Origin of the sequence: Kordia periserrulae (assembly GCF_003054265.1) — a bacterium.
Lineage (GTDB): Bacteria > Bacteroidota > Bacteroidia > Flavobacteriales > Flavobacteriaceae > Kordia > Kordia periserrulae.
Window position 1 is genome coordinate 230,687 of the sequence record NZ_QBKT01000005.1, and the last position, 57,671, is coordinate 288,357.

General features: G+C 36.9%; 46 protein-coding genes (2 of these 46 running past the window's edge). 23 read left to right on the plus strand and 23 right to left on the minus strand.

The annotated features are described in order from the left end of the window. Window positions 1–859 carry the 3' portion of a pyridoxal-phosphate dependent enzyme gene (locus C8N46_RS12115; RefSeq protein ID WP_108115164.1) on the plus strand. It extends 503 nt beyond the left edge of the window, so the window shows 859 of its 1,362 coding nt (coding positions 504–1,362); its start codon lies off the left edge, out of view; it ends in the stop codon at window positions 857–859. A gap of 64 nt (window positions 860–923) precedes the next feature. Here C8N46_RS12115 and C8N46_RS20150 read toward each other — a convergent pair whose 3' ends face one another. Then, window positions 924–1,220: a hypothetical protein gene (locus C8N46_RS20150; RefSeq protein WP_146169808.1), complete on the minus strand. Its 297-nt coding sequence runs from the start codon at window positions 1,218–1,220 to the stop codon at window positions 924–926. A gap of 585 nt (window positions 1,221–1,805) precedes the next feature. Here C8N46_RS20150 and C8N46_RS12125 point away from each other — a divergent pair. Next, window positions 1,806–2,126 carry an aminoacyl-tRNA hydrolase gene (locus C8N46_RS12125; protein WP_108115166.1) on the plus strand — a complete coding sequence of 107 codons (321 nt, stop codon included), beginning with the start codon at window positions 1,806–1,808 and terminating at the stop codon, window positions 2,124–2,126. Window positions 2,127–2,313: 187 nt separating this feature from the next. Next, a complete protein-coding gene (locus C8N46_RS12130; protein ID WP_146169809.1) occupies window positions 2,314–3,447 on the plus strand; it encodes a M57 family metalloprotease in 1,134 nt (377 codons plus the stop codon). 97 nt (window positions 3,448–3,544) lie between these two features. On the opposite strand, the gene C8N46_RS12135 is transcribed toward C8N46_RS12130, so the two are convergent. Both C8N46_RS12135 and C8N46_RS20480 read right to left on the minus strand, forming a co-directional pair. Then, window positions 3,545–3,793: a hypothetical protein gene (locus tag C8N46_RS12135; protein ID WP_108115168.1), complete on the minus strand. Its 249-nt coding sequence runs from the start codon at window positions 3,791–3,793 to the stop codon at window positions 3,545–3,547. Between the two features lie 223 nt (window positions 3,794–4,016). Then, window positions 4,017–4,178, minus strand: coding sequence for a hypothetical protein (locus C8N46_RS20480; protein WP_158269138.1), 162 nt, complete (start codon window positions 4,176–4,178; stop codon window positions 4,017–4,019). A gap of 552 nt (window positions 4,179–4,730) precedes the next feature. Between C8N46_RS20480 and C8N46_RS12145 the strand changes: the two genes are divergently transcribed. The 3 genes from C8N46_RS12145 to C8N46_RS12155 all read left to right on the plus strand — a co-directional run bounded on the left by C8N46_RS12145 (window position 4,731) and on the right by C8N46_RS12155 (window position 9,432). Further along, window positions 4,731–5,507, plus strand: coding sequence for a DUF6261 family protein (locus C8N46_RS12145; RefSeq protein WP_108115169.1), 777 nt, complete (start codon window positions 4,731–4,733; stop codon window positions 5,505–5,507). A 151-nt stretch (window positions 5,508–5,658) separates the two neighbouring features. After that, the gene (locus C8N46_RS12150; protein WP_108115170.1) at window positions 5,659–6,579 is read left to right on the plus strand and encodes a phospholipase D family protein; all 921 of its coding nucleotides are present in this window, start codon (window positions 5,659–5,661) and stop codon (window positions 6,577–6,579) included. A gap of 81 nt (window positions 6,580–6,660) precedes the next feature. Then, entirely contained in the window at window positions 6,661–9,432 is a 2,772-nt protein-coding gene (locus C8N46_RS12155) for a TrlF family AAA-like ATPase (RefSeq protein ID WP_108115171.1), read from the plus strand. 91 nt (window positions 9,433–9,523) lie between these two features. On the opposite strand, the gene C8N46_RS12160 is transcribed toward C8N46_RS12155, so the two are convergent. Beyond that, on the minus strand, window positions 9,524–9,790 hold the full coding sequence (locus C8N46_RS12160) for a hypothetical protein (protein ID WP_108115172.1): 267 nt from the start codon (window positions 9,788–9,790) through the stop codon (window positions 9,524–9,526). A gap of 314 nt (window positions 9,791–10,104) precedes the next feature. On the opposite strand from C8N46_RS12160, the gene C8N46_RS12165 reads away from it, so the two are divergent. The 4 genes from C8N46_RS12165 to pdeM all read left to right on the plus strand — a co-directional run bounded on the left by C8N46_RS12165 (window position 10,105) and on the right by pdeM (window position 16,652). Then, on the plus strand, window positions 10,105–11,124 hold the full coding sequence (locus tag C8N46_RS12165; protein WP_108115173.1) for a ligase-associated DNA damage response exonuclease: 1,020 nt from the start codon (window positions 10,105–10,107) through the stop codon (window positions 11,122–11,124). Next, on the plus strand, window positions 11,121–12,710 hold the full coding sequence (locus tag C8N46_RS12170) for an ATP-dependent DNA ligase (protein WP_108115174.1): 1,590 nt from the start codon (window positions 11,121–11,123) through the stop codon (window positions 12,708–12,710). Before C8N46_RS12165 ends, C8N46_RS12170 begins: the two co-directional genes overlap by 4 nt. An 838-nt stretch (window positions 12,711–13,548) precedes the next feature. Further along, on the plus strand, window positions 13,549–16,008 hold the full coding sequence (locus C8N46_RS12180; protein WP_108115176.1) for a ligase-associated DNA damage response DEXH box helicase: 2,460 nt from the start codon (window positions 13,549–13,551) through the stop codon (window positions 16,006–16,008). Then, entirely contained in the window at window positions 16,005–16,652 is a 648-nt protein-coding gene (pdeM, locus tag C8N46_RS12185) for a ligase-associated DNA damage response endonuclease PdeM (RefSeq protein ID WP_108115177.1), read from the plus strand. Before C8N46_RS12180 ends, pdeM begins: the two co-directional genes overlap by 4 nt. A 134-nt stretch (window positions 16,653–16,786) precedes the next feature. Here the strand turns inward: pdeM and lipA are convergent, their stop codons facing one another. The 7 genes from lipA to C8N46_RS12225 all read right to left on the minus strand — a co-directional run bounded on the left by lipA (window position 16,787) and on the right by C8N46_RS12225 (window position 22,231). Next, window positions 16,787–17,662, minus strand: a complete 876-nt coding sequence (lipA, locus tag C8N46_RS12190; RefSeq protein ID WP_108115178.1) for a lipoyl synthase — start codon at window positions 17,660–17,662, stop codon at window positions 16,787–16,789. A 381-nt stretch (window positions 17,663–18,043) separates the two neighbouring features. Then, on the minus strand, window positions 18,044–19,258 hold the full coding sequence (locus C8N46_RS12200; RefSeq protein ID WP_108115179.1) for an Nramp family divalent metal transporter: 1,215 nt from the start codon (window positions 19,256–19,258) through the stop codon (window positions 18,044–18,046). Then, on the minus strand, window positions 19,242–19,778 hold the full coding sequence (locus tag C8N46_RS12205; RefSeq protein WP_108115180.1) for a hypothetical protein: 537 nt from the start codon (window positions 19,776–19,778) through the stop codon (window positions 19,242–19,244). Before C8N46_RS12205 ends, C8N46_RS12200 begins: the two co-directional genes overlap by 17 nt. 1 nt (window position 19,779) lies before the next feature. Beyond that, on the minus strand, window positions 19,780–20,301 hold the full coding sequence (locus C8N46_RS12210; RefSeq protein WP_108115181.1) for a hypothetical protein: 522 nt from the start codon (window positions 20,299–20,301) through the stop codon (window positions 19,780–19,782). A 53-nt stretch (window positions 20,302–20,354) separates the two neighbouring features. Then, a complete protein-coding gene (locus C8N46_RS12215) occupies window positions 20,355–20,912 on the minus strand; it encodes an RNA polymerase sigma factor (protein WP_108115182.1) in 558 nt (185 codons plus the stop codon). Next, window positions 20,903–22,003 carry a glycosyltransferase gene (locus C8N46_RS12220; protein ID WP_108115183.1) on the minus strand — a complete coding sequence of 367 codons (1,101 nt, stop codon included), beginning with the start codon at window positions 22,001–22,003 and terminating at the stop codon, window positions 20,903–20,905. The genes C8N46_RS12215 and C8N46_RS12220 overlap by 10 nt, the downstream gene beginning before the upstream one ends. A 24-nt stretch (window positions 22,004–22,027) precedes the next feature. Further along, window positions 22,028–22,231 carry a membrane or secreted protein gene (locus C8N46_RS12225; RefSeq protein WP_108115184.1) on the minus strand — a complete coding sequence of 68 codons (204 nt, stop codon included), beginning with the start codon at window positions 22,229–22,231 and terminating at the stop codon, window positions 22,028–22,030. Window positions 22,232–22,398: 167 nt separating this feature from the next. On the opposite strand from C8N46_RS12225, the gene C8N46_RS12230 reads away from it, so the two are divergent. Beyond that, complete coding sequence (locus tag C8N46_RS12230; RefSeq protein WP_108115185.1) at window positions 22,399–22,920, plus strand: DUF4136 domain-containing protein; 522 nt, start codon at window positions 22,399–22,401, stop codon at window positions 22,918–22,920. Between the two features lie 242 nt (window positions 22,921–23,162). Here C8N46_RS12230 and bglX read toward each other — a convergent pair whose 3' ends face one another. Further along, a complete protein-coding gene (bglX, locus tag C8N46_RS12235; RefSeq protein ID WP_394340257.1) occupies window positions 23,163–25,466 on the minus strand; it encodes a beta-glucosidase BglX in 2,304 nt (767 codons plus the stop codon). 131 nt (window positions 25,467–25,597) lie between these two features. Beyond that, window positions 25,598–26,470, minus strand: coding sequence for an AraC family transcriptional regulator (locus C8N46_RS12240; RefSeq protein ID WP_108115186.1), 873 nt, complete (start codon window positions 26,468–26,470; stop codon window positions 25,598–25,600). A gap of 217 nt (window positions 26,471–26,687) precedes the next feature. Here C8N46_RS12240 and C8N46_RS12245 point away from each other — a divergent pair, with 217 nt between their 5' ends. The 9 genes from C8N46_RS12245 to C8N46_RS12285 all read left to right on the plus strand — a co-directional run bounded on the left by C8N46_RS12245 (window position 26,688) and on the right by C8N46_RS12285 (window position 42,699). Further along, window positions 26,688–29,723: a SusC/RagA family TonB-linked outer membrane protein gene (locus C8N46_RS12245; RefSeq protein WP_108115187.1), complete on the plus strand. Its 3,036-nt coding sequence runs from the start codon at window positions 26,688–26,690 to the stop codon at window positions 29,721–29,723. A gap of 18 nt (window positions 29,724–29,741) precedes the next feature. Next, window positions 29,742–31,283, plus strand: a complete 1,542-nt coding sequence (locus C8N46_RS12250) for a RagB/SusD family nutrient uptake outer membrane protein (protein WP_108115188.1) — start codon at window positions 29,742–29,744, stop codon at window positions 31,281–31,283. A 120-nt stretch (window positions 31,284–31,403) separates the two neighbouring features. Further along, on the plus strand, window positions 31,404–34,790 hold the full coding sequence (locus C8N46_RS12255; protein ID WP_245896835.1) for a VCBS repeat-containing protein: 3,387 nt from the start codon (window positions 31,404–31,406) through the stop codon (window positions 34,788–34,790). Between the two features lie 35 nt (window positions 34,791–34,825). Beyond that, window positions 34,826–35,821 carry an SMP-30/gluconolactonase/LRE family protein gene (locus C8N46_RS12260; protein WP_108115189.1) on the plus strand — a complete coding sequence of 332 codons (996 nt, stop codon included), beginning with the start codon at window positions 34,826–34,828 and terminating at the stop codon, window positions 35,819–35,821. After that, window positions 35,818–38,061, plus strand: coding sequence for a glycoside hydrolase family 3 N-terminal domain-containing protein (locus C8N46_RS12265; RefSeq protein ID WP_108115190.1), 2,244 nt, complete (start codon window positions 35,818–35,820; stop codon window positions 38,059–38,061). The genes C8N46_RS12260 and C8N46_RS12265 overlap by 4 nt, the downstream gene beginning before the upstream one ends. After that, a complete protein-coding gene (locus C8N46_RS12270; protein ID WP_108115191.1) occupies window positions 38,054–38,542 on the plus strand; it encodes a gluconokinase in 489 nt (162 codons plus the stop codon). Before C8N46_RS12265 ends, C8N46_RS12270 begins: the two co-directional genes overlap by 8 nt. Next, entirely contained in the window at window positions 38,539–39,927 is a 1,389-nt protein-coding gene (gene gndA, locus C8N46_RS12275; RefSeq protein ID WP_245896837.1) for an NADP-dependent phosphogluconate dehydrogenase, read from the plus strand. The genes C8N46_RS12270 and gndA overlap by 4 nt, the downstream gene beginning before the upstream one ends. After that, window positions 39,928–41,286 (plus strand): GntP family permease, encoded by a 1,359-nt coding sequence (locus C8N46_RS12280; RefSeq protein WP_108115193.1) that lies wholly within the window; start codon window positions 39,928–39,930, stop codon window positions 41,284–41,286. A 15-nt stretch (window positions 41,287–41,301) separates the two neighbouring features. Next, on the plus strand, window positions 41,302–42,699 hold the full coding sequence (locus C8N46_RS12285; RefSeq protein WP_108115194.1) for an MFS transporter: 1,398 nt from the start codon (window positions 41,302–41,304) through the stop codon (window positions 42,697–42,699). Window positions 42,700–42,715: 16 nt separating this feature from the next. Here C8N46_RS12285 and C8N46_RS12290 read toward each other — a convergent pair whose 3' ends face one another. The 10 genes from C8N46_RS12290 to C8N46_RS20980 all read right to left on the minus strand — a co-directional run bounded on the left by C8N46_RS12290 (window position 42,716) and on the right by C8N46_RS20980 (window position 54,400). Continuing rightward, window positions 42,716–43,888 (minus strand): MFS transporter, encoded by a 1,173-nt coding sequence (locus C8N46_RS12290; protein WP_108115195.1) that lies wholly within the window; start codon window positions 43,886–43,888, stop codon window positions 42,716–42,718. A 7-nt stretch (window positions 43,889–43,895) separates the two neighbouring features. After that, complete coding sequence (locus C8N46_RS12295; protein WP_108115196.1) at window positions 43,896–45,986, minus strand: thioredoxin domain-containing protein; 2,091 nt, start codon at window positions 45,984–45,986, stop codon at window positions 43,896–43,898. Window positions 45,987–46,150: 164 nt separating this feature from the next. Next, window positions 46,151–47,044, minus strand: coding sequence for a hypothetical protein (locus C8N46_RS12300; protein WP_108115197.1), 894 nt, complete (start codon window positions 47,042–47,044; stop codon window positions 46,151–46,153). Between the two features lie 11 nt (window positions 47,045–47,055). Next, window positions 47,056–47,937 (minus strand): hypothetical protein, encoded by an 882-nt coding sequence (locus C8N46_RS12305; protein WP_108115198.1) that lies wholly within the window; start codon window positions 47,935–47,937, stop codon window positions 47,056–47,058. 21 nt (window positions 47,938–47,958) lie between these two features. Further along, the gene (locus C8N46_RS12310) at window positions 47,959–48,840 is read right to left on the minus strand and encodes a hypothetical protein (RefSeq protein ID WP_108115199.1); all 882 of its coding nucleotides are present in this window, start codon (window positions 48,838–48,840) and stop codon (window positions 47,959–47,961) included. A 13-nt stretch (window positions 48,841–48,853) separates the two neighbouring features. Then, the gene (locus C8N46_RS12315) at window positions 48,854–49,690 is read right to left on the minus strand and encodes a hypothetical protein (protein WP_108115200.1); all 837 of its coding nucleotides are present in this window, start codon (window positions 49,688–49,690) and stop codon (window positions 48,854–48,856) included. Between the two features lie 147 nt (window positions 49,691–49,837). After that, complete coding sequence (locus tag C8N46_RS12320) at window positions 49,838–51,097, minus strand: radical SAM protein (protein ID WP_108115201.1); 1,260 nt, start codon at window positions 51,095–51,097, stop codon at window positions 49,838–49,840. Between the two features lie 70 nt (window positions 51,098–51,167). Next, window positions 51,168–51,434, minus strand: a complete 267-nt coding sequence (locus C8N46_RS12325) for a hypothetical protein (RefSeq protein WP_146169810.1) — start codon at window positions 51,432–51,434, stop codon at window positions 51,168–51,170. A 109-nt stretch (window positions 51,435–51,543) separates the two neighbouring features. Then, window positions 51,544–53,958 (minus strand): outer membrane beta-barrel family protein, encoded by a 2,415-nt coding sequence (locus C8N46_RS12330; RefSeq protein WP_108115203.1) that lies wholly within the window; start codon window positions 53,956–53,958, stop codon window positions 51,544–51,546. A gap of 313 nt (window positions 53,959–54,271) precedes the next feature. Continuing rightward, complete coding sequence (locus C8N46_RS20980; protein ID WP_262498078.1) at window positions 54,272–54,400, minus strand: hypothetical protein; 129 nt, start codon at window positions 54,398–54,400, stop codon at window positions 54,272–54,274. A 632-nt stretch (window positions 54,401–55,032) separates the two neighbouring features. On the opposite strand from C8N46_RS20980, the gene C8N46_RS12335 reads away from it, so the two are divergent. From C8N46_RS12335 to C8N46_RS12345, 3 genes are all read left to right on the plus strand, one after another. Further along, entirely contained in the window at window positions 55,033–55,215 is a 183-nt protein-coding gene (locus C8N46_RS12335; protein ID WP_108115204.1) for a hypothetical protein, read from the plus strand. An 80-nt stretch (window positions 55,216–55,295) separates the two neighbouring features. Then, window positions 55,296–57,374 (plus strand): tetratricopeptide repeat-containing sensor histidine kinase, encoded by a 2,079-nt coding sequence (locus C8N46_RS12340; protein ID WP_108115205.1) that lies wholly within the window; start codon window positions 55,296–55,298, stop codon window positions 57,372–57,374. Window positions 57,375–57,376: 2 nt separating this feature from the next. Continuing rightward, window positions 57,377–57,671: the 5' end (the start) of a response regulator gene (locus tag C8N46_RS12345; RefSeq protein ID WP_108115206.1), read on the plus strand. Its footprint extends 332 nt past the window's final position; the window shows 295 of its 627 coding nt (coding positions 1–295); it begins with the start codon at window positions 57,377–57,379; its stop codon lies beyond the right edge, outside the window.

The window sequence follows — 57,671 nt, forward strand, 5'->3', positions numbered from 1 at the left end:
AACTGACGGAAAAGTGACACATTTTATTGTGGGTGTTGGAACAGGAGGAACCATTTCAGGAGTTGGAAAATACTTAAAAGAGCAAAATCCGAATGTAAAAGTTTGGGGCGTAGATACGTATGGTTCTGTGTTTAAAAAATATCACGAAACGGGTATTTTTGATGAGAATGAAATCTATTCGTACGTCACGGAAGGTATTGGAGAAGATATTTTACCTAAAAATGTCGATTTTGATATCATAGACGGATTCACAAAAGTGACCGATAAAGATGCCGCAGTATATACGCAGCGTTTGGCAAAAGAAGAAGGAATGTTTTTAGGAAACTCTGCCGGAGCAGCCATCAAAGGTGTATTGCAACTTAAAGAACACTTTACCAAAGATGATGTTGTGGTAGTGTTGTTTCACGATCATGGAAGTAGATATGTTGGAAAAATGTTTAATGACGATTGGATGCGCGAGCGTGGCTTTTTAGAAGAAGAAGTTTCTACAGCGGCGGATTTAATCAAAGAACATGCTGACAAGCCGTTAATAACGGTAAAAACTGGCGAATTGGTATCGCACGCCATTGAGCGTATGCGTACATTTAAAATATCGCAAATTCCTGTGGTAGACACGGAAGGCTTTGTTGGTTCAATAGATGAAACTTCGTTATTTGCAAAATATATGGAAGGGAAAGATATTGCGGATGCATATATTTCTGACATCATGCAAAAACCGTTTCCAATTGTAAAACGCAACACGCCAATTGACGCAATTGCAAAGCTTATCAATAAAGAAAATCAAGCAGTGTTGGTCGATTTAGGAGATGGAAAACATCACATTGTTACCAAGTATGATATTATCAAAGCATGTGGATAATGCTGCGAAAAGTTAAAGTATAAAAAAGGTCGAATAGCAATATTCGACCTTTTTTGTTTGAATTTTATATCGTAGAATCTTTACTCTTGAATTCTGTGAGGAGCTTTTTATAACGCTTTTCTAAATTCCGATTGTCTATCAAGATGATTACCAATACTGAAAAGAAAATAAAAATAAAATATCCCAACACAGAATCTAGCGTATCTTCTTTTGTATCTGAAAAGGATGCACCGAAAGAACCACTTTCATCGTCCATAATTCTTGGCGACTCAAAAGAGATTTCTCCACTTGATTCAGTTCTTATAATGGTAGATGTCGTATTTGTGAAATCATCAGTATATGTAAGATTACTTGCTAGCAAGACGCTAGAACATAAGAAAAATAATACTATGGTGCATTTTAGTTTCACAGGTTAAATGTATAAAAAATATCTTACAAAAATAAGTTTATTCCTTGATTTTTAATTTTTTACTATGATTTAGGTTTGCTGTTTTATAAAATAAACAAACGCTATCACATATTTTTATTCTTAAAGAATGCACTTACAAGCTTGCATAGTAGCCATGACTGCTTTCTTTTTAAAAACAATTATTTAGTATTGTTAGCCTTCCTGTAGTTCTTTCAGTTTGTTACATCACTTTAGGTGAATTTTAAAAACTAAAAGCACTATACATTTCCATAAAAACATCATACGACAATGTGTTGGCTTAGGGGAAAGTGTTTGTTGCGTATGTGTACGATTTTACGGATTACCTTCAAATCAAAACAAATAAACGACTTTTTTTTGAGAAAATCGCATAAAAATGTCGGATTAACTGCAAAGAAGGGAAGATGAAGTGCATTTTTGAAAGAATTCTTTGTAAGAATCACAGATTTGCTAACGAATGTTAGTTTACTAACAATTTTTAAAATGAAAGAAATCTTATCTTGCGGTAAAATATAGCAGATGAAAATGTACATTCTACTCAAAGCTTCTGTGCCTGACACCTTTGCGCCTGTTATTGCAGCACATGCTTCGTTGGCTTGCTACAAAAAGTACGAAGACGATGCCGATATGCAACAATGGATACAAGGTATCTTTAAAAAAGTAGTCTGTCGTGTAAATGATAAAGAATTTGAAAATGCCAAAGCAGAAACCAAACACATCATACTTACGGAAGCTGCTCTTGACCATCAGGAAGTGTGTATTGCTTTTTGTCCCCGCGAAGTATATTCCAAGCAATTTCAGTTTTTTCCAATGTGGAAGCCTACAATGAATCAAACATAAGTGAACTTTTGTTATATTACCTTAAAATTATCTTATCGTTAACAATGACAGGCATTCATACATAATTTATACGTACTAAAATACATGCTTTTTCGTACCTTATCTATGGTGTTTCCGTACTCATACTATACTAGTGTCTTGTAATTTTGAAGAACAATATAAATTCAAAAATAAAATTACAACGACCATGAAAAAACTTCTCAATTACAAACTTATGCTTGTATTGATAGGACTTACATTTTTTGTAAGCTGTCAACACGAAACCGAAGAAGCATTAGAAGACGCTGCTACCAACATTGAGCGCGTTGATGTTAAATGGCTTGCGCCAGACGATCATCCTGTAGTACAATTACTGTACAGCAGAGGTTATAAAAAAGGAACTATTTACGAAACAGAAGAGTATTTCCTAGCGCCGCCAGATTTGTTTTACAGCAAAGACATCAAAGATTATGACCTTACCGATACAGGAGCAGACCCAAAACAAGCGTATAATACAGGTGCATTGGTATCTTTAGACAGAATGCGCATCAACGTATTCTTAGATGCTTCTATTGGAACCGACTTACAAACACAATCGGTCAACGCAATGAACGAACTGAATGGTATTAACAACTGCGCGCTGTTCTTTGTGCGTGTTTTCAATGCTAATCAGGCACAAATCACTATTCGAAGCGATTTTGGCGTAGAAGGCACAAATGTTCTTGGACGTGCAGGGTTTCCATCCAACGGACGTCCTTTCAATTTGGTTACCTTAAACGTAGACCGCATTGATGATTTTGGAGCAGACATCCGAAGAAATGTGATTATTCACGAATTAGGACACTGTGTAGGCTTACGTCACACCAATTGGCAAGCCAATGGCGAAAGTGGAGCCGTGAACATTCCAGGAACTTCTGCTTTTGATTCAGGTTCCATTATGTGGAGTACAGCCAATGGAGGAACGCCATTTACGAACGGCGACTTAACAGCATTCAGAGCCTTATTTCCAAGAGCCTTACGCAGAGATGTGGTAAATGTCATTGATGAATACGATTACAGCGGTGAAATTTACGTAGTAGACGAAGTATTTGTAGACGTATTTACGGATGGAAGTTACACAACATCGGCAACGCTCAACAGAAACGTACAAGTCAACTATAAAAAGCGTGTACAAGAATACAATCACACTTCTGGTACATATACATACTACAGAAACCGTTTGCTATCTGCTGGAAGCAGTCGTTACTATTTAGACGAAGAAGAAGAGCAATGTTCACCATACCAAGGAGAAACCTGTACGTATGAAGATGTAGACATTACTTATGCGTTTAGCATTTTATAATATTCTCTTCTCTATAAAAAACATCCGTTTTTTTCAATGCAACAAAGCCCAACGAATCTCCGTTGGGCTTTCTAATTGTTATAAGCTGAAGTTTATATTATGCTTCGTATAAAGTAGTATGGCTTTCATATACACCATTTACATAAAATACGTTCACGGTATATCCATCACCAAAAGCATCACCACCACATCGGTATGAAGCTGTGGTATATGTTCCGTACGAACCTTCATACGTAAGACTTCCCGTTAAGCGACAGTCTGAAGCCAATCGTCCACCAGCAACGGTATGTTGTTCTTTTTTGTTTAATTCTTTTACTCCGTCTAATTTTAAAATGTCTTTTAACATACTAAGTTTTTTTAGTTAATAACTACGGTCTAAAGTATTAGAAGTGCGTCAAAAACTAAAGAAAAACACCTCGTAATTCATAAATCTGAACTAGTACTTCTATAGGTTATTGTGCTGTTTGTGAGTTTGGTAGAATGTGTTGTTGCAGCGTATTTTTAAAATTGATGCACACAAAAAAAGCGAACCGAAGTCCGCTCTCATAATTAGTGATATTTTTACTAACCTATTTTATATGACAACCTAGTCCACCTTCAGCAACAGGAACTGAATTACAAGTGTAAACCGTAGCTTGTGGTTGACTTGTTCCACCTTTTACACTTTGCGTGTTTAAATTAGAAACTTGTTTTTTGTTTAATAACAATGTGTGTACATTTCTTTTTTTCATGGTATATATATTTTGATTTCTTTAAAAATACAGTATGTATTAGAAAAAGTAGTAGGGCATTCCCGTAGAAAATTTATTTGTTGTAAATGTGTTTTAAGGCTTCACTTCTAAAATAAAACCATCAACGCTTACAATTATCTAACTTTTATAGAAAAAGAGATACGCTTATAAAAAACTGGTAACGCTTATAAATTAATATATGTGTAGTAATTGATTTTTTTATGAGATTCATGGGGTGAAACAGAAACACTACTAGCTTTTTGAGTAAAACAAAAGCGTATTGCATGTCTGCGAGAACGTTTCGGTTGCTCCCGAAAGCCTGTTGCACTTTTGCAGGGACGTTTCGGTTGCTCCCGAAAGCTTGCTGCACGTCTGCAGGGACGTTTCGGGACTTCCCGAAAGCCTGTTGCAGGTCTGCGAGAACGTTTCGGGATGTCCCGAAAGCTTGTTGCATTGCTGCGAGAACGTTTCGGGATGGTTTTTTTTGCGAATAATGCAATAAAACCTCCAAAAACAACAAATTTTTTACGAATATTTTAAAATCCGATTATTATGGAAAAACCAACATTAGATCGCTTTCGAAACAGCGAATTTTTGCAATACATGAAAGATGTATTAGAATTAGTCAACGCACAAGATGTTGAGGTATTACAACTAACCACGCAACGTGATGCCCTTGCGACACTTACCAATCAGATAGACAATTTGTTTCAGCAGGAGCAAAGTAGTGGCATTACGCAAGAGTTGATTGATTTAGATAACAGACGTGACAAAGCCTTTATGGGCATCAAAGCCTCGTTGGAAGCTTACGGCTATCATTATGATGAGCGTATGCAAATGGCAGCACGCAGTTTATTATTTAATTTGAATAACTACGGTACCAACATTCCGCGGATGAACTATCAAGCCGAAACCGCAATCATAGACAGTATGTTGTCCGATTGGGAAACCGAAACCGATTTGATAAACGCCATCACTACCGTTGGACTTGCCAATTGGATCGCAGAACTAAAAACGGCAAACGCAGCTTTTAACAATCGGTATTTGGCGCGTGTTTCCGAATCGGCTGCCAATCCCGCTACAAGTTTTACTTCGGTACGCGAAGTTGCAACAGATGCCTATCGCCAGTTAACGGCGCATGTAGAAGCACACGCTACCTTAGGAAGCAATGTGGTACACCAAGAATTAGTCAATGAATTTGGTGTATTGGCAAAGCAGTATAATCAAACTGTAGGGCAGCGATTGAGTTTAGGCGATAATGCTGTAAATCCGCCAGAAACGGGAGAGGATGTTTCTTTTAATGATGAAATTATCTCTGAGCAAGTGTAGGATTGATGTATTAGTTGAAGTTTTTAAAACAAACACCCTTTGAATTTATTTTGGAGGGTGCTTTTTTGTCTATGGATTACAGTGACTAAAGGAAAGTTTTTCTTACTTTTAAACGGTAGAATATAAACAACTTTAAAACACCTTGCTATAAATGGCAATCTTTTTAAACACTACCAAATATAATCATTGGATACCCAGACTTATAGACGAAAGTAAAAAAGAATTAGTACTGATAGTACCCTACATTCAAACTTCTGAAAACATATATGAAACTCTGAAAAGAGCAGATGATAGAAATGTTGAAATAACATTGGTGTATAGAGAAAATAAACTTTCTTCAACAGAAAAAGAAAAACTGAAGAATCTAAACAACATTAACTTATTACATCATCCTAACATTCATTGTAAATGCTATTATAATGGCGACTTGTTAATACTGGGTTCTATGAATTTATACGAATATTCAGAAAAAAACAATCGTGAAATGGGAATGTTGTTGCACAGGGAAAGTATCAAAGAAGCTGGAAGTCGATTTGGATTTGGAAATGCAGACAAAAGAGAATTATTTATTGATGCTGTTGATGAAATCCGAGAAATAATTAATGGAGCTAGTTTAGAAAAAGTGAGTAAGAAAGCAAAGGAAACAGCTTTTACAATTGATATTATTAAAACCTATAAAGAGCTAGAACAAGACCATTGTGATAGAATTAATCAATACTTTTTAAATAAAAAGTTTGAACCTTATGAATATGCTCCAAATAAATTTAAGGCTATTTGTAAAAATTACTTTGATAAAATTGATGTTATAAACGATGGGTATCGTATAGCAATAGATATTAAGATTTCTGAAAATGAACGAGAGAAACTATATGATAAGTGGATGAAAACCTATGAAGAATATGAATTCAAAGGATTTAAATACTATTGGAACTATCACAAATCAGATATTTTACTATATCGAGACTTTAATTTTGATTGGGAAAATATAGCGGATGAAGCTATCTTTTTTAAGAAGCTTCAACAAGGGATTCAGTGTATTATTAATAAGTATCGGGAGTTAGCGGGGAAGTAATTTTTGTATTACGGTTTTCCACACTATAAGATAGTTGTAAAGTTGTTTCTTTGTTTTTGTATAAATAAAAATAGTTTAGAAATGGTAAATAGAGGTTCGGAGTGGAGAAAGTGGGATTTACACGTACATTCACCGTATACTTTTTTAAATAAATATTCAAGTACTGACGAGGAATTTATTAGCAAAGTCAAAGCTAAGAATATTTCATGTCTTGGTTTAACAAATTATTTTAAGTTTGATACTCGTGAGTATGAACTAAAGAAAAAACTTGAAGATGAAGATATAATCACGTTCTTGAATTTAGAACTAAGATTAGACTATCAAAATAAAGACGATGAATGTCTTGATTTACATATAATTTTTTCAAATAAAGTCTGTAATGAAAAAATAGATAGATTTTTAAATAACATGACTGTAAATGTTCAAGGAGTTGATAAAAAACTTGCTGATTTAAATTCGTTAAATGATTTTAAAAAAGCGGTAATTAACTTTGATTCGTTATTAGAATGTTTGAAAACTGAATCAATTGGATTAAACGGGGAGTTCTTAATCGGTTTTTTGTCAAGAGGTAAGGGAAATGCAAGAAGTAGCACAAACTATGAAAAAATTACGAGAAACATAGATTTATTAATTCATTCAACAAATAATCCTAAAAATGTTTATGAAGATAGAGAGTTTTGGCTTGAGTATAAGAAACCGGTTCTACAAAATAGTGATGCACATTCCTTAGAAACTATAGGTAATAAGTTTACTTGGATTAAAGCTCATAAATCTTTCGAAGGCTTAAAGCAAATAACTTACGAACCAGAAGAAAGAGTAAAGATTCAAACTGAAATGCCCGAGTCTGAAAAGTTAGATCAATTAATGATAGAGAAAGTAACTTTTACTTCTTCAAATGATAGATTTACACCTGATCCTATATATTTTAATAAAAACCTTAATGTAATTATTGGAGGTAAATCTTCGGGAAAATCAATATTATTGTATGAAATAGCGAAAACACTTTATGCAAATACAGAAGATAAAGTTTTAAAATACAGGGATATAGAAAGTAATACTGAAAAAGATTTATACGAATTGGAGTATTTAAAAGAAGGGCAGAAAGATAATGATTATAGTTTTTGTGTTCATTTATACTCGGGTAGTTCCCAAAAAAAGGATGATAGAGAAGAAAATTCAAGTATTTTGTCTAGTATCAAATATATTCCTCAAAACCACTTATCAAATCTTGTAGATAAGAGTAGAAAAAATGGAGCCACTTTAAAAAAGATAATTCGTAACCTAATATTAGAAGAGCCTAGGTTTAAGGAAAAGTATGATGATTTTGTTGAGAAGGCTAAAGCAAATGATAGAATTAGGAATCAAGATATAGATTACTATTTTACTTTAAAAGATAACCTTGATTCTAAAGAAAAAGAATTACTAGGAAAAGGAGATACTAAAGCATTAAAAGAGGGGATATTTCATAATAAGAAAAAAATAGAAGAATTAAATAAGGACTTTACTGCTGAAGAACAGGCTAAATACACTGAACTTACAGAGAAATTAAGTTTACTAAAAATAAAAGAAAACCAAATAAATTCAGATTTTGAGAAACTTCGTAATTTTCAAATTGAGCTAAAAAGATTTCTAGAAGAATACTCTAATAAAAAGCGAATAACCATTGACACTCTTCAAAATGATAAAATTAAGGATGAATATCAAAGTAAATTAGCTTTTATTGATGAAGCATTATCTTCTACAAGTGAATTAGCCAAAGAACTAAGTAAAGGTGAAGATGAAAAGTATATTCAAGGTTCAGTTTTTGCTGATTTGATAAATGATATATCAACTGAAATTAAGCAAGCAGAAAAAGACCTTGAACCTTTAAATGCGAAGTTTGATAACCAAAAACAAGTCGCCGCTTTACAAAAAAGTATTAGAGAGAGTGAAGAAAAAATTACTGAAATTGAGCAATTTTTAAAAGAAGTTGAAAAAAATAAAAAGGCTGTTGAAGAACAGAAGGAAAAAATCTTCAAAGATTTCAAAACCAATTTTGAGCTTTACGATGAAATTATTAAGGACTTACAACCTCGAATAACAGATATAAATAGTGAAGCTGATAAAGTTGAGATTTTACCAAGTATAAAGTATAATTTTCCAAAATTTAGAAAATTAATAGATAGTCTTTTTGATGGTAGAAGATTTAATAATCAGGGTTTTGAAGAATTATATCAGTATGTGGATAAAAATCCTAAATCTGCATTAGTTGACATTGATTATATTGAAATTGAAAAGTCATTAAGAATACTTTTTGAAAAAATAAACAACGGAGATCTTTCTCCAAAAGGGGGAAATAATAAGAAAGATGCAATCAAAAAGGTATTTACTGATTTCTTCTTTGACCATTGGGATGTAAAATCTCAAGGGGATGATATACATAAGATGTCTACGGGCAAAGCCAGCTTTGTATTGCTGAAATTAATAATAAAATTAAGTAAGGATAATGGACCTATTCTGATAGATCAACCAGAAGATAATTTAGATAATCGCTCTATTTCAAAAGCTTTGGTAAACTTCTTAAAAGACAAAAAGAAAGAACGGCAAATCATATTAGTTACTCACAACCCAAATATTGTTGTTAATGCAGATGCAGAAAATATAATCGTAGCTAACCAAAAAGGACAAAATGATGTTGAAAGTACAAGTTCTTACACGTTTGATTATATTAATGGAGCTTTAGAAAATTCTTTTCCTTACAATGGTAGTTCTGATTTGCTAAAGTCAATGGGTATAAGAGAACACATCGCTGAAGTAGTAGAAGGAGGTAAAGAAGCGTTTAAAAAACGAGAAGAGAAATATGGCTTTATGTAAAATATATTTTATAAAATTTTCTGAGATAAAACAAAAAAAAGCAAGCCTATCAAAAAACTCTCAAGGCTTGCTCTCTTTCATAAAAATATTTTTAATAATCTCCTCGTGCACAGCTTGTAGCGGGTTGGGTGTCCGTGTCTACAAATTTCGTATGCGCAACACCTTCTGGGCAGATGCTAATAGAATCACATGCAGCTAACTGCGAGCATCCAGTTTTCGTAGCATAATCGGTCGTACGAATAATAATCACGGTTCCAATATCTACAATAGAATCCGTACCACCCGAAATCGTATAACTATGCAGACTAGAAACAGTGGATTTTTGAAGCTGTAAGCTTTTCAAGTTCTTTTTTTTCATAATCGTGAAGTTTAAAATGTTAGTTGACTAGTTTTTAGGATTAAAAAGATAAAAAGAAAACTTAGTTTAAAGCTACGGTTTTCCCGTAAATGTTTGATTTGTTAGGTGTTAGGTGTTAGGTGTTAGGTGTTAGGTGTTGGGTGTTGGGTGTTGGGTTTGGGTTTGGGTTTGGAAACTACGAATAACAAATAACAAAAAACGAATAACAAATCTAAAATGAAAAAGTATATTTAACCGACAACAGGAGCAAAGCGACTAACATCAAAAAAAGCCGTATTTTTACAAAAGTGTTTCACACACCAAAAATTGCTACAATGAGGATTGTAAAATTCACAAAAAAAGGAATCTACTGTATTCCAGGGAAATTTTATTTGGATCCTTGGTTGCCTGTGGACTATGCTGTTATCTCACACGGACACGCCGATCATGCGCGTTGGGGAATGAAACACTATCTCTGTCACACGCACACCAAAAACATTCTAAAGCATCGGATTAGCGATGATATTTCTGTAGAAACACTCGATTACAACGAACCGAAAACCATCAACGGCGTCAAACTTAGTTTTCATCCTGCGGGACATATCATCGGTTCGGCGCAAATTCGGTTGGAATACAAAGGAAAAGTAGTCGTATTTACAGGCGATTATAAAGTGAAACATGACAACATCACCATTCCTTTTGAATCGGTAAAATGTCACGAATTCATCACGGAAAGTACCTTCGGATTGCCGATTTACAAATGGTTACCCGAAGAAACCTTACAGCAACAAATTCACAATTGGATTCTGCAAAACAAAGCAAACAATCGTACGAGTGTATTGTTTGGGTATTCGCTCGGAAAAGCACAACGCATCATGAAACTAGTAGAAGGATTGGACGAAATTCTCGTGCACAACGCTATCTATCATATCAACAACGCCATTGAAAGTTCGGGAATCGTATTGCCAGAAACGACACGCTTGGACGGACATTTTAACAAAACCGACGTTCAAAACAAAATTATCATCATGCCACCAGGATTATTAGGAAGCAAAATGCTCAAACGTGTGCCCAATGCGGCTACAGCGATTTGTTCTGGTTGGATGCAAGTTCGCGGAAATCGTCGCTGGCGTGGTGTCGATGCAGGATTTGCCGTAAGCGATCATGCGGATTGGGACGGATTATTGCAAGCTGTAAAAGCATCCGAAGCCGAAAAAGTATACGTGACGCACGGTTCACAAGCGACCTTTGCCAAATATCTAAACGAAATAGGAATTGAAGCTGCCGAAGTCATCACAGAATATGGCGACAACAAATTAGAAGCTGAAGAAGCCAAAAAAGAAGCAACGGCATGAAGCAATTCTCAGAACTCATCAGTGCCATCGAAATCACTAACAAAACGAACGCTAAAATTGCAGCGTTGGTGAATTTCTTTACGGTTGCGGATGACAAAGATAAATTGTGGATGATTGCCCTCTTTACAGGAAAACGCCCGCCACGACCTGTAAAATCGTCGCTGATGAAACAATGGTGTGCCGAAATCACCGAGTTGCCCGAATGGTTGTTTTTAGAAAGTTACAGTACCGTGGGCGATTTGGGAGAAACACTCGCATTGCTTTTGCTGCCACCAACACATCACATCGAAAAATCGTTGGACGATTGGATGCAGGAACTCATCCAACTAAAACCAAAAACCGACGAAGAAAAGAAAGAATATGTGTTAAACGCTTGGAGCGGACTGGAAGCGCAAGAGCGTTTAATCTTCAACAAACTCATCGGCGGAAGCTTTCGAATAGGTGTTTCTAAAAAAACACTGGTCAATGCGTTGGCAAAACTCACAAACATTGACGCGAATCAGCTGATGCACAGCATTATCGGAAACTGGGATACCAACTCAATTACCTTTGATGAATTGCTCTCAGGGAGTCACATCAACTATGACAATTCTAAACCGTATCCGTTCTGTTTGGCGTATGCCTTGGAAAAAGAATTGGACGAATTGGGCGATGTCAACGATTGGCAAGCAGAATACAAATGGGACGGCATTCGCGGGCAAATTGTCAAGCGAAACAACGAATTATATATATGGAGTAGAGGTGAAGAACTGGTGACCAAACAATTTCCCGAACTCACAGAAGTATTCAAAACGTGGAAACATGATTTTGTCATGGACGGCGAAATTCTCGCAATCAAAGATAGTAGCGTGTTGTTATTTAATGACTTGCAAAAGCGCCTAAATCGGAAGAATGTCTCTAAAAAACTCTTGGAAGAGGTGCCTGTGGGTTTTTATGCGTATGATATCTTGGAATTTGAAAACAAAGACATTCGCACTGAATCTTTGGCGGAACGACGAAAAAATCTGGAACGTATCTTTCAACAAAATACCGCAGAAAACATACAGCTTTCTGAAATTGTTACGGTTGAAAATTGGTCAGCATTGCATGCAATTCGAGAAGATTCTCGGAGTGTCAATTCGGAAGGTTTGATGCTAAAACACAAACATTCACCCTACCATACAGGAAGAAAAAAAGGCGATTGGTGGAAATGGAAAGTCGATCCGTTAACGATTGATGCGGTCATGATTTACGCCCAAAAAGGAAGCGGACGACGTAGCTCAAAATACACCGATTACACCTTTGCCGTAAAAAAAGACGACGGTTTGGTGACAGTTGCCAAAGCCTATTCTGGATTGACAGATGCGGAAATCACGGAAATCAGTCGTTGGGTGAACAAAAATGCGATTGAAAAATTCGGTCCTGTACGCACCGTAAAACCTGAGTTGGTGTTTGAAATTGCCTTTGAAGGTATCGCGCTTAGCAACCGACATAAATCAGGAGTCGCACTGCGTTTCCCAAGAATCAAACGCTGGCGACAAGACAAAAAAGTAGAGGAAATTGATACCATAGAAAGTGTAAAGGATTTGATTTTTACTAGGTCTTAGGTGTTGGGTTTTGGGTGTTAGGTCGCTTCGCTTAATTGTGAGTATTGAGTATTGAGAAGTTCAATTGTCATTCCTGCGTGTCACATTGAGCGCAGTCGAAATGCAGGCGGGAATCTGTTTTGGAGTGGTAAAGGCATTAGTGGATTTGGAATTAGGGATTAGAAAATTCCAAATGTCATATCGAGCGCAGTCGAGATAGCTTTGAAACGAGAAAGGTATTAATAGATTGGGTATTAGAAAAGTTTCAAACAACATGTTGAAAAAAAAAGAAAAACAATTGTAAAACAAGTGGTGTTGGTATTTAGAAGTTTCAAATGTCATTGCTATGCAAGCGAGAATCTATGTGTAAAGATAGAAGGCATTAGTGGATTTGGAATTAGGGATTAGAAAATTCCAAATGTCATATCGAGCGCAGTCGAGATAGCTTTGAAACGAGAAAGGTATTAATAGATTGGGTATTAGAAAAGTTTCAAACAACATGTTGAAAAAAAAGAAAAACAATTGTAAAACAAAGTGGATTCCGCATCAAGTGCGGAATGACACTTCGACAAGCTCAGTGTAAACAAACACTTCGACAAGCTCATCATAAAGAAAACATGAAAAATAAACAACAACCGAGCGAAGCGACCAATAATAAATCGACAAACAACAAACAACAAATAACAAACAACGAATAACAAACAACGAACAACGAATAACAAACAACAAACAACGAAATTCAAAATATAAAGCTCAAAATGTGTCACATCGAGAGCAGTCGAGATGTAAAATGAAAAAGTATTTTTAACCCAACACCCAACACCCAACACCCAACACCCAACACCCAACACCCAAAAAAATGACCAAACTAGAACAAACCGAAGGCTACCGCATCATTCACAATTGGATGGCAGAGAAAGGATTCTCGCCGTTTGATTTCCAGTTGAAAGCTTGGAAAAAATATGCGCAAAACTATCACGGACTCGTGGTGGCACCGACAGGTTTTGGAAAAACATATTCCATGTTTCTAGCGGTGTTGATTGATTATCTCAATCATCCAGAACAGTATAAAAAAGGCATCAAATTGCTTTGGATAAGTCCGTTGCGCTCGTTGGCGAAAGACTTGCAAATCGCGATGCAAACGGCGATTGACGAAATTGGACTCGATTGGCAAGCGGCAGTTCGAAACGGAGACACATCTACAGCAGTGCGACGCAAACAAGAACGCAACATGCCCGATATTTTACTCACCACACCCGAAACGATGCATTTGCTTTTCTCGCAAAAGAAAAACTCGCGTTGGTTCAAAAATGTACGTTGTGTCGTGGTGGACGAATGGCACGAATTGCTCTCTACAAAACGCGGCGTATTAACCGAATTGGCGATTGTACGATTACGTTCACTATCTTCAAAAATTCGAGTTTGGGGCGTTTCGGCAACTATTGGAAATTTAGAAGAAGCCAAAAATGTGTTGATTCCTTTTAAAGACGTCAAAACAACTATTGTTACTTCCAAAGAAAAGAAAAAACTTAAAATCATTTCCTTGTTGCCTGATGAGGTTGAATTGTTACCGTGGGCGGGACATTTGGGAAAACAACTCGCCAAAAGCGTGTTGCAAGTCATTTATAAAAACAACACAACGCTGGTGTTTACCAACACGCGAAATCAGGCAGAATTGTGGTATCAATTATTGTTAGATGCAGATGTGGATTTGGCAGGGCAAATCGCAATTCATCACGGTTCTATTGATGCCAAATTGCGCAATTGGATTGAGGATGCCATCAATCAAAACCTGTTGAAAGTTGTGGTGTGTACGTCGTCACTCGATTTAGGTGTCGATTTTAAACCGGTGGATTGTGTGGTGCAAGTTGGTTCAGCAAAGGGAATTGCGCGTTTCATTCAGCGCGCGGGACGTAGTGGACATTCACCGTATGAAGTTTCAAAAGTCTATTTTGTGCCGACGCATACGCTAGAATTGATTGAAGTTTCAGCCCTAAAAGAAGCCGTAAAACAACACGATGTGGAAGCACGTGAACCTATGGTGTTAACGTATGATGTGTTGGTGCAGTTTCTCGTAACACTTGCCGTTGGAGAAGGTTTTCAATGTGACGAAACGTTTGCAATGATTCAGCAAACTCATGCCTTTTCGTATATGACGAAAGACGATTTTGAATGGGCAATGCAATTCATTACCAAAGGCGGAACTACCCTAAATGCGTACGAGGAATTCCATAAAGTGGTGTACGACGACGAAAAGGAATTGTACGTGGTAAAAAGCAGACGTATCAGTATGTTGCATCGGATGAATATTGGTGCAATTGTGAGTGATGCCATGTTGCGCGTACGATATTTAAAAGGCGGACATTTAGGTATGATTGAAGAATATTTTATCTCAAAATTAAAAGTCGGAATGCCGTTTGTCCTTGCGGGAAGAATCTTGGAAATCGTGCACATCAAAGACATGACCGTTTTTGTGCGACGCAGCAAAGCGAAAAAAGCCATTACGCCAAGTTGGAAAGGTGGACGTTTGCCGTTAACGTCGTATTTGAGTCACTATTTACGTTTAAAGTTGAACGATGCCTTGCAACCGTCTACGCGAGAACGGGAACTGAAATTTTTAAATCCGTTGTTGACAACACAAAGCAAACACTCGCACATTCCGAAGTCGGACGAATTTTTGGTAGAAAAAATTCAGGCAAAAGAAGGGTGTCACTTGTTTTTCTATCCGTTTGAAGGGCGTTTGGTGAACGAGATTATGGCATCGTTGATTGCCTATCGCATCAGTAAATTACAACCAATTACCTTTTCCATTGCGATGAACGATTACGGTTTTGGCTTATTGAGCGATCAAGATATTCCGGTAACGGAAGAAAATTTAAAAGAAATTCTATCCAAAGAAAACCTCATGGACGATGTGATTGCCAGCATCAACGCATCGGAAGTGGCAAGTAGAAAGTTTCGCGATATTGCGGTCATTGCTGGCTTGGTGATACAATCGCAACCTGGCGCGCGTAAAACGAACAAAAGTTTGCAATCGTCTTCGAGTTTAATTTTTAAAGTGTTGGAAGATTACGAACCGAATAACTTACTTTTGCGGCAAGCGTATACCGAAGTTTTTAACGAGCAATTGGAAGAAGCACGTTTGCAAGAAGCATTTGACCGAATTTCAAAAAGTACCGTCATTTTAAAAGAAGCAAAAGGCTATACACCGCTGAGTTTTCCAATCAAAGTAGACGGATTGCGCAATACGATGAGCAACGAAAAGTTAAGCGATCGCATTGCACGACTCCAAAAACAACAATATAAAATACTAACGTGAAGATAGTTACGAAAGACATCCGTTTTGGTCATGAAATGTTAACCTTGACGAATCAGCGCGTGCTGTTTTGGAAAAAGCAACAGGCATTGGTGTTGTCGGACATTCATATTGGGAAAACAGCACATTTTCAGCAACACGGTATTGCTATTCCAGATACAGTTTTGTTAAAAGATTTGGAGCGATTGCAACTGTTGATACACTATTTTTCTCCTAAAAAGTTAATCGTTGTGGGCGATTTGTTTCATGCCGATTACAATCAGAATTTTGACGTTTTTGTACAATGGATGCAGCAATTTGACGGTTTGGAAAAAACACTCATTCGCGGAAATCACGATCGTTTTTCAACTGCATTTTACGAAAACTTAGGGTTTCACACTCAAAAACAACAACAATACAATGCATTGGTTTTTGTCCACGATGCTGTAAAAGTAGAAGAAGATACCTTTTATATTTCGGGACATATTCATCCAGGCGTTCGCATTCAAATGAAAGGCAGGCAGTATTTGAAACTTCCGTGTTTTCAAGTCAATTCCCAACAGTTAATTTTGCCAGCGTTCAGTCTTTTCACAGGATTAAACACACGCTCAGAACTAGAAAATGTTCGGAATTACGCCTTTACTGACGATGCGATTTTGGAGTTTTAGGCTGGTGTGTTGTCAGTTTGTTTTCTGTTTTTTGTTGTTTGTTGTTTGTTCTCAAACATAAGATGACAAAACAAGCCATAAAAAAGGCTAGCAGCAAAGCAACTAGCCCAAAATTCATAATTCATAATTCTGAATTAATCAACGTGTTTATGTGCTTTGTACGAAGAGCGCACCAACGCGCCACTTTCAACGTGACGAAATCCTAAATCGAGTCCGATTTGGCGATAACGGTCAAATTCGTCTGGCGTAACAAAACGTTGTACAGGCAAGTGTTTTTTACTTGGTTGTAAATACTGTCCAATCGTAACAACATCTACGTTTGCAGCACTTAAATCGTGCAGGGTTTCAATCACTTCTTCTTCCGTTTCTCCCAACCCTAACATAATACCCGATTTGGTACGGTTGATGCCTTGGTCTTTTAAATATTTCAAAACACCCAAACTACGGTCGTATTTCGCTTGAATTCGCACTTCGCGTGTCAAACGGCGTACGGTTTCCATATTGTGCGATACCACTTCTGGAGACACTTCCACAATACGATCTAGATGGCGTTCAATGCCTTGAAAATCTGGAATTAAAGTTTCTAAAGTCGTCGTAGGATTCATTCGGCGCACGGCTTTTACCGTTTCTGCCCAAATAATGCTTCCCATATCTTTTAAATCATCACGGTCTACCGAAGTCAACACCGCATGCTTAATTTTCATAATTTTTATAGAACGCGCTACTTTTTCAGGCTCGTCCCACGCAACTGTTTCTGGTCGTCCTGTTTTTACACCACAAAATCCGCACGAGCGCGTACATACATTTCCTAAAATCATAAACGTCGCTGTTCCTTCGCCCCAACATTCGCCCATATTCGGACAGCTTCCAGAGGTGCAAATCGTATTTAGTTTGTACTTATCTACCAAGCCACGAAGTTCTGTATATTTCTTTCCCGTTGGAAGCTTCACGCGAAGCCATTTCGGTTTTCCTTTTGGAGGTAATACACTTGCAGTTGTTTCTGTACTCATAAATCTTTTTCTTCTATGTGTAATTGAGCTACAAAGATACAAAGAATCTTATTGTTTATAGGATGTTCGTTTTTTTGTTTTTTTTTGTGGATATGTCTTTTCGTCGATTTGTCGATTTGTTCTTTCATTATCAACAACGAACAACAAACAACAAATAACGAACAACAAATAACGAAATTTAAAATGTAAAGCTCAAAATGTGTCACATCGAGCGCAGTCGAGATGTAAAATGAAAAAGTAATTTCCTAACACCCAACACCCAACACCCAACACCCAACACCCAACACCCAACACCCAACACCCAACACCCAACACCCAACACCCAACACCCAACACCTAACACCCAAAACCTGACAGACTGAGCCAAGTCGAAGTCAACACCTACAAAACAACCAAATACCAAACCGAGAATCCTACCAAAAACAAAATTCCAAACCAGCTTAAAATTCGCAATCCTAGCTTTGGTTGCCAAGCTTTTGGCGTGTGTTTACTTGTGATGAGGATGTAATTGGAAATAGCATAAAAAGGCGCGGTGACAAACGATAAAATGGTAGCAATTTCAATAAGCATCGCCATTTCTGATAAAAACTGTGTCATGATGATAATGGTTCCTGCAACGAGTACCAACATCCAAAAAATATAACTGTGTTTGATGTATTTCCCAAAGAGTAGTTGACTCGTTTTTGCCATTGCTCTTGGAGACGCATCTAAGGTTGTTAGTGTTGTGCTAAACATGGTTGTAAATGCTGCAATCGCAATGATGATGTACATGCCGCTTCCTAGGTTTTGCGTATATAAATCAATGAGTTGTTTGGCAAATACGCCGCCTTTTGGAGAGAATTCGATACCAGAATCGAACATGACGTATGCACCTAACGCCATAAAACAGATGCCTAAAATGATGGTAATGATAAAACCAAAATCGAAGTCGAATAGTGCGGTTTTGGGAGTGAATTTGTCTGTTTCTTGTCGTTTTTCAATTGCCCATAGCGAGTGCCATATTGAAATATCAAGCGGTGCAGGCATCCATCCCATAAAAACAATTAGTAGTGTCATGCCGCCAATTTCTGTTGGAAATACTTGTCCTGCAGTTAACGCTTCGTTTCCGTCAGTAAACGCAAAAAACACCGCAATAACCGTACTTATGGTTAGTGTGATGATGATAAATTTCATCAGTTTATCTAAAAACGAGTAGCGTCCCATCGCTAATACTCCTAAGCATATAAAAGTGATGATTGTACTCCAAATTCCCATTGAAAAATCGAGTCCGAAGAGTTGTTTTGCCAATCCTGCGGTTACAATGGTAACGGCGGTTTGTATGGTAAACATGGTGGCAAATGTGAGTAGGAAATAGGCAATTAACAATCCCTTGCCTAGTTTTTTGTAACCTTCTAACAAACTTTCGCCTGTCGCCGCTGCATATCGTGGTCCGAATTGGAAAAACGGATATTTACATAAGTTTACCAACAACAACGCCCATAACAACCCGAAGCCAAATTCAGCTCCTACTTTGGTGGAATTCACCAAGTGTGAAACGCCAATAGCTGCACCCGCAAATAATAAGCCTGGACCTAGTTTTTTAAGATTCAATTTCATCTTTAACTATACTATATACCATATTTACAATTTTTTTTGAGAAGTAAGTATTATTCTCATTTTTTAACTTTTCCACTGCTTGAAAATAGTTTATGTTTTTAAGTTTCAAATCAAAAATTGCTAGGATATAGAGTACACCATTTTTAGCTAAATCATTTTTCTCAGCAAGTGTACGTGCTTTCTTTTCATCAAGAAGCATAATATTAACATTACCTAATTCTTGGTTTTGTGCAAAAACTTCAGCTTCTCCTAAGTCCAATTTTTTATCCGTTCGATATAATTCTATTAACTCAGATCTAAACGCTTGGCACTTTTTGAACCAAATAGAGTTTTCTATGTAAAAATTTTCAAGAAATACATATCTTTTGGTTTGCTCTTCCTCTGTAATATTTTGAAAAAACTCATGCTCAACGGCTCTAGGAATGTAAACTTTGTTGTAAATTAAATTTAAATATTTAATTAAATTAAGATGATTTAAGCATATTAGTACTGATGTATCAATAATTGCACTTTTAAGCATATTAATCTTCTTTTGTAGCTGAAGAAATCGCCCATGCTGCTAATAAACCTAAACCTAAAGCTAATAGTACTTTTGCAGCACCATCATCTTTGTTTTTTGATTCTTTTTTATTTGTTAAATGTCCTTTATTTAATTGTTTATCTAGGAAGCTTGCAATTTTTTTTATTGAATTATCAATATCATAAAAATTTATAGGAAAAAATTTAACATTATTTCCCTTTACTGGAATATTGGGTTTGTTTTGGTGTTGATTGAATGCTATCACGATAGGCTTACCTATACTATCTGCATAAATTAATTCATTTTTTAAGTTTTCACTTTGATGAAGGTCAGTTGAGAAACTTAATATAAAAGATGACCTTTCAATTCTTTTTTTCGTTTCTGAATGTAGCAAATTACCAAAAACTCCTCTATATGGTAAATCTACATTAAAGCCATAAAGATTTGATAGTGTTTGTAATCTTAGTGCAGTGTTTTCTCCACTTTCAGAACCTACATTATAAGTAACAAATACATTTTTCATACACTAAAGATATTGTAATACAATAAATATTTCAAAAAATATAACAACTAACTTTATTTTTCTTGAATAATTTCAGCAAGCAGCTTTCTGGCACGTAGTAATTTTACTTTTACATTGTTCATGGGCTCTTGCAATTGCTCGGAAATTTCCTTGTAACTCAACTCTTGAAAGTAACGCAAATTGATGATTTCCTGATAATGCGGCTTGAGTTTTTTGATATCGCGCAACAACTTTGCTAAGTTTTGTTCTGTGATGATTTTATCTTCGGGAGTGGGCGCATCGTCAATGATTTGATAGACTTCTTCTTCCTGTTCTTCCGTAGTTCCTATGATTTTTTTTCGCTTCCGCAGAAAGTCTATATGAACGTTTTTTGATATTGCGATAAGCCAGGTTTTAAACTTGTAATTTTCATCAAACGTGTCAATTTTGTCAAAAGCTTTGGAGAAGGTTTGAATGGTAATATCTTCCGCATCGTTCTCGTTTTGAACGCGTTTGAGTTGAAAGCCGTAGACATCATTCCAAAAAGAATTCAGCAAAAAATTGAAAGCGACCTGATTGCCCAATTTTGCTTTTTGAATGTATGCTTTCAGAATCGTTTCTGCTATTTCCAATGCGTCGGTTTTGAAATCTTGTTCGCTATAAAGATACCAAATTGAACCATAAGTAAAAAGAGTTCCAAAAATGGAAGTAGATACAACGTGTCTTGCTCTTTGAGTTTATTCGCTGAAATTCCAATAACAAGGTATTGAATTGCTATACGAATTCCTAAAAGACCAAGTGCAAACAACCACATATTTGTGCATAGGACGAAAATGGTAAGCGCCCAAAATGCTACTTGCGAACTATAAAAAAGACCTAATAAGAATTTGTGAATGAATTTGTAATGTGTCGCCGTACTGACATGTCGTCTTTTTTGTCGAAACCAAGCTTTAAAACTTGTTTTTGGTTGTGAAATGGTAACACTGTTTTGAGAATAACAAATTGCGGTGTTCTTGCCCGTTGCAGCATCTTTGATGAACAAATCGTCATCGCCCGAACGGATTTTGATATGATTGATAAAACCGTTGACTCTAAAGAATTCGCTTCGGTGGTACGCCATATTTCGACCAACTGCCGTGTAGGGAATGCCCAGTTTTGTATAACTGAACGCTTGTACGGCTGCCATGAGCGTTTCAAATCGTATCAAAAGGTTGAGGAATGAATGTTTCTTTCTCGCGTAAGCGCCATAGCCAATAATAATTTTCTTTGTGCTAGAAAAATGTTGTGTGATTTCTGCCAACCAACTTTTAGAAGCAGGCACACAATCGGCGTCGGTAAATACCAAATAATCGTTTTTAGCGGCTTTGATTCCTAAGGTAAGTGCGTATTTTTTATTTCCCCAAAACGCTTCATTATTTTCTACGTTGACAATTTTGATAGTGTTGTTTTCAGCTTCAAATTGCTCCATGATTTCCAATGTTTCATCGGAAGAAGCATCGTTTATCAAAACAATTTCAAAGCTTTGATAGGCTTGTTGCAACAATTGCGGAATAAGAGTGTTGAGGTTTTTAGCTTCGTTTTTTGCGCAAACAATCACAGAAACAGGAAGATTTTGTGGTTTGCTGCGTTTCTTTTTTTCAAAAGCAAACAGACTAAAAAGGAGAAAATAAAGCAGTTGAACAGCCGTAACAGCTATTAAAGCATACAGAAAATAGAGTGTCATACAACTAGGAGCGAGGCTGAGAGATTATTGGTGTTGTGGCTCAGAGCAGGTGTCAAATTGATCAGGCGTTTTTCCACAGAATCCGCAAGCTTCTCCATTTTTGTTCAACATTGGATTTTGACTTGCGCAGGTTCCCGCAAATTTACCATCTTTTTTTGCCCAAAGTTTGATAGCAATTCCAGCAAAACACAGCAATAATAATCCAATCGTCAATAATACAAGTTTCATCTGTTTTCGTCTTTTTAAAATCTCTGCAAAGATACGGTTTTTTGTGGAATTATTTATGCGTATCTTGTAGTAGGGTTACATGGTACTTGCGTCGAAATGTTTTAATCGTTTCTATTGAATGCTTCGTGAGCATCGCCTCGAAATTGTGAATCTCAAAAATATAAGCTATGAAATACATAAAGATACTTTTTACACTGTTGTTTTTGGTGTCGTGTACGGCACCTAAAGCATTTTTTGATTACGATACACGAACAGATTTTACCCAATATAAAAGCTATAATTTTTATCCAGATATTGAAACTGGTTTGGAAAAATTAGACGAAAAAAGATTGTTTCGCTTGACGGATTCATTGATGCAAGCGCGCGGTTTTGTACGAACAGCAACACCAGATTTTTACATCAATATTGAAACAGGTTTTTTTGAACCAAATAATGATGGAGCTGTTGGCGTGGGCGTTGGTGGCACAGGAAGAAATGTTGGTGGCGGCATTAGCATAGGATTGCCAATTGGGAGTTCGAATCACAATCATGAAATTGTTTTTGATTTGGTGGATGTTCGGAAAGACCAATTGTACTGGCAAGCAATTGTGAAAGGATATTTTGACGAAGAAGCCACACCTGAAGAACGTGAAACTTATTTTAGAGCTGTCTTGTTAAAAGCTTTTGAGAAGTACCCGCCTGAGAAATGATAAGTGTTGGATGTTGGATGTTGAATGTTGAATGTTGGATGTTGAATGTTGAATGTTGGATGTTGGATGTTGGATGTTGAATTGTGATTTTTGGATTGTAAATGTTGAATTGTTTTTAACGTGATAAAGTTTAGAAATTCTCAGTACTAAAAAAGCAAAAAAAAGATGCTCAACTAACTGAACATCTTTAGTGAATTAATAAATAAACCAATGTAACCATCGATTTTTACCTAGCGCAAAAATCAATAGTTAAGTGTAAAAGTGTCTTTCAGTTTTGTATCTGAACTACCGCCGACGAAAACTTCAAAATCGCCAGCCTCTACCATATATTTTCCTTGATTGTTATAGAATCCAAGTTCTTTGTTGGTTAGCATGAATTCAATGGTTTTGGTCTCTCCTTTTTTGAAATGAACCAATTCAAAGCCTTTTAATTCTTTTACAGGACGTGTAATGCTTCCAAATAAATCGCGAATGTATAATTGCACAACTTCTTTTCCGTCATAATTCCCTGTATTTGTTATGTCGACAGTTACCTTGATATTGTCACCAATACTGAATTTGTCGCCATGAACTTTGAAGTTTTTATACTCAAAAGTTGTATAGCTTAAACCGTGACCAAATACCCACAACGGCGTATTTTCTTTGTCAATATAGTGCGACCAAAAGACGTTATCATTATCGTTGGTTGGTCGTCCAGTGCTTTTATGATTGTAATAAATTGGAATTTGTCCCACATTTCTTGGAAAAGTCATTGGTAGTTTTCCACTCGGATTGTAATCGCCATACAGCACTTGTGCAATCGCGTTTCCTGATTGGGTTCCTAGTTGCCAACCTTCAACAATAGCAGGAATGTGTTCTGCTGCCCATTCAATAGCCAATGGTCGTCCGTTGTTTAAAACGAGGACAATATTTTTATTAACGGCATAAACAGCTTCCAACAATTCTTGTTGTAATCCTGGTAAATCCAATTCCGTTCTGCTTCGCGCTTCACCACTTTGAAAACCATGTTCGCCCAATACCATCACTACAACGTCTGCAGTTTTTGCTGCCGCTACGGCTTCTTTCATGCCATCGCGATTGGTAGTGTTTAATACTACTTCTTCAATGAACGCAGCATGTCCGTCAACCAAATCAACTCCTTTTTCGTGTATGAGTGTGTTTCCTGTGTATTTTTTCATTCCTTCTAACACAGAAACTGCTGTGTTATCGTCAGAAGCAATACGCCAACTTCCTAATGGACTGTTTTTATCAGCAGCAAGCGGACCAATCAACGCTATTTTTTGTCCTTTCTTTTGCAGTGGAAGTAGATTCTGTTCGTTTTTTAATAATACAATAGATTTTTTAGCTACATCCAATACTGCTTCGTGATGTTCCGCTTTTCCAATGACTGCTTTTTCGGTTTCAGAATCGCAATAGATATATGGATTGTCAAACAATCCCAATTCGAACTTTACTTTTAAAATTCTACGGACAGCGTCGTCAATAACACTTTCGGCAACAATGCCATCTTCCACCAACTGCACCAACTCACGAATGTATACGTATCCTTCCATGTCTAAGTCAGAACCTGCTTTTGAAGCAATGATAGCTGCTTGACGTTTGTCTTTGGCATGTCCCCAAAAAATCAACTCGTTGATAGAAGCCCAATCGGACACCACAAAACCTTCAAAATTCCATGCGCCTTTTAGGATATCGCGTTGAAGAAATTCACTTCCAGTTACTGGAATGCCATTCAATTCGTTGAACGAATTCATAAAGGTTTTAACGCCGCTATCAGCCGCCGCTTTAAATGGCGGAAGTACCGTGTTGTATAATGTAGAAGTTCCAATATCGACACTGTTGTATTCTTTTCCCGCTTCTGAAAACCCGTATGCGGCAAAGTGTTTGGCACAGGCTGCAATAGAATGTTTGTCTGACAAGTCATCGCCTTGAAAACCTTGTACACGTGCGCGGGCAATTTTACTTCCCAAATACGGATCTTCTCCGCCGCCTTCCATAACGCGTCCCCAACGTGGATCTCTTGAAATATCTACCATTGGAGCAAATGTCCAGTTAATTCCTGCTGCAGACGCTTCGGTTGCTGCCACACGCGCTGATTTTTCAATGGCTTCCAAATCCCAACTTGCAGATTCTGCTAGCGGAATTGGACTGAGTGTTTTGTATCCGTGAATCACGTCAAATCCTATCAATAAAGGAATGCCTAAGCGTGTTTCTTCTACAGCAATGCGTTGTACTTCTTTTACATTTTCAGCACCGCGAACGCTCAACATAGCTCCAACCCAACCTTTTCGAAGATGTTCGTATTTTAATTTGGCAGAACCTTCTTTTGGTGTAGGTCCAGTAACATCCCAAAAACCGTTGTATAAATTCATTTGTCCCACTTTTTCATCCAGTGTCATTTTTTCAAGTAACGAATCTACTCGTTGTTCAATGGGTGTTATTTTTAAAACTTCCATGTTTGCATTACTTTTTTTGTTCATGACAAATCCAAAAAAACTAAACGTCATTCCTGCTGCTATTAGTATTTTGTAGTGTCTTTTAATCATCGGTTTAGGTGTTTTGGATTGTTGTTGTAAAAGTATGATATTAAACTATGCTGAATTATACATAAATAATCAAAACATGATATTTTTTTACAATTAGAAGTCAAAAAAAGTTTAAAAATGATAAAATAGTATCATAATACTTTTTGGATTCCGTTAAATTCTGCACGGAACTCACTTGGAGTTGCTTTTTTTATTTTTTTAAACATTCTATTAAAATGTGCTAGATTGTTAAAGCCACATTTATATGCGATTTCACCTACGCTCATATCGGTTTCTAGAAGAAAACGCGTGGCGTAACTTACGCGCGTGCTATTGGTAAAAGCGATGAAGGTTTTGCCTGTTCTGCTCTTGATAAAACGGTTAAAAGAAACAGGTGTCATGTTGATTAAAGAAGAGATTTCATCCAATGTAATTTTACGGTCAAAGTTATTTTGAATGTACTCGTAAATCTTCTTAATCTTATCGCTGTTTTCAAATTCGTTGTAGTTTGAAAATGAAGTGGATAAAAGCTTCTGATTTCGGGAATTTGACAAATCTTGTAAAATGGAAATAAATTCTAAAAAGTAGTCAATTCCAGAGGTTTTAGGGAGTTCGAGTAATCTCGGCATGATTTCTTCGGTAACTTTTTCCGAAAATAAAATTCCGTGAATCGATCTGTTTAACATATCTCGAATAGATTTAAACACTCTTCGCGATAAAAGCTTTTCATCTAACAAGTCGTTGTGAATGTGAATCGTAATTTCGTGAATTTCTTTGTTTTTGCAATTGTGCAATTCCCAACAATGTGGCAAATTGGGGCCTACTAGTACTAGTTCGTATTTTCCAATTTCCTCCATGTGGTCTCCAATAACTCTTCGAACACCATCGCCATTGTAAATAAAGTTTAACTCGTATTCAGGGTGAAAATGTAGGGGGAAATCGAATTCGTCTTTCACTCTGTAGTAAACGAGAAAGCTGTCGGCTTGCGATAGTTGCGTTATCTCTCTATGAATCTTTTTTTGCATGAACTTAGGAGCTTGTTTTAACACAATTTTATCAAAAATATATTGACATTTGATAAAATTGTATTAAACATTTGTTAATATTGAATATACATTTGTGCAAATAAAATGATTTTTTGTTAAAAAGATGAAAATAATGTAACGTGTTTATTGAATTTTTAATAATAAACGTCCTTTAAAATGCTTTTTATCTAACAAATAGCCTAATTAATTAACACTTATGAAAAACAAATTTTTAAAAAACTTTTTCCTGATACTACTGCTGTCTTCCTTCAGTATTTTATCTGCGCAAGACATTTCAGGAGTTGTTTCAGATGCTACGGGACCAGTTCCTGGCGTAAATGTTTCCGTGAAAGGAACCAATAATGGAACAGCCACAGATTTTGATGGTAAGTACACTATTAAAAACGTAAAGTCGACCGACATTTTAGTATTTAGTTATGTAGGTTACAAAACCCAAGAAATTCCTGTAGGAGAACAAACAACAATCAATGTTACGCTTGAGTCCGATCAAAATGCGTTAGATGAGGTAGTCGTAGTAGGATACGGTGCAAAAAAGAAGAGTTTGGTTACGGGTGCTATTTCGAGTGTGGATGCGGAAGATATTAAAAGTGTGTCCAATCAACGAGTAGAGCAAGCATTACAAGGACGTACGTCGGGTGTAACGGTTTCGTCATCTTCTGGTTCGCCAGGTTCAGGTGCTCGAATCCGTATTAGAGGTACAGGTTCTAGTGGTTCTTCTGAGCCGTTATTTATTGTAGACGGTATGAAAGTGTCTAACATAGATAACATTCCACCATCTGACATTGAAAACTTAGAAGTATTAAAAGATGCAGCTTCGGCAGCAATTTACGGTACAGAAGGAGCAAATGGTGTTATCATCATTACAACAAAAAGTGGAAAAGGAAAAGACGTTAAAGTAAATTTCAGTTCACAACTCGGATTCCAGTTTTTAAATAGCGATATCGAATTGATGAATGCTTCACAATTTGTAACCTATATGAATGAAGCTGGTGTAACTTCTGTAGTAGATAATGGCATCGATACCAATTGGATTGATGAAGTGTTTGATACCGCGTTTATGCAACGTTACGACGTAAGTTTATCAGGAGAAGCTGCTGGGATTTCCTATTATGCATCGATAGCACATACCGATCAAGATGGTATTGTAGCTAAAGAAAATTCTTCATTCAAAAGAACAGCCTTGCGTTTAAACTTAAAAACAAATGTAACCAAATGGTTTGAAGCGGGTGTAAGCGCTACTACCTCATTTATAAAAAGAAGAGGAGTGCAAGAAAATAATGACACTAGAGGTGTTATTCAAAATGCGTTGGTGCTCGATCCGTTAACACCAGTAACATACGCGCCAGGTACGGTGCCGCAAGAAGTATTTGACAGAGCAGCTAATAACGGTTTTCCAGATGTTCCAGTGTTGAGAGATAGCAACGGAAATGTGTATGGATATCCAGCCTATTCCACAGGTGAAGTATTGAACCCTGTAGCGTTTGCAGATGTCAACAGAACATTAAATACAAACAATCAATTCTTATCTACCATCTATGGTAAATTTACCATCTTAGAAGGTTTAACCTTTACCTCACGATTTGGATATGAATATGGCGATTTCTTAAATGAAAATACCATCAGACCGTATTTTGTAGCGTCAGAAGCACAAAATACAACCTATACCATGTCAGAAACAAGAGTTCGTAATGAGCGTTGGTTGTGGGAAAACTTTGCTTCCTACACAAAATCGTATGGAGACCATAACTTTTCTTTATTAGCAGGGTATTCAGCAGAAGACTACGAAGTGCCAACAATTTCTTCACGAACAGGTTCAGTAGCTATTCCTGATTTTCCAGGATTCGATTTAGATTTGCCAGGCTACACAATTGATGACGTCACAGAAAATGTAGTGACATTTAGAGACAACTTAGTATCTATGTACGGTAGATTATCGTATGACTATGCAGGAAAGTATTTATTTGAAGCTTCTTTCAGACGTGACCGTTCAGACAAATTTCCAACAGGAAACAAAGCAGGTAATTTTCCGGCAGTTTCAGCAGGTTGGGTGCTTTCTAAAGAAGACTTTTGGAAACAAGATTCGTTTCTAAATTATTTGAAAGTACGTGGTAGCTGGGGACAAAATGGTAACAAATCAAACTTAGGAGGAAATTCAGACATTATCAGTATTACACGAAATATTGGCGGATTACCAATTAACTATCTAGGACAAGGCGGAGCGCAAATTACAGGATTTGCCAATACCAACCTTGTTTGGGAAACGTCTACGCAAACCAACTTTGGTATCGATTTGAGAGCGTTAGACAATAAATTACGCTTCTCGGTTGATTATTTCAACAAAACAACAGAAGACTTAATTGTTTCTGACGGAAGTTTAATTACACCAGGTTCTGCAGGATTTACTTCTAATGAATTCAACGCAGGAACAATTGTCAATAAAGGTTTCGAATTTGAAGTTGGATATGCAAACAACGACAATGCGTTCAAATATCAAATCAACGCCAACTTATCTACGTTAGATAATGAGGTAACAGAAATTTTATTCCTGCCACAAGGAACCTCCATCGAAGGAGCAGGAGCACCTCAAAACGATGATGGAATTACACGTTTCACAGAAGGATTGCCAGCATGGTACTTTTTCGGATATCAAACAAACGGCGTAGATCCAGCAACAGGAGAATTAAGAAGAGTAGATACTGACGGTGACGGAAACATCACAAATGCTGATAAAACCTTTATCGGTTCGCCACATCCAGATGTATTATTTGGAGGAAATATCGGAATGCAATACAAAGCATTTGACTTTAACTTGCAATTTCAAGGAAGCTTAGGGAATGATATATTTACATCGTTCAATCAGCCTTCACGACCTATCACGAACAAACTAGTTCACTATTTTGATGACAGATGGCAAAACCCAGGCGATGTTGCCGCGTTTCCATCATCTGCAACAATTACAGATGCGTATGACACTGACTTAATGGTGGAAGACGGTTCGTATATGAGAATTAAGCAAATACAACTAGGATATACACTGCCTCAACGTATATCTGAAAAGTTACATGTAAATAATCTTAGATTATATGTATCTTTAGATGACTACTTTACATTCACTAAATACCGAGGATTGGATCCTGAAATCGGGAACTTCGGATTTAATGATATTGGAGTAGATAGAGGATATTACCCAACCGCAGCAAGAATGATATTTGGGTTGGCATTAGACTTTTAATCAAAAAAACTTTTGAAAATGAAAAAAAACATTTTTTTAACCGCATTAGTACTATTTTTAGGTGTACTAGCTTGTAGTGATGACTTTACTACAAATCCGCCTGAAAATGTAGAAGACTTAGAAACGTTCTTCCAAAATGAAGAAAACGTAGAAGCTGCAGTCATTGGAATTTATGACTTACTACACTTAAACTACAGTAGAGATTGGCACAGTGCCTTTTTGGTAAAACAATTGCCTGGAGACGACGCCAATGCTGCTGGAGGAAACTCAAGTGACCAACCGCAACTACAAGACATTGACGATTATACCAATATTTCAACCGCGAATGGTTCTATAGAAAGTGTTTGGAATAATTTTTACAGCACTATCGCATTGTCAAACTTAGTGATTGAAAGTTTGGTAGAAAGTACCTTGAGCAACAAAGACAGAGCAACCGCAGAAGCAAAATTCATCCGAGCTTGGTGTTATTTTGAATTGACAACCATGTTTGGAGATGTGCCATTGCGCTTAACACTTCCGCAAGGAGCTGCAGATTTCGGATTGGCAAAATCGACAAGAGCAGAAATCTATGCACAAATAGAAGCAGACTTAGCAGATGCCATTGCAAACTTACCACAAAAAACAGCTTTGGCAGACGAATTCCGATTCTCTAAAGGAGCAGCAGAAGCGTTGATGGGAAAAGTATTGGTTTTCCAAGAAAAGTATTCAGAAGCCATTCCGTATTTTGAATCTGTAATCGCAAACAGCGCGCACGATTTAGAACCGAATGTAGCAGATGTTTGGGGAATTGATACAGAATTCGGTATCGAATCTTTAGTAGAAATTGGTTTTGTATCAACTTCAGGTAGAGATTGGGGAAATATCGCTTGGGGTGGAAGAAACGAAAGCAACTTACACGTACAATTAATGGGACCTAGAGGTGACGGAATTTTTGACGTAACGGGAACAGGTTTATTAAACGGTTGGGGATTCAACTTGCCTACAGCAAAGCTAGCAAATGCATTTGATGCTGCAGGAGACACTGAAAGAAAAGCAGCAACCTTACTCACAGAAGCTGAATTAATTGCTGCTGGTGGAGGTGTTGATCCAACAAGTGCTACTGGAGGTGTCATTTGGGATTACGAAGGTGCAATTCGTGTAAAATATGCTTCAAGAGCAGAAGATACAAGCGACGGTGGTGTTCGTGAATTAAACTACAGCACCAACTTCAGATTGTTCCGCTACGCAGAAGTATTATTACTTGCGGCAGAAGCATACAACAAAGTAGGACAAGACGGAAGCGCACGTACTGAATTAAACAAAGTACGAAACAGAGCTGGATTGCCTGATGTAAGTACATCACTTTCAGGAACCGATTTATTTGATGCTATCGTAGACGAAAAATTCTTAGAATTGGCACACGAAGGACAACGTTTCTGGGATTTAGTTCGATGGGGAAGAGCAGCCACAGAATTGGCAGGAACAGGATATGCTCCTAAAAATGATTTATTCCCAATTCCTATTACAGAAATAGATAAAAATGGAGAATTAACTATTGCAGATCAAAATCCTGGTTACTAATAGGATTTCAAAATAGCGTTAATTATTTATTCATATATACACTATTTGAATTGCTGTAACAAAGCAGTATGAAACCATGCTGCTTTGTTATTTTAGTGTATTTTTTTAATACGCGCCAAAATGACATCAAAAAATTATGCGCGTAGCATGTATAATGCAATTATCACCAACCTATCTAATCCAATGCCGCAAATGAAAAGACTAAGCAACGCTTTCATTCTTTTTATTCTTCTCTTCCATAGTTGTTCGCCTAAAAAGGAACAAAAAGTAGTAGAAAACACACCGCTTTTTACCAAACTAAACGCAGCGCAAACCAATATTACCTTCAACAATGCGTTGACGGAAACCGATTCCCTCAACTATTTCACCTACACGTCCATTTACATGGGAGGCGGAATCTCTGTGGGCGATATCAATAACGACGGTTTGCAAGATGTATTCTTTACAGGAAATCAAGTCAAAAACAAGCTCTATCTCAATAAGGGAAATCTACAATTTGAAGACATTTCTGCGCAAAGCAACACACAAGGAGACGAACGCTGGTACACAGGAACCACCATGGTAGACATCAACAACGATGGCTATTTAGACATTTACTGTTCAGTAGCGGGAAAAACAGGCAACAAAAAAAATCAGTTGTTCATCAACAATCAAAACAACACCTTTACAGAAGCGGCAGCACAATACGGAATTGCCCATGAAGGCAACTCCATTCAAGCTACTTTTTTCGACTATGACAATGATGGCGATTTAGACATGTATTTGGCAAATTATCCAATATCGCATCCTTCTACGTCTAACATGATTTACAAAAATCGGATGGAAAATGTCAATTCGATAGAATCTGACAAACTCTACCGGAACGATGGCGAAACGTTTACCGATGTGTCGGAAGAAGCCGGCGTAAAAAACTATAGTTTCTCTATTGGTATCGCTGCTGCAGATATTAACAATGACGGCTGGATTGACATATATGTCTCCAACGATTATAGCATTCCAGACTTTCTCTACATCAACAATCAAGATGGCACCTTTCGGGAAGTCATCAAACAAGCTACCAATCAAACCGCTTTCTACGGAATGGGCGTTGATATTGCCGATATCAACAATGACGGTTTTTTAGACATCTTTCAAGCAGATATGGACGCTGACAACAATCGCCGTTCAAAAGCCAATATGGCAAGTATGAATCCGCGATTATTTCATGAAACGGTATTCTACGGATTTCACTACCAATACATGCACAATTGTTTTCAACTGAATACAGGTTATATGGAAAACGGTGTGCCAAAATTTTCTAATATTTCACGACTTACAGGAACGTCGTCTACCGACTGGAGTTGGGCACCATTATTTGCCGATTTTGACAACGATTCGCACAAAGACTTATTTGTTAGCAACGGAACGCGAAAAGAAATCAACAACAAAGACTTCTTTAAAAAAATAGGAAAAAAAGAATACGATAAGCTTTCACTAGTCGAAAAAAGCGCCAAAATTCCAAGTGAAAAAATAGACAATTTCATGTTCCAAAATCTAGGTGGACTGGAATTTAAAAAAGTCAACAAAGATTGGGGAATAGAACACAAAGGCTTTTCAAATGGGGCTATCTACGCAGACTTGGACAATGACGGCGATTTAGAAATCATTCTCAACAATATTGACGAAGAAGCGGTCATTTTTCAAAACAATGCATCAAACAATTACTTAAAAATTCAGTTAGAAGGAACTGTAAAAAACAAACACGCTTTAGGTTCTCGCGTCACGATTTTTAGCAACGGAACACAACAAGTTCAAGAACTCACACTTACCAGAGGTTTTCAATCGTCTGTAGCACCAGAATTGCATTTTGGTTTAGGAAACGAAACAACCATCGACAGTCTACACATTGTTTGGAACGATGGTGAAATCTCAAAAGAAAAAAATATCAAAGCCAATCAAACACGTAAGTACCAACACCCAACACCCAACACCCAACACCGAATAGTAAAGAGTCAAGAGTCAAGAGTCAAGAATCAAGAGCTATTTACAACCGACATTGATTTTTCAAACACCATCAAACACACCGAAAACGACCATGACGATTTTGCAACGCAAGTATTATTACCGCATAAAATGTCTACACTCGGTCCTGCGGTTGCGACAGCAGATGTCAACAACGATGGTTTGGAAGATATCTATATTGGCGGTGCATTTGGATTGACTTCAACACTCTACTTGCAAACAAGCAAAGGTTTTACACCACAAAACACCAATGCTTTTGATGCAGACAAAATTTCAGAAGATGTGGGCGCTTTATTCTTTGATGCAGATAAAGATGGCGACCAAGACTTATACGTGGTTAGTGGCGGTTACGAATTTGCTGAAAACTCCAATTTTCTAAAAGACCGTTTATATCTCAACGATGGAAATGGAAACTTTCAAAAAAGTAACACGGCATTACCCGAATTTAACAGCAGCGGTTCGCGTGCATACACACTTGATTACAACAAAGATGGAAAACAAGATATTTTAGTCTTGGGAAGACAAACGCCAGGGAAATATCCGTTTCCAACATCGAGCTATCTGCTAGAAAATATTTCACAAAAAGGCAAAGTACAATTTGAAGATACTACTAAAAACTTTGCGCCCGACTTGCAAGGAATCGGGATGGCGACAAGTGCTGTCATCACAGATTTCAACAACGATTCGTGGGACGATATCATTTTAGTAGGCGAATGGATGCCGATAACGATATTGCAAAACAACAACGGCGTTTTTGAAAATGTCACGGAAAAAATGAACCTACACGAAACTACTGGTTGGTGGTGGAGCATCAATCAAGGTGACTTTGATGGCGATGGTGACATGGATTATATCATTGGAAACAACGGACAAAACTACAAATACAAAGCCACGGAAGACGAAACGTTCGACATTTATGTAGAAGATTTCGACAAAAACAAAAAAGAAGACATCGTACTCAGTTACTATGACGATGGTACGCAATATCCTGTGCGCGGTCGTCAATGTTCATCGCAGCAAGTACCCACGATAAAACAGAAATTTAAAAATTATGACGAATTTTCTACCGCAACGCTGATTGACGTTTACGGAAAGAAAAACTTAGAAAATGCCTTGCACTATCAAGTCAAGTCGTTTGCGAGTATCTATCTGGAAAATACAGAGAATGGTTTCAAAATACACAAATTACCTGTGGAAGCGCAAGTATCAAGCATCAATCAAATTTTGGTCAAAGACTACGATAATGACGGACAGTTAGATGCGCTTATTGCAGGTAATTTGTACAATTCGGAAGTAGAAACACCGCGAAACGACGCGAGTTACGGAATGTTTCTAAAAGGTGATGGTCACGGAAACTTTCAAGCGGTGCCAGTAACACAAAGCGGATTTTTTACTACGGGCGATGTCAAGGACTTGCAGCATATCAACATAGGAAACGCACCGTATATTCTATCCATCAAAAACAACGATTACATACAATTTATCAAACATAACAACAAACACTAATTGTAGTCAAAAACAATCTTTTACACCAAAACTACATGAATAAAATAACCGTATTTGTGTTGCTCCTCACCCTAATGAGTTGCAAAGAAAAAGTAGCAACACCTACAGAATTAGTAGCTGAAATTGAATATAAAATTCCAGCAAAACTGGGCGAAGGCGCTTTTTGGGATTATAAAAACAATCAATTGTATTGGGTAGATATTATTGGGGAATCACTCAATGTGTACAATCCAGAAAACAAAACGAATAAGCACATCAAAATGCCGGCTCCAATCGGAACCGTCGTGCCTTCTGAAGAAAAAAACATCGTAATAGTAGCACTCAATGATGGTGTGTATGTGGTGAATGTTGCCACAGAAAAAATCATAAAACTCACCGATGTAGAAGCCGAAAACCTTGGAACACGCCTAAACGATGGAAAATGCGATCCGAATGGGAATCTGTGGATTGGCTCTATGGATTACTCACAAACAAATCCTGGCGGAAACTTATACAAAGTTGACGCACAAGGAAATGTAGACAAAATGCTTGGGAACATTACCATTTCTAACGGAATCGTTTGGTCAAAAGATGGCAAAACGATGTACTATATTGACACGCCAACCACCAACATACGTGCGTTTGATTATGACAAAAATACGAGTACCATTTCCAATGAAAGAGTCGTAGTAACGATTCCTGTAGCAGAAGGTTCGCCCGATGGTATGGCAATTGACGAAAACGACACACTTTGGGTAGGATTGTGGAATGGAAACAGCATTGCCAATTACAATCCGAAAACGGGGAAACTCATTCAAAAAATAAAAGTGCCAGCGCACAATGTCACTTCGTGTGCGTTTGGAGGCGAAAATTTACAAACACTCTACATCACAACTTCAAGTTTGGACATGACGGAAGAAGAAAGTACCAAATATCCGTTGGCAGGTTCGCTATTCAAAATAGAATTGGACGTAAAAGGCGTACACAGCGACTTTTTCAAAAAACCAATCCTCAAAACAAATCAAGAAACGGAAGACGAAACACAACCATGAAAAAAATATACACACTTATCTTCGTACTCTTCTTCACAATCATTGCGTGTAAAACAGAAGAAAAACCAACCAATACGCTAGAAGACAAAGTTTCTGAATTATTGTCTAAAATGTCACTAGATGAAAAATTGGGGCAACTAAACTTACGAGGCACTTCAAGCAGAGTAAAAGGGCAATTATCCGATTCGCTAAAACAAGCCGTGCGCGATGGGAAAATAGGCGCTTTTCTCAATGTAACCAATACCGAATTTGTAGACGAATTACAACGTATTGCCGTAGAAGAAAGTCCCAACAACATTCCACTCATCTTTGCGCGAGATGTCATTCACGGCTACAAAACCATCTTTCCCATTCCATTGGGAATTGCCGCAACGTGGGATGCTGAAGTCGCAAAAAACTCCTCACGTGTAGCAGCGGTAGAAGCTTCATCGTTTGGAATTCGTTGGACTTTTGCGCCCATGTTAGATATTGCACGCGACAGTCGCTGGGGACGTATTGCCGAATCACCTGGCGAAGATCCGTTTTTGGCAACCAAACTATCAGAAGCGTATGTAACAGGATTTCAAGGCGACAGTTTAAATGACCCGACAAGTATGATTGCTTGCGCAAAACATTTTGTCGGTTACGGCGCAGCCATTGGCGGACGCGATTACAACACCACAGTTATCAGTGAAGCGCAATTGCACAATAGTTACTTACCGCCATTCAAATCGGCAGTGGATGCGGGAACGCAAACCTTTATGACGGCTTTCAATGAAGTCAACGGAATTCCTGCTTCGGGCGATACAAAAATGTTGACCACTATTTTACGCGAAAAATACAAGTTTAACGGTTTTGTGGTGAGCGATTGGGATTCTGTCAAAGAAATGATTGCACATGGTTTTGCTACAGATGAAAAACACGCTGCAGAAATTGCACTCAAAGCAGGGTTAAACATGGAAATGAACAGTGCAACTTTTGAAATGTATGCAAAAGAATTACTAAAAGAAGGCAACATTACCGAAGCACAAATTGATGCCTTAGTAGCAGAAATTTTACGCGTAAAACTTAGAATGGGCTTATTTGAAAACCCGTATCGTGTAGACAAAAGTGAAAATCTATACGCAGCATCACATTTGCAAATGGCGAAAGAAGCCGCAATCAAAAGTTCGGTATTGTTGAAAAATAAACAAAACATTTTGCCTTTAGGTTCAGCATCTAAAGTTGCTATAATTGGTCCGATGGCAACCAAACCGAGAGAGCAACTCGGAACGTGGTCGTTTGATGGTGATGGAAACTATACGCAAACGCCCGTAATGACATTTCAAGACAAAAAGGTAGATTTTCAATTTGTAGAAGGCTTATCGTACAGTAGAGACAAATCTACCCAAGATTTTTCCAAAGCAATTGCCGCCGCCAAAAAATCGGACGTCATTCTATTTATCGGTGGTGAAGAAGCCATTCTTTCTGGAGAAGCACACAGTAGATCTAACATCAATCTACCTGGCGCACAAGAACAACTCATCAAAGAATTAGCAAAAACAGGAAAACCAATTGTACTTGTTATCATGGCAGGAAGACCCATTACGGTATCAAACATTATCAATGATGTAGACGCCATTCTCATGACGTGGCATCCTGGAACGATGGGCGGACCAGCCATTTACGATATGCTATACGGAAACGCGGAACCTAGCGGACGATTGCCTGTAACATGGCCAAAAGTAGCAGGGCAATTGCCGTTGTATTACAATCATAAAAGCACAGGACGACCAGTGATTCCTGAAGAATTTGTGCAAATGGACAGCATTCCAATAGGTGCATGGCAAAGCTCATTAGGAAATACGACACATTATTTAGACGTTGGCTATTTACCGCAATATCCGTTTGGATACGGACTAAGTTATACCACTTTTGCATACAGTGATTTGACACTATCAAGCAGTAAAATTTCTGAGCAAAATGATATCACTATCAAAGTCACGGTGAAGAATACAGGAACGCGTACAGGAAATGATATCGTACAATTATATGTGCAAGATGTCGTGGGAAGAATTACGCGACCTGTCAAAGAACTCAAAGGATTTCAACACGTAACATTAGCACCAAACGAAGCAAAAGAAGTCGCGTTTACGCTTTCACTGGATGATTTAAAATACTATGACAACGAAGCAGTATTCGGCGTAGAAAAAGGAGAGTTCAACATTTTCGTCGGACAACATTCGGCAACAGGAATGAACGCTACCATCAAATATGAATAAGGTATACATCATTATGGGCGTAAGCGGTTGCGGCAAAACCACGGTTGGAAAACTACTGTCACAAGCGTTAACGATTCCTTTTATTGATGCGGATGCGTTTCATCCTAAAGAAAACATTCAAAAAATGACAAACGGAATCGCGCTTACTGATACGGATAGAAAACCTTGGTTGGAAGATATCAATCAAGAACTCATTCAGCAATCGCGCCAAAAAGGAGTTGTGTTGGCGTGTTCCGCATTAAAAGAAAGTTACCGAAAAATACTCTCAAAAGATATACAACATATAGAATGGATATACCTCAAAGGCGATTTCAAAACCATTCAACAGCGCATGCAACAACGCGAACACTTTATGAATGTCGATTTATTACAATCGCAATTTGACACGCTTGAAGCACCAACGTATGGAATGCATATATCTATTGAAAAATCGCCTGAAAACATACTCACAGAAATCCTAAAAACACTCCAACAATCATGAAAGCAACCTTTGGCATTATAGGATTGGGCGTGATGGGAAAAAGCATTGCCATCAACGCACTAAACCATCATATTTCGGTAGCGGTGTACAATCGTGAAACGAAAGATGAGGTCAATATTGCTAAAGATTTTGTGGCAGCGCACGCAGAAAAAAATGTGCAAGGTTTTACTGTGTTGAAGGATTTTATCAATGCCTTAGAAACGCCACGCAAGATTTTGCTGATGGTGAATGCTGGGAATGCAGTTGACCAAGTCGTGAATAATTTATTGCCGTTTCTTTCGGAAGAAGACATCATTTTAGATGGCGGAAACTCACATTATCAAGATACGAATAGAAGAATTACAACCTTACGCGAAAAAAATATTCACTTTTTAGGAGTTGGCATTTCGGGTGGAGAAGAAGGCGCATTAAAAGGTCCTTCATTGATGCCTGGCGGCGATTGGAGAAGTTATCAAAAAGTAGCACCTATTTTAGAAACGATTGCGGCAAAGGATAACAATGGAAAACCCTGTTGTGCATATTTGGGAAAAAATGGTGCGGGACATTTTGTAAAAATGGTACACAACGGCATCGAATACGGCGATATGCAATTGTTGGCAGAATTGTATGAAATCTTGTCAAAAAGTAACAATTATGAGGATATCGCGGCACTTTTCAACGCGTGGAATCAAACGGAATTGGCAAGTTATCTGTTGGAAATCACTGCAAAAATATTAACTACAAAAGAAGGTGACGACTATGTGTTGGACACTATTTTAGACAAAGCGGGAAACAAAGGAACAGGCTCGTGGTCGAGCAAAGCGGCAATGGAATTAGGAGTTCCAACAACCATAAAAACAGCGGCGGTATATGCGCGATATATTTCTTCATTTCATCAAAAAAGACAAGAATTAGGCGTGAAATCTGCAAAAGAAAGCATTGGCGAATTAAATATAGAAGCCTTAAAAGAAGCCTACAGTTTTGCAAGAATCCTCAACCTACATCAAGGTTTTGAATTGTTGCAAGCAGCTTCCAAAGAATACGATTGGCAATTGAATTTAGCGGAAATCTGTAGCATTTGGTCAAATGGTTGCATCATCAAATCAGCATTGCTTGAAAAAAGTATTGAAATCTTCCAACAGCACACGACACTTTTAGATAATTCTAGTATTATTCAGCAATTGCAAACACAAGAAAACGACGTCAAAAAAATCATCAAATACGCATTGGACAATCGCTTGAACATTCCGTGTATATCAGCAGCGTATAACTATTGGATCATGATGACAACTCAACGAACGTCTGCTAATATGATTCAGGCACAACGCGATTTCTTTGGCGCGCACACGTTTCAAAAAGTAAACGACACTACAGGACAAACGTTTCACTATAACTGGAAAAAGTAGATGGAAGCAACACTAAATATTCAATTACTCTTAGCCGTTTTTGCGGGAATCACAGTATTGTTAGTGCTGATTTTAAAGTTTAAAATACAATCATTTATCGCCTTATTAATGGCAAGTATTACGGTGGGAATTACTGCTGGAATGTCGCCTGTAAATATCATTCAAACCATACAAATCGGTATGGGAAATACACTCGGTTTTGTAGCGTTGGTGATTGGCTTGGGCGCTATTTTTGGAGCAATCTTAGAATATTCTGGTGGTGCAGAAGCCTTAGCGCGATTCTTACTAAAAAAGTTTGGCGAAAAGCGGGCTTCTTGGGCGTTAATGATGACAGGGTTTCTAGTTGCAATTCCTGTATTTTTCGATGTAGCGTTTATCATTTTAGTGCCGATTATCTATTCGTTGCAACGACGAACAAAAAAATCGCTGTTGCTCTACGCAATTCCGCTTTTGGCAGGATTGGCAATCACACATGCGTTTATTCCACCAACGCCAGGACCGATTGCTGTTGCGGATATTTTAGGAGCCGATTTGGGTTGGGTAATTCTTTTTGGATTCATGGTAGGAATTCCAACAGCGATTGTCTGCGGTCCGATATTTGCCAAATACATCGCACAAAAAATACACGTTGACGCTCCCGAAATCACTACAGAAATGCCACAAGAAGAAAACTATCCCGCCATCGGATTGATACTTTCCATCATCGGAATTCCAATTCTGTTGATTGTCTGCAATACCATTATCAACAGTCCGCTCGTAAGCGACAATTTCATTCCAGCATACATCAAACAATGGATAGGTTTGGTAGGGAATCCTATTGTAGCGTTGATTATTGCCAATCTAATTGCATGGTATGTGTTGGGAATTCGAAGAAAAGTCACGAAACAGCAATTGCTTGAAATTACTTCAAAATCTATGGCGCCCACGGGAGTCATCATTCTGTTGACAGGTGCTGGCGGTGTTTTTAAAGAAATGTTAGTCGCGACAAAAACAGGCAGCATGTTAGCGACATATTTTGCGGAAATTGGCATTCCAATCATTATCTTCGGTTTTTTTATTGCGGTTTTGGTCAGAATATTACAAGGATCGGCAACAGTGGCAATGATTACCGCTGCGGGATTTACCTCACCGTTGGTCATGGCGCAGGAAAGCATCACAGATATTGACAAAGCGTTGCTGGTGATTGCCATTGCTTCGGGCGCGTCCATCATGTCACATGTAAATGATAGCGGATTTTGGCTGGTTAGTAAATATTTGGGAATCAATGAAAAGCAAACGTTCAAAAGTTGGACAGTCATGACAACCATATTAGCCTTGGTGAGTTTCTCCATTGTTGCTGTCATTGCATTTATAAAATAATTTAACTCAAAAAATATGGCAACACACAAAAAATTAAGCTTGCGCGAAAAAATAGGATATGCTTTGGGCGATACCGCCGCAAACATCGCTTGGCGAACCGTTGCCTATTTTCTGCCAATATTTTACACCGATGTATTTGGCTTGGAAGCTGCAGTTGCCGCGACGTTGATATTTTTAATTCGATTGACTGATGGTGTGACCGATTTGATCATGGGAAATATTGCCGATAGAACCAAAAGCAAGTATGGAAAATTTCGTCCGTGGTTGTTGTGGACAGCCTTGCCGTTTGCTGTTGCGTTAATCTTACAATTTACCACACCAGATTTAAGTTTGACAGGAAAAGTAATTTGGGCGTATGCAACGTCCATTTTTTACACATTGACTTACACGGCGAATAACGTGCCGTATTCTGCATTGATGGGCGTGATGACGAGCGATGTAAAAGTGCGTACCGAACTGTCTTCCTATCGTTTCTTTGGTGCGTATTTGGGTGGAATCATTGCAACGATTGGTGTGATTGCGTTGGTAGATTATTTAGGCGACGGAAATCAAAATATTGGTTATCAATATACTATGTATGTCTTAGCGTTTATTTTAGCAGGTTGTTCGTTGATTACCTTTTATACCACGCGCGAACGTGTTCCTGTTATCAAAACAAGCAATTTGAAAGACGATTATAAGGATTTAATTAAAAATGTTCCTTGGTTAATTTTATTACTTATCGGATTTATCTTTGTTACCTACAACGTGATTAAGCAAAGCACGACCATGTATTACTTTTCGCATTATGTAAATGATGAACAGAATATATTTGGAAGTCTGGTCGATTGGGGCGGAAAAAAAGGATTGGCAGGTTTGTACTTGCTGTCATTATTGGTCATTTCGATGATATCTACCGTTTTTGCACCCGCGTTGACGCGATTTTTTGGAAAAGTAAAACTATTCATCATGAGTATTGTTTTTTCTGCAATCACAGCGGGCGCGATGTATTGGTTGGAAGCCAATCAAGTGGGAAGTATGTTTACATTGGGAATTCTCTCTGAATTTGGCGCTGGTTTGATGCCTGTATTGTTCTTTGCAATGTTGGGCGATGCGGCTGATTATTCCGAATATAAAAACAAACGACGTGCTACTGGATTGGTCTATTCGGCGGGAACATTTGCCATGAAATTTGGCGGCGGTATGGCAGGATTCATTACTTTGATGATTTTAAACATGTACAATTACGACGGAGAAGCAGTCGTGAAAACACCAGAAATGCTAGAAGGTATCAAATTGAATATGAGTATTGTACCTGCAATTTTTGTGTTGGTTGGTGTAATTGCGTTGTGGTTTTATCCGTTGACGTCTAAAAAAATGGAAGTGATTGAAGCGGAGTTGGAAGAAAGACGTGCTGCGAAAGTTGATGCGTAGTTGAATTGCTATTTTTTTATCGAGTCTTTTTCTTTCCAAGTAAAACCATCAAACCTATTAATGGACCAAAGGCTAAAACCGTCAAGATTATTGGTGTATTTGTCCAAGTTTGTAAAGTGTTTAGCAATTGAATGCTGATAATGGTGATAAAAAAACCTATGCAATTTACAATGGTAAGCGCCGTGCCTTTTAAGCTTGACGGAGCGTTTTGAGCCACTAAGGTTGAAAAAAGTGGTGAATCGGCAATGACAACCATTCCCCAAAAGAGAAGAAAAACGATAAATAGGTTTGCTGAACCCACAGAAAATAGTAGTGGAAACAACAAACAACAAAGACACGACAACGCCAACGAACTCATCGCGACTTGTTTTACGCCGATTTTTTGGGAAATATAACCGCCCAATACACACGCCAAACCTCCAATAGCAATGATTGAAAATGATGCTACAGGAATATTGAATGTTGTAGTGTGTGTTTTGTTGAATAAGTGAAGCATGCTCGGTACAAACGCCCAAAAAGCATACAACTCCCACATGTGTCCGAAATATCCAAACGCTGCTTTTCGAAATTTTTGTTCTTTAAAAATCGTTGGAATTGCTTTCAAATCAATTTTTTGAGAAGGTTTTCTGTACGGACCGTTTGGGACAAAAAATAGCATTACAATTCCGCCTAACAACGCTAGTACAGACGTCGTGATGATGACAAATTCCCACGGAAGTTCGCCTTTGATTTCTTTTAGTAAATGTGGAAACGCAGTTCCAATAACCAAGGCGCCGACAAGATATCCGAGCGATTTCCCCAAGCCTTTTTGGTAGTAATCGGCCGCGATTTTCATTCCTACAGGATAAATTCCCGCAAGGAAAAAACCCGTAAAAAAACGAAACAGAAGTATGCTTGTATAGGTGTTTCCTTTCCAAACGAGGAATACATTGCATATTGCGCCCAAGACTGCGCAACCAAAGAAAACCTTGGATGGCGCATACCGATCAGCAATAGATAAAATGGCAAATAAAAACGTTCCAACGATAAAACCAAATTGAAGTACAGACGTAAGGTGTCCCAATGCGTTTTCGTTGAGTAGAAATGTTGTTTGTAATTCATGCATCACGCCATTTCCAGCAAACCATAACGATGTGCAAAAGAATTGCGATAGTACAATGACAGGAAGTATGTGTTTTGGCGGATTCATGGGAGTGTTAGTTCATCAATTCCAATGCTTTTTCTACACTTTCGGTAGGCAATTTACAGGCTCTGTTGACGCACACATATATCAAGGTTTTGTCTTCGTAAAAACGATTTTTTAGCAGCGGCAAATCACTTTCGGTAGAGCTTCCACACAGAATAATATTCGGTAGATAGTGTTGTTGTAATTCTTTTGCTTTTGCGATGGCATTTTTTCCATTAATCACAACTTCATAATACGGTTGTGAGAGATTCAAATACAACTCCAGCCAATACGAATATAAATACGGAAATTCTAGCGCGTCGGGCAAAATGCGTTGCAACATTTGATTGCTTTTTGCTAAATAATCATCATTGCCAAAATAGTGTCCCAACTGAAATAGGTTGTGACTCATTACAGCATTCGCGGACGGCATCACGCCATCTTCTACGTCAAATTCTTTAAAATCAAGTCCAGAAGCATCACGTTTGGAAAAGGCAAACAACTTTTTCTCAGCGTCATAAAAATGTTCGTTTGTGTAGTGAAGTAACGATTTGGCATCGAGCAACCATTGTTCGTCAAACGTAATTTGATATACTGCCAAAAACGCATCAATCAAATACGCGTAATCGTCTAGAAAACCGTGAATTTCTTTGTTTTCAAGACTTCGCAGGACTTTCCAATCGTTCAAAATTAACTTTTCTTTGATGGCAGTTGCCGTTTTGATAGCTTTTATTTTAAGTGTTTCGTCACCAAAAACTTTGTACGCATCTGTATAAGCTTTTAGCAACAACGCATTCCACGAAGTAATGATTTTAGTATCCGTTTTAGGTGCCTTTCTTTGTTGGCGTTCCGCAAGCAGTATTGATTTCCATTGTGCAATTTTCTGTTGCAATGTCGCTGTTGTAAGTTGGTGTTTTTGAATGAATATTTCGTCTGAATAGACTTTGATCAACACATGTTTTTTGTCTTCCGTAAGTGGAATTTCATTCAAACCGAAATAGTCTGCAAACAAGCTAAAATCGTCTTTTAATATCTCTTGTAATTCCGCTTTTGTCCAAGTATAATACGCGCCTTCTTCGGTGTCGTTTTCTTCATTCAAACTGTCTGCATTGAGCGAAGCATAACACAAACCGTCATCGCGTAGTAAGTGTTGTTCCAGAAATTGCAAGGTTTGAAAAACAGTATTTTTATAGCGTTCTTCTTTTTGGGTTTGATAAGCATACGAAAACAACGAAATCAGTTGTGCATTGTCGTACAACATTTTTTCAAAGTGTGGAATATTCCAGTGTTTGTCTGTGGCGTAGCGTGCAAATCCGCCTTCCAAATGGTCAAACAATCCGCGATTGGCAATGTTTTGTAATGTTTGATTGACATGTTTTTCAACAGCAGTATCTTTTTGTGTAATTGCATAGCGAAGCAGGAATCTGTAGTTGCTTGGTCGTGGAAATTTTTCTGCTTCTTGCAATCCGCCGTTTTCGAAATCGAGTTCTTTTTTCCACGTATTTATGATAGCATCTGTAGAGATTTTAGAAAGTTGCAGAGCTTCTTCATTTGTGAAATTCTGTAGTACATTCATGCGTTGGACTTGTGCCTGCGCGAATTCCACGGTTTTCTCAGGATTTTCTTGGTAGATTTTGACGATTTGTTGCAGCGAATGCATCCAGTTTTCCTTCGTAAAATACGTTCCGCCCCAAACTGGTTCACCGTTCGGAAGCGTCACACAATTTAACGGCCAACCTGCATTTCCCGTCATTAATTGTACCGCTTTGAGATAGGTTTTGTCAATATTTGGATGTTCTTCACGGTCTACTTTTACATTGATAAAATGTGCGTTCATGAATTTAGCCACAGTTTCATCTTCAAAAGTTTCTTTTTCCATTACATGACACCAATGACACGATGCATAGCCAATAGAAAATAAGATGAGTTTGTTTTCTGCTTTCGCTTTCGCGAGAATGTCCTTGCTCCAAGGTTGCCAATTCACAGGATTGTGCGCGTGTTGCACTAAATACGGACTCGTTTCATTGATGAGTGCATTTGTGTATTTGTGCGTTTCTTTAGGAGTTTCCGAACACGAAATCAGCAGAAAAAAAAGAGATAAAAGTGAGTAAACAATGCGCATGCAAGCTTTTTTCTCAAATATAGCTAAATTGTGTTTTGTTTTTTGTGATTCGTTGTTTGTTTTTCGTCGTAAAATGAAAACCTACAAAACGAACCTTGAACGTTAGACATTGAATAAAAAAACTCCCAAAACCTAACACCTAATACCCAAAACCCAACACCTCATTAATGCGTAAAATTCCCAAAATACACCATATTGACATCCAATTCGGTATTTCCTAGTGTAGAGCCGTCGTGAAAGCAATTGTCCGTTGGCGCAATGTAGTATTGATATGGTTTTTGTGCCATTCGGATGACAGGATAGTCTGGAAAATGCTTGAAAAAGGTTTCGGCAACATTATACACATCTACTTTGCTAATGTCCGTCACTTCTTTGAGCATATTGTACACCTGAATCATCGACAGATTGATGTACAAAAAGTAACGCGTTTGCGAACCTAGATTGATGCAAATTCTGTTGCCATGTTTATACGTCGTATGCAAGGTCATAAATTGCGTGCCATCGTTGTGCATGCCCATGTATTTTTTCTCAGGAATGGTAAAATCTTCAGGCAAACGCGTAATGTCACACGCTACCATTTCTACATTCGGTAAGTTTGCCGTAATGCAATGTAGATGAAACGGTTTATCGTTGGCAATGGTTTGTAGAAAGTTGTGTAATTCTGTATTGAGCGCCAAGGTTAATTCTTGGTTGGCTTTGAAGCGTTCCATTACTTGACTTCTTCCGATACAGGAACTAAAATCTATCTCTTTGATGTATTGTTTTGCTTTTTCTGGAATTTCCCCAAGATAGATATGATTGTGATCTTTTAGTTCGGAAGTACTTGTTAAAATGCTTATTTCAGAAGCTTCCAAAGATCGCCAATCACGTTTTGGAATGTACGCTTCATCAATGTACAAAGGCATAAAAGATAAATTCTGATAATTTACCCGCGAACCTTGATGTGCGGTATGATGAATCACACCTGAATTGATTTGGATTGCATCAAATCCTTCTGGTAATTTTGAATGAATTCCTATCCCCTTTTTTATTGTCGCTGCTGTTGCTACTGCTGTCATGATTTTTCTTTTTAATATTGAAACTTTCCAAAATACACCATCGTAACGTCCAAATGTGTACTGCCTAAAGTAGAGCCATCATGAAAACAGTTGAAAGTAGCTGCAATGTAGTATTGATATGGCTTTTGCTCTACACGAATTACAGGATAATCTGGAAAGTATTTAAAGAAATATTTTGGAATGTTTGAGATGTTTACCAGTTCAAATTCGTCAGGGCTCATGCATTCTTTTAGCATTTTATACGCTTCCGTTAAGTATAAATTTACAAATAAAAAGTAGCGTGAATCTTTCCCTAAATTGATGCTAATTCTGTTTTCAAAGGAATGTGCGGTTTCAATGGTCATCTCTTGTAATCCGTCATTATGAAGTCCTATAAGTACTCTATCAGACGCTACATGATCTTGAGGAAGCATAACTGTGTTTGCTGCCACTAATTCTAAATTGGGATTATTTACACCCATACAATGATAGTGAAAAGGTTCGTTGTTGGACATGGGAAGTAAAAAATCATTCATTAGTGCGGTTGCCTTTTTTACCGCTTCAGGATCTTTTTCCAATCTAAAAAACATATCTCTTCTGTGTAGGCTTTCGTCTAACTGTAATGTTTCAAAACATTCACGTAGTTCGTCAGGAATAACGCCAAGATAAATGGTATTGAGATAATCTCGATTTTCTGGAGGTGTTAAGCAGGCAATTTCATCTTCATTTAAAGGTCTCCAATCTTTTTTACTTACGTATGCTTGCGGTGTAAATTTAGGTGTGTATTTTTCTCCTAAATAATCTACAGCAGCAGCTTTTTGTTTGCTATGATGTACGGTTCCAGAGCTTATTTTTAATGCATCCAAGCCTTCCGGAAGCGTATTGTAAACTGTTATTTGTCTCTTCATTTCCATTGTGTTCTAGTTTTAGTGCGTTTAGTATTGAAATTTTCCAAAATAAATCATCAACACATCTAGTGTTGTCATTCCATATGTTGATCCGTCATGAAAACAATGATCGGTTGCCGATATGTAGTATTGATAGGGTTTTTGCGGAATTCTTATGACTGGATAGTCTGGAAAGTATTTAAAAAATAGTTTTGAGATGTTATATAAATTTACGTGCTCTAGGGAAACACCAAGCTTTTCTTTGAGCATGTTAAACGCTTGTGTGAGCGACAGATTTACGTATAGAAAATAGCGTGTTTCGTTTCCTAAATTAATGGTGAATCGATTGCCTGATTTGTAAGTTTGATGTACTGATCTCAATTCGGCACCGTCATTATGAATGCCCATACATTTTTTGTCTTCTTCTTGATAGCCATCAGGGAGCGAATACGTATCGGCAGCAACCATATCAATATTGGGAAGATTTGCGCCAATAAAGTGAAAGTGAAACGGTTGGTCATTGGCAAATTCCGATAGGTATTCTTGCATCGTATTGCTTAATTTTAGTGTCAAATCATGATCGCGCTTCATGCATTCTTTTACATCTTTTGGTCGCAAACATTCTTTAAATTTTAAATCGTCAAAGATGTGTTTTAATTCATCTGAAATATCTCCGACATATATGGTATTGTAATAGTTTCTATTTTTTGACGCGGTTAACGCCTTGATCTCTTGGTCGGTTAATTTTCGCCAATCGCGCTTTACTACGTATGCATTGTCTTCATATTGTGGCACAAAAGACCAATCTAAATAGTCAACTTTCGCTTTTTCTTGTTGTAGATGATGAACGGTTCCTGAATTGATTTGAACTTCATCAAAAAAATTATCCAATTCGCTGTGTAGTTTTATACCGTTTTGTATGATTTGCATTAGTTGTATCGTATTAAGGTAGTTGATCAAATTGTCCTGTGTACACAATAGTGATGTCTATATATTTTGTTCCCATTGTAGAACCGTCATGGAAAAAATTATCAGTGGGTGCTACATAATATTGAAAGGGTTTTAAGTCCAATTTCAATACAGGATAGTCAGGATAAAGTCTATAAAAGTGCATGGCAATCGTATCTGGGTTGAGTATGATTTTTTTTACATTAACTTTTTTACGAATCAAGTTATATGCCTGAATCATTGTTAAGTTGGTAAATATCAAACTACGTGTTTCATAACTCAAATTGATCGTTATTCTGTTTCCTGATTTGTACGCAGTATGAATTTTAAAATGTCTGCTTTGATCGATGTGTAATCCTAAATGTAAAAACTCACCTTCCACATGAAAACTTGTCATCGTTTCTTGATTTGGCAAGGCTCGCGTGATTTTATGAAATTTAAAATTTCCCGTAGAGGAACATTTTTTTAAGAATTCGTGTAAGACTGTATTAATCTTTTTTACTTCCTTTTTACGCGCTTTAAATCTAGGAAAAACCTCATCGGGTGATCTACAATTGTATAAATCCAATAGCATGAAAGCATCTTTTATTTTTTTAGAAACTTCACCGATGTAGATGTTTTTGCTATAATTAGCGAACGTTTCTCCTGTGGCGTCTATTTTTTTCAATTCTGAAGTAGACAACGTTCGCCAAGTTTGCAGTGGAATAAAAGAACCTTCAAAATATTTTACGCCATTGTTTTCAAGTACTTCTCGTGTACCTGTATTTATTTGAATTTGGCTAGAAAGATCATCTATATGACCAAAAACTCGCATTCCTCTTGTTAGTTTCATCTATTTGTTTTTTACTCGATAATCGAGATTTATAATGCTCTGACGCTTGCGTCGAAATGTTTCAATAGTTTCTACTAAATGCTTCGTGGGCTAGCCCCGAAGTAGTTGACTATTAATGCTGTTAGATGGAATTCACCAATATTCATTTTACACTTGTAATTCTTTTTTGAAAGAGACCAATACTTTTTCTACTTCTGGATCGATCTTAATTTCGTTTGGTTCGTCAAAGCTGGCAATAATCTCTTCATACACTAAAGGTTCAATATCAAGTTCTGTAACAGTTGCTGCTGGTAAAGAAGAAAGAATATCATTTTGAATAAACGTGATCAAGCGTACCATATCTTGACAATAGATGGTAGGATTGTTAAATCCATTTTCTTCTGAATATCGTTGTCCTAAAAATCCGCCACCACAAACATCGTATACAGGACAGTTGAGACATTGTTCTGCAACTTTATCATGCGCTCTGTAAAAAAGTTGAAAGGTATCATCTTCAAAAATGTCTTCTATTTGATTGGTATGTACATTAATTTCATTTCGCGTAATACCTTCAAAACAAGCACGCAATGAATCTACCACTTCAATACTTCCGTCAGATTCTAATACAAGCGTGCCATTCGTTCGTCTTCCAACGAGTTGATTTCCAATTTCTTTTTGTCCCATGATGATTTTTACGAGTGTTTCAAACAAGTAAATTTTAGGACGTGTTTTATCTTGCTTCCAAATCTTGTACAGTGCTATAAACCAATCTGCATAGGGTGTGTAATTTTTATCGCTAAGCTTACCTATGTCCATATTTGGAGGCGGTAAATCGTAATGTCCATCTGGCAATAATAAATTAAGATTGTTTACTCCTAATGTTTTCATTTCTGCATACAATTCCTCCACAGGAATGCCTATATTTACCACCATTAGTAAACCTGCCAAGTAGTTTTTTCTTCCCAGTTTAATGGCTTCTGCTACCAAATTATAGGAACCTTTTCCGTTGTGAAACACACGATATGTATCATGATATTTTTCAGGGCCATCAATACTAATTCCTATGGTTATTTGAAGTCTTTTAAATAAATCAAACCAATTCTGATCTAGTGTTACGCCATTCGTTTGTACGGTAAAATAAAATCCAATTTCGGGTGCAGTATTTCTAAAAATAGCAACACATTTTTCAAAATATTCTGGCTTTGCCATCAATGGTTCTCCGCCATGAAATACAATTTGAACATGTGTTGTATTGGAATCTGCGCAATAACTTTTCAGTCTGTCTGCAAAGAATTGCATAGTTTCTAATGACATAAATTTAGGTTGTTTCAAATAGGTTTGATCTCCCAAATTATACATATAACAATAGGAACAATTGAGATTACACCTACTGACAATTTTTAATACAAAAGAAGTGACTTTATACATAATTATATTTTTCTGATTTTTTAAAAAAACTAGATAATCTCTGGTTTTAGAGATTATCTAGTCAACACTACTATCCTTTTGTAGTATCTGAAGCTGGTTCAGATGGTCCAGAAGGATCCATAGGAGCTGCCAACAAGAACGTAGGGTCAATTTGCTTATCATACCCAGAAGCTCTAGAAGCATTTGAGCTTACCGCTACTACTGGACAATCTGCACTTGCTTTACCTCCAAAAATTGCTTGGTAAAGGTCTAGCTGATCCTCATTAGAGTTTTTCAACGCTTTGTCAACAATCTCTTTTGACTTTAAGTTTGAAGTGATTTTTGAATTTTTCTTCATCGTTAAAAGTTTTAAAATGGTTAATATTATTGCCATCAGTAAGGACATGACAATTGCCCTTCATTTTGTAAGTAAAATGAAAAACCTATGTTGTATGTTATTTTTATGATTAGAGACGTCTTTGAATATCACTATTCCCAGGATCTCTATATCGTTGGTCTTTTACCGTTGATTTCCCAAAAGCATAACGCACAGCAAAGGCAACGCTTCTAGTATCGTGATAGTTGGTATCATTGATACGAATATCACCTACACGAATGTCATACAGGTCTTTGTTGCTCCTAAAGAGGTCTCTTCCCGAAAGGGACAAACTAAAGTTTCCTATATTCTTTCGTAATACAATTTCAGTTTCAAGACGATTACCGATTTCGGTATTCACGAGTGTAAAGGGGAATGTGTTTTTGGCGAAAACAGTTAGGGAAAGTCCTTTTTCTTTTGATAAGGTAAAGGCCTGATTCGCCGCAAGGCTATATAATAACGTATTACTGTCAATGCTTATTGTATCATCTGCGTAACTTCCGGTAGTTTGTACGTGCCCAAAAAGTGAGGTCGCATTGATTCGCCACCAAGGCTGTATTTTGGTTGCCATGGTAATGCTTGCAGTATATCTGTATTTGTTTCCGTAATTGGTTTTTCTGTTGATGATAATGTCTTCTTCCGAATTGAGGGGAAGCGAAAATATTTCGTCGTAGGTTTGACTTGCTGCCAATTGTGCAACCAAACGAATTTTTCCTTTGCTACGTGTGTAATTTAATTCTTGACGATAGTAGCGTGATGGATTTAAGAACGGATTTCCTTCAAAGAAAGTTTTGTCGGTCGTATATTCTCGAAACGGATTGACATCCCAGAAACTCGGTCGCGTGATTCTGCTCGAAACAGAAACTACAAAGTTGTGTTGGTTGTTGGGTGCATATTTTAAAAACACGGTAGGGAAGAAGTTGGTGTAGTTTCTGTCTACCACTTGCGCGCCTTCCAATCTACCTTTGGCAATAGTGTTTTCAAAACGTGTTCCTATTTGATATGACCAACGGTCACTTAGTGTGTGATTGACAACCGCATAAAACGCATTGATATTTTCATCATATTCAAAGAAATTACTACGAGTTAAATCTTCAATCCACGTCATGGCTTGTGCGTCTCTGTTGTCGAAATTCAGGTCGTTATCTACTTTGGAGAACGAAAATTTAACGCCAGTTTCAAAAGACAAGTTATCGTTGATGGGCAATTCTAAGTCCAATCGGAAAGACGTATTTTGGATGTCTTGAATGGCAGCGTTTCGAAACCAATCGCGAATATACAACACGTCATTGTCGTCTAACGTAACGACATCGGTTTTGCTAATTCCTGTGTTGTCTGACGAGAATTCTAAAAAGTCCATATCAAACGTCAGCAGCGTTCCTTTTTCGCTAAGTTTCCCTTGATAATTTAGGTTGAGCGTATAGGTACGGTCAGTTGCTTCGTCATTATTTTTGGTAAATGTTAGTGAGTCACTTACCGAATAGGCATCAAAACTTATAGCATCTCTGCGTTGGTTTTCGTCTGATCCAGAATAATCAAAGATCATTCCCACGATATGGTTTTTATTAATTTCATAATCGACACCCATATTTGCCCCTGAAAAGAGCATTTTAGACGTATTTTCTCGGTCAATAAAACGTGTTTGAATGTCTAATGGATTATTTGGTGGATAAAAAATGTCTTTTTCATAATTGGTCAAACGTTCACGATTGCTCAAATAGGTAGTTCCGTAAATATTCCACTTGGCTTTTCTGTAATTCAGATAGATGCTTCCTGCTTCCGAAAAAAGACGGGTTTGGCGCGCACTCAAACTGGCGTTTCCTTCCAAACCTTCTTCTTTATTTTTTTTGGTAATGATGTTGATGATTCCTGCGCCGCCTTCCGCTTCAAACCGACTCGAAGGTGTGGTAATGACTTCGATTGCTTCTAAATTATCGGCAGGTAAACTTTTGAGATAATTCATCAATACTTCGCCTGAAAGTCGTTTTCTGCGATTGTTAACATAGACAATCACACCACTATTGCCTAACATGTCAATGTTACCATCTTCATTAGTGGAAACAAACGGCGTTTTATTTAAGGTTTCCCAAACGCTGGTTCCAATAGTAAGGTCAGAATTTGCTAGGTTAAAGCGGAGTCGATCTGTTTTGCGTTCAATCATGCTTTTTTCAGCAGTGATGACGACTTCGGAAAGCTTATTATTTTCTTGGAATTGAAAGTTTTGGATAGTGTTTTTTGTGATGTTGATAGTCACGAGCGAATCCACATAGCCAATATGACTAAAATTGAGTTGATACGTTCCTTGTTGAAGATTGTTGAGTTTGTAGTAGCCAATACTGTCGGTAAGTACACTTTTAACGAGCGCATCATTCTGAATAAGACTGATAAAAACATCAGGAATGGGCGTTTTTTGCTCACTGGTGACGACACCTTCCACAGCATATTGGCAATGAGCCACCTCACTGCTAAAGATGATGCACATCAATAACATTCCTATTTTTTTCATATGATTTTCCCTTTTTTCGAAACGAAGTAGCTTTTTGTTTATCGTAACTGTTTGGTTAGGACAGCAGGAATTATGTACAAAATTTGAAGCATTATTTCTTTTCGAACTACCGTTACTAACTTACAATAAAAATATTATTTTACCTAAATAAGTGTAAGGAACAATAGCTATTTATAGGTCAAAGATTGACTAATTAAAACAGTTAGAAAAGGGGAAAAACACCTAAGTATGGTGTTTGAGAAGTGTTGAGTAGTTACTGAAATAAAGTAAAAATCCGCTTCTACCTGTGTGGAAGCGGATAGTTTGTATGGCATTATTCGTCTTTACAGCATTCTGATAATTCTGTCCAGTCGCTACGTTTTCCTCCACGAAGTAATTCTGGATTCATGTCAGAGATTTTTAGCTTTTCGATTTTCAGTTTGGTTACTTTCTTTTTTTTCATAAGTTAAAAATTTTGGTTTATAATCAACTAAGATACACAAAGAGGCGATAACTTTGGTTTCGGATTTCCAAAATTTGGAGTTTGGTCTATTGTCAACGAAAATATAGCAGCTGCACCACAAGGATAAGTATTTAGTTTTTAGTGTTAGCTACGAAAAGTCGCTAGTTTTTGAGCTAGCGACTTTTGCTATGAAGAATATTCAAAGTTTTAATAATATAGTTACTATGATAATAATAAAGAAATGAATCTAGGTAGGATACTGTCAACGATAATTACACCTAAAAAAATAAACGCCCTAAAATCAATGCTTTAGAGCGTTATTTGTGGAGTCGGAGAGAAGGAGTTCGAACTTTTTGGAGGAAGATATGGAGTTGATTGTGAATTCATTTTTAGAATCAGAAAAGATATTAGATTAACTCAATTTTTAAGATTGTTATTAGGCATGTATATTTTTTAATTAGAAATATATTTCTTATTTTACAATGTAAAATTACTTACAAATTAGATTTTTTAATGTTTATGTATTTTATTCTTTCTACTTAAAAGTAGGGATAAAAAAAACACTTATTGTAATGACTTAGAAGTTCCATTAAATTTTCAATTTTGGGATTATAAACCTAAAATTATACTGTATGAAAAATTTAGACTCAAAGATTGATCAAGAGAATCAACTAACAAATCGTGTTAAGTCAGCAGAGACAGCTGAGGAAAGTGATTCAACTAGTGATACTCAAGATGGACAGCAAACAAGTAGTTCAAGTAAGCCAGCTGGTGGAAAGGTTAAACCTTTTGAAGATGGAAACACGTTAGCATAAAGGCTATAATTAACAATATAATGCTTTAGGTATTCACTTATCTAAAGCATTATTAAAATACTATCCTAAAACCGATTATTATGATGAAACACTTTTTTCTTGTTTTTTTTTTATACTTCATAACGGCTACAAGTCAAAATCAACATGTAATTGACAGTTTAGAAATTATCATAAATACAAGTAGCGATAATAAAGTCATAGTAGATAGTTACAACGAACTAGCTTGGTTATTTACTGATTTTGATCCTAAGAAAGCATTTAATTATGCGAAAAAGGCTGAGTTATTTAGCGATTCTATTTCATATGAAAACGGTTATATAGATAGTCAAGTTAGAATAGGAGATGTTTATATCGAACAATACAAATATGAAGAAGCGGAACAAATTTTTTTAGAAGTATTGAAGCTCGAAATTAAACGTGACTATAATTATGGAATAGGCAGGGCATACAATCAGTTAAGTCTTATTTATCGAGATATAGAAGATTTTGTAAGGTCTTCTAGTTTTGGAGAAAAAGCCTTAGCTTATTTTAAGCGGGATAATAATGAATATGCCATTGGTATAGCTTTTAATAATTTAGGATATTCTTATTTAAAACAAGATAAACTCGATAAAGCGCTTACTTTTCTTCTTGAGGGACTTGCTATTGGAAAAAAAAATGGTAATCAATCAATGATTGCAGATTCTTTTTTGAACCTAGGATTATTGTATAATGAATTAAATGATTATGATAGAGCTTTAGATTATTTCAGGAAAGGTGAAAAAATCGCAAAAAATAATCAACTGATTCTAATTAACTTTTATAATAATATAGGAGTTGCTTACTTTGAGAAAGGAAACGATTCGCTAGCACTAATTAATTATAATTTAGTATTGGATTTACATAAAGAGTATAAAACTGATGGTAGTGATTCAGAGATATATAATAATTTGGGAAATGTATACTACATTCGAAATAATTTAGACAAAGCTCTAGAAAATTACACAAAAAGTTTGAATATATCCAAAAAAAATGGATTAAAAAATACCAAAGCTGAGGTTTATAATAATTTAGGTAATATTTTTTTTAAAAAGGATCAAAAGCAAAAGGCTTTAGAATATTATTTGAAAGCAGAAGATATTGCAATTAAAACAGAGAATGATAATCTTTCACTACAAATTTTAGAAAACATAAAAAATGTACATCAAGATTTAGGAAATACTTCTAAATCTAATGAATACATAAATAGACTTTTAGAATTTAAGACCAAATCAGCAAAACGATTAAAAAAGCTATTACAAATAAGGACAAATTTTGACGCAGCTCAGAAAAGAATTGATTTACTCAAAAAAGATAAAGAAATTATTTCTGTTGAAAACGAAAGAAAACAAACCTATATATACAGTCTGGTAGCCATAAGTTTACTTTTATTATTATTATTTTTTGCTTCAAAAAAAGCTAGTAAGGAAAAACAGAGGGCACAAGCATCTGAGATAAGACGTCAAGAAATTGAAAAGTCATTAAAAAATCAAGAGTTAAAATCAATTAATACAATGCTTGAAGGACAAGAAAAAGAACGTCAGAGAATTGCAAAAGACTTACATGACAGCATAGGAAATACCTTATCTATGGTTAAACTTCACTTTGAAACTGTGGAAGAAAATATCGAAAAATTTAAAAACTCAGCAAATGAAGAATATAAAAAAGCGATAGAATTATTGGATAAAGCGTGTAATGATGTCAGAAAGATTTCTCGAGAAATGGATTCAGGTGTTTTAGGAAATTTTGGATTAATTGCAGCCTTAGAGGATTTAAAAGAAATTTTAGAATCAAGTAATAAAATTAAAGTAGAGCTTAATATTTACGGTCTTGTTGAAAGACTAGATAACAATATAGAAATTACTATTTATAGAATTTTTCAAGAATTAATAAGTAATATTCTAAAATATGCAAACGCTAAGAATATTATCTTACAGCTATTAGAAAGAGATGATAAGCTGTTAATATACGTAGAAGATGATGGTATAGGTTTTAACTTTGAGGAGAGTAGAGGAAAAGGAATGGGGTTAAAAAATATTGAAGCCAGAGTTGAATCATTAAACGGGACATTTCAAGTTGATTCAGAGTCAAATAACGGAGCTTTTGTTTCTATAGAAATTCCAATAAAAGAAGAGATTTAATTATGATAAAAGTAATTATTGCAGACGATCATGATATCGTTATAGAAGGTGTTAAATCACTTTTGAAAGATTCTAGTAATATTGTAATTGTTGGAGAGGCTAAAAATGGAGAGAGTGCTATTTCTCTCATAAAAAAATCAGAAATAGACATCGCTATTTTAGACATTAGTATGCCAGGTATTTCAGGAATAGATGTGGCGATTCATATACAGGAAAGATATCCTAATGTCAAAATATTAATGCTTACAATGCACGATGATCCAAAATTCATAAAACGAACATTAAGAAGTGGTGCAA

What these genes read in the sequence shown, in the direction of transcription:
- C8N46_RS12125 (WP_108115166.1), top strand. Translation starts at nt 1,806, where the DNA reads ATGAAAATGTACATTCTACTCAAAGCTTCTGTGCCTGACACCTTTGCG.
- C8N46_RS12130 (WP_146169809.1), top strand. Translation starts at nt 2,314, where the DNA reads ATGAAAAAACTTCTCAATTACAAACTTATGCTTGTATTGATAGGACTT.
- C8N46_RS12135 (WP_108115168.1), bottom strand. Translation starts at nt 3,793, where the DNA reads ATGTTAAAAGACATTTTAAAATTAGACGGAGTAAAAGAATTAAACAAA.
- C8N46_RS20480 (WP_158269138.1), bottom strand. Translation starts at nt 4,178, where the DNA reads ATGAAAAAAAGAAATGTACACACATTGTTATTAAACAAAAAACAAGTT.
- C8N46_RS12145 (WP_108115169.1), top strand. Translation starts at nt 4,731, where the DNA reads ATGGAAAAACCAACATTAGATCGCTTTCGAAACAGCGAATTTTTGCAA.
- C8N46_RS12150 (WP_108115170.1), top strand. Translation starts at nt 5,659, where the DNA reads ATGGCAATCTTTTTAAACACTACCAAATATAATCATTGGATACCCAGA.
- C8N46_RS12155 (WP_108115171.1), top strand. Translation starts at nt 6,661, where the DNA reads ATGGTAAATAGAGGTTCGGAGTGGAGAAAGTGGGATTTACACGTACAT.
- C8N46_RS12160 (WP_108115172.1), bottom strand. Translation starts at nt 9,790, where the DNA reads ATGAAAAAAAAGAACTTGAAAAGCTTACAGCTTCAAAAATCCACTGTT.
- C8N46_RS12165 (WP_108115173.1), top strand. Translation starts at nt 10,105, where the DNA reads ATGAGGATTGTAAAATTCACAAAAAAAGGAATCTACTGTATTCCAGGG.
- C8N46_RS12170 (WP_108115174.1), top strand. Translation starts at nt 11,121, where the DNA reads ATGAAGCAATTCTCAGAACTCATCAGTGCCATCGAAATCACTAACAAA.
- C8N46_RS12180 (WP_108115176.1), top strand. Translation starts at nt 13,549, where the DNA reads ATGACCAAACTAGAACAAACCGAAGGCTACCGCATCATTCACAATTGG.
- lipA (WP_108115178.1), bottom strand. Translation starts at nt 17,662, where the DNA reads ATGAGTACAGAAACAACTGCAAGTGTATTACCTCCAAAAGGAAAACCG.
- C8N46_RS12200 (WP_108115179.1), bottom strand. Translation starts at nt 19,258, where the DNA reads ATGAAATTGAATCTTAAAAAACTAGGTCCAGGCTTATTATTTGCGGGT.
- C8N46_RS12205 (WP_108115180.1), bottom strand. Translation starts at nt 19,778, where the DNA reads ATGCTTAAAAGTGCAATTATTGATACATCAGTACTAATATGCTTAAAT.
- C8N46_RS12210 (WP_108115181.1), bottom strand. Translation starts at nt 20,301, where the DNA reads ATGAAAAATGTATTTGTTACTTATAATGTAGGTTCTGAAAGTGGAGAA.
- C8N46_RS12220 (WP_108115183.1), bottom strand. Translation starts at nt 22,003, where the DNA reads ATGACACTCTATTTTCTGTATGCTTTAATAGCTGTTACGGCTGTTCAA.
- C8N46_RS12225 (WP_108115184.1), bottom strand. Translation starts at nt 22,231, where the DNA reads ATGAAACTTGTATTATTGACGATTGGATTATTATTGCTGTGTTTTGCT.
- C8N46_RS12230 (WP_108115185.1), top strand. Translation starts at nt 22,399, where the DNA reads ATGAAATACATAAAGATACTTTTTACACTGTTGTTTTTGGTGTCGTGT.
- bglX (WP_394340257.1), bottom strand. Translation starts at nt 25,466, where the DNA reads ATGATTAAAAGACACTACAAAATACTAATAGCAGCAGGAATGACGTTT.
- C8N46_RS12240 (WP_108115186.1), bottom strand. Translation starts at nt 26,470, where the DNA reads ATGCAAAAAAAGATTCATAGAGAGATAACGCAACTATCGCAAGCCGAC.
- C8N46_RS12245 (WP_108115187.1), top strand. Translation starts at nt 26,688, where the DNA reads ATGAAAAACAAATTTTTAAAAAACTTTTTCCTGATACTACTGCTGTCT.
- C8N46_RS12250 (WP_108115188.1), top strand. Translation starts at nt 29,742, where the DNA reads ATGAAAAAAAACATTTTTTTAACCGCATTAGTACTATTTTTAGGTGTA.
- C8N46_RS12255 (WP_245896835.1), top strand. Translation starts at nt 31,404, where the DNA reads ATGACATCAAAAAATTATGCGCGTAGCATGTATAATGCAATTATCACC.
- C8N46_RS12260 (WP_108115189.1), top strand. Translation starts at nt 34,826, where the DNA reads ATGAATAAAATAACCGTATTTGTGTTGCTCCTCACCCTAATGAGTTGC.
- C8N46_RS12265 (WP_108115190.1), top strand. Translation starts at nt 35,818, where the DNA reads ATGAAAAAAATATACACACTTATCTTCGTACTCTTCTTCACAATCATT.
- C8N46_RS12270 (WP_108115191.1), top strand. Translation starts at nt 38,054, where the DNA reads ATGAATAAGGTATACATCATTATGGGCGTAAGCGGTTGCGGCAAAACC.
- gndA (WP_245896837.1), top strand. Translation starts at nt 38,539, where the DNA reads ATGAAAGCAACCTTTGGCATTATAGGATTGGGCGTGATGGGAAAAAGC.
- C8N46_RS12280 (WP_108115193.1), top strand. Translation starts at nt 39,928, where the DNA reads ATGGAAGCAACACTAAATATTCAATTACTCTTAGCCGTTTTTGCGGGA.
- C8N46_RS12285 (WP_108115194.1), top strand. Translation starts at nt 41,302, where the DNA reads ATGGCAACACACAAAAAATTAAGCTTGCGCGAAAAAATAGGATATGCT.
- C8N46_RS12290 (WP_108115195.1), bottom strand. Translation starts at nt 43,888, where the DNA reads ATGAATCCGCCAAAACACATACTTCCTGTCATTGTACTATCGCAATTC.
- C8N46_RS12295 (WP_108115196.1), bottom strand. Translation starts at nt 45,986, where the DNA reads ATGCGCATTGTTTACTCACTTTTATCTCTTTTTTTTCTGCTGATTTCG.
- C8N46_RS12300 (WP_108115197.1), bottom strand. Translation starts at nt 47,044, where the DNA reads ATGACAGCAGTAGCAACAGCAGCGACAATAAAAAAGGGGATAGGAATT.
- C8N46_RS12305 (WP_108115198.1), bottom strand. Translation starts at nt 47,937, where the DNA reads ATGGAAATGAAGAGACAAATAACAGTTTACAATACGCTTCCGGAAGGC.
- C8N46_RS12310 (WP_108115199.1), bottom strand. Translation starts at nt 48,840, where the DNA reads ATGCAAATCATACAAAACGGTATAAAACTACACAGCGAATTGGATAAT.
- C8N46_RS12315 (WP_108115200.1), bottom strand. Translation starts at nt 49,690, where the DNA reads ATGAAACTAACAAGAGGAATGCGAGTTTTTGGTCATATAGATGATCTT.
- C8N46_RS12320 (WP_108115201.1), bottom strand. Translation starts at nt 51,097, where the DNA reads ATGTATAAAGTCACTTCTTTTGTATTAAAAATTGTCAGTAGGTGTAAT.
- C8N46_RS12325 (WP_146169810.1), bottom strand. Translation starts at nt 51,434, where the DNA reads ATGAAGAAAAATTCAAAAATCACTTCAAACTTAAAGTCAAAAGAGATT.
- C8N46_RS12330 (WP_108115203.1), bottom strand. Translation starts at nt 53,958, where the DNA reads ATGAAAAAAATAGGAATGTTATTGATGTGCATCATCTTTAGCAGTGAG.
- C8N46_RS20980 (WP_262498078.1), bottom strand. Translation starts at nt 54,400, where the DNA reads ATGAAAAAAAAGAAAGTAACCAAACTGAAAATCGAAAAGCTAAAAATC.
- C8N46_RS12335 (WP_108115204.1), top strand. Translation starts at nt 55,033, where the DNA reads ATGAAAAATTTAGACTCAAAGATTGATCAAGAGAATCAACTAACAAAT.
- C8N46_RS12340 (WP_108115205.1), top strand. Translation starts at nt 55,296, where the DNA reads ATGATGAAACACTTTTTTCTTGTTTTTTTTTTATACTTCATAACGGCT.